Source organism: Bacteroidales bacterium, from assembly GCA_026418905.1.
In the GTDB taxonomy this organism is placed as follows: Bacteria; Bacteroidota; Bacteroidia; order Bacteroidales; family DTU049; genus JAOAAK01.
On record JAOAAK010000032.1, the window covers coordinates 1 to 57671 of the forward strand.

Below are 57671 nucleotides of genomic sequence, written 5' to 3' on the forward strand. Positions count from 1 at the left end.
AGGACTTCGAAAGTGCGGTCTCCATCTTCACTTTCGTAGAGTCCGTAATAAATATTTTCGGCATTGTTGGCATAATACCACCTCTTATGCTCATGTGGAGATGGATAAGTTTGTTGTTTGATGACCAAGGGATTTTCAAAATGCTGTATGCAACGCACATGTCTAATGCGAATTGTCCTACCAGTGATGGGATTGGTGTATATGAGTCCTCCATCTTTTTCAGCATTTTTCAACATCTGTTCTAATGCTTTTTTATTATCGGAGATTCCTAGTTCATTTGCTAATTTACTTGCTTCATCCTCAAATATTTTTTTGATAGCTGGATCGACGATTTGCTTTATATCGAGGTTGCGATCAACAGGTTCGCGTTTGACAATCTGGTACTCAAAATAACCATTCCCATTTTCATCTCGTTTAAAAACTTTGATCTTCCCATAAAAAGTTTCTTTATGCAATTGCCCACGAACGGTATCACCGATCATATACTTGCCCTTATGAGGTCCTTTTCTGATTCGTTTCTTGGTAAAAAGGAAAATTTTATGCCGCACAGGATGCACTACAAGGGTTTCCTTCTCGATCTTATTTCTTATCTGATTCAGTATTGTTTCGTTTGGTATTCGCGCAGAACTGAGAAGTCTTTTTAGTTCATGTTCATATTGCATTAGCATTGTATAATTTTCATCTGTCTCGTTTGCTGCATGAGTAATTAGCTTTCCTATTTCTTTGCATTTGGCGTAAGCTTCTAATATTTTCTTGAGCTGAGGTGGACTAGGAATAAGAGATAAAACAAGAGCATCAATGGCATGATGAGTGTGTTTGGTCCGATCTTTTGGGGATTTCTCCACACGAAGCTTTAGAATTTTGGCAAAATCGGCAACCACGGAACCCTTTTGAACTCTTACATCGTCGAACACCGTTTTAAGATAATGGAATGCGTATTTACTAATAAGTTGGGTTTCAGTAAGTTGTGCGTTCACAAACTGGGAGGAAACTTCTTCCATTTCAAACCGACTTACTTTATTAGTCCAATAGTCCAATTCCATTTTCCAAAGATGTTTCTCAACAATACACTTGTTTTTTTCTTCGATGCTTCGGGCCCGTTTCGATTTGTTTTCCCAATATATGAGATGATGTCTGATTTCTTCAATCTTTTCTTTCCATGGTTTGATACGTTCAAGAATTTCGTCATGGTCCTTGCATTGAGCAGGGATGCGGTTTTTCTTTATATTTCGATTGTAATCTTTAAAGCATACAGTCTTGTTGGCCAGACTGTCATCAAACGAAAGGGAATAAGGTATGGTATGTTCTATGTCAATTTTATCTTCGGAAAAAAGCTGAGTTAAAGAAATAGGTCTTCCTGTGTAAATACATATGGCTTGTTGTTCGAGCCAAAGTCTATATTTCTCCAACACATTATCTTTTGCTTCTTTCAATTTATACCATAAAGATGGTCTAATTTTTTCAAAACTATTTTCTTTCCAAGAGAAATATGTAACTTCAGCATCTTTATTTTTGTCTTTCCGTGCTTGAGATTGTTTTTCATTAGGCTTATTCAAGCCAGTGAATTCCTCCCCTATGAGGGAAAAACACTGTTCGTACCACAGGCGAAATTTATCTATGTCGTCATCATTATGGGGATTAGCTTTCAGGTGTTGATTCTCATTGATTAATTCATAAATAGCATGAGAAAATTCTTTGTTTTCTTCTTCGCGACGTTCCTGCCAAATTTTATATGCTTTTCGACGGTTAGCATCATTGAGTTCGCGAGGCACCTCGACGACAACGCGAGTATTACGATCCAGTTGGTCAGTCTTAATGAGATAATTGACCAGTTGCCTGAGTTCTTGCAATACTCTCAGAGCCATAGGGTTCCGCCAATATCCTGTTTTGGGACTTTGCAAGTAACACTTAGCATCTGGACCGGGTTGAACAGCCGGATAAATCTCACCTTGCGAATGATGATACATCTTATTCAATTGTCTATCGCTGAGGTTGAAATGTATCCTCAGATATTCTTTGATTTTATCCGTCAAGTTCGGACGAGCAAAGAACTGATGAGACGAGGTTTTTGAATAATCGTAAAGCAACTTCCCTACCTTTACGACATAGTCATACTTGTTGTGATCATCTAAATTCTCCCATGTTTTTTCACCAAAATGCCTTTTGCAGTATTCTTCAACTTTTTCTCTTGCAAAAAAATCGACAGTACTGGTCTGAATACGGTGTGGATAATCCGATATTAAAGCATTGGCAATGTTGTAAACGTGAAGATCCTTCTGATAATCTCCGAGCAAATTGCTTATCTCCTTTAAAAGCAAATCTTCATTTTGTTGATTGTATTGTTTTCCTAGAACGTAAGGTATGTTAGCTAAGAGTACAGATCTGTCGTATTCCCATCCTTTGGTGAGAAAATAATTTATTTTTCTTATGGCTTTGAGGCTAAAAGAAGCATAACCATCCTCCAATTCATGGAACCACTTGAGATAATGTTTAATTTGCTCATCGTTGAATTGGAATTTTTCTCTAGCAATTCTTTTGATTTCATCTTCATCATCCAGTTGAAAGATGACATGCCAAAGATCTTCCCAGGTATAATAGTTCTTACTGGACTGATAAGTTACATAGGATGAATTTTGTTTTTTGAGCCGTTTGATTGGCTCATGATATATTTTGTGAGTTTGCCAATCCTCACCAATAATTTTGGTGAGATAATAAATTGAAGGACAACCTGGCACGTCTTTATTTACATCATAATTCAACGTTATTTCTGCCTTGAATTCATTTTCGATGATTTTCTTGACCTTTGCCAAAGACACTAAATTAGGTGTGATGAAAAGCTCATTGAAAATTTTTTCTTTGAGGTTCAAAGGCACGTCCACCCAAGAAGTACTATCAGTTTTATAACGAATGTTGTTGAGAACTTGCCAGGCTCTGAAAATTTCGAATTCTGGACGACTTTTAGGGCACCGAGGTTTGTTTTTTTCCAGTAAACATTTACCGACAAGTCCTTTTTGAGAACGTAGGGGTCGTTGCCAGAAAATCGTACATTTGGAAACATCAGTTGTGCCAAATATGTTCTTAAACTTCTCTTCCCATTCACCTTTAAATTGGAACTCGAAAATCTTCTCAACTTCTTTGACCAACATCTTGCGTGTGACAAAAGGATGCAGATCATTTCGTATCCGTTTATATTTCAGATCTTTAAATTCCTGATGATTTTTTTCAGCATTAAAATACAGATGTAAATTATCTTCTGCTTCAGCCAGCAATTGCCCAACAGTCTTTTCTGTATCTCCTTCAATTCCTAAACGTTTGAAAAGTTCTGATTTTTTTTCTTCCTCCGAACGAATTTTAAGATCCTCATCGGTTGCCTGGGCTGTTTTCTTACTGCTTTTAAAAGCACGGTGCTGTGCTATGTGATATAGAGCTCTACCTAGCATGTAACGATTTGAACTAATGCTAAAATCTAATTCATTTTCGACCAAAAATTTTCTTAGTTGATAAGGGCTTCTGAAATCTGGCTTACCGTCACCATTAAAATCTAACTTTATCCATTTGTCAAAAGCTTCGTCATCGACTGGAAAGGTTCGTTTGAGATTCCCTTTTTTATCGTACGTGCACCAGGAAACAATACTTTCTTGCTTAATGGGACAATAGTTTGCTGCATGAAGCTTTTTGAGAGTTTCCCACAATCGGTATTTTCTAGCTTGGTATAGCCTACGCATAGATCGATATTTAGTTCGTTCAGCTGCTAAAGAATATTCTACGTTTTTATTTTCGTCAACCCCTTTTTCAAAAACGATGACACCAAATTTTTCAAATTGCTCATGATTTTCTTTTTCATCGTTTCTGATTACCCATCCGATGGATGACTGGCCCAAATCTAGAGCAAAGGTTTTCATCTTACTAAAATTTTAACAAAATTAAGAAATAAAGCTTTTTAAAAAAAATTTTTTATAAATAGTTGTTGCTATTAAAAATTTTATTATATTTGCAACAGCGAATCACAATAAGGCTATAAGCCGAAGGATTCTTGCCCTTGCGCCTTGCGTGAGGGCTTTTTTATTTTACTTAAAATGTACCATCGTAAAACCATCCTCGTTTGCATCGGAAGGAAAAGAAATATCTAGGATGTCCTGATATTGTCGGAGATAATCGCGGATGGCTTTTTTCAAAATACCGTAACCTTTTCCATGTATAATTTGAAGAAATGGGACACGGTTAAGAAGAGCCCTATCAATTTTTCGGTCAACTTCCTGGAGAGCTTCTTCAACACGCATGCCTCTTACATCGACCTGTGTATCGATAAATGCAACGACATGAGAAGTAGATGTTACCGACGATCTTCTAACGTTGGGTTCGTCGATCTTTTCAAGTTCTTTGATGGAAACTTCCATGATAAAACCGTTCATTTCGACATGAGCGACGTTCTTTTCAATGGAAATGATTTCACCTCTGTGTTGGGTTTCTTTGATTCTGACACGATCACCTGGATGGAATTCTATTTGAAGGAGTTGTTCTTGCTCAAGAGGTCGTAGTGGTTCGTGAACGAGCTGCATGGGAGGTTTTTCAAACAATCGAGACTTTTCCTGCTCAAAATTTTTTCGAATAGATTTTGTTTTCTCTTTGTTGAGGGCATTTTCTTTAACTTCTCGAATGGTCCTTTCTATTAGCCTTTGAGCATTGGCCAATAAGCGCTGAGCTTCACGTTCGGCTTGATGGATAATCAGCTCTTTTCTTTCTTGCAACTTTCTGTTCAATTCCTGATACTCTTTGATTAAATCGGCGACCATTTGTTCAGCTACTTCTATTTGTTTTTTTCGTTGTTCAAGATCTTTTTGCCATGCAATAAGCTGCTGAAACATGTCGGTGTAAACATCTTGCTGAGGATTCGTTTTACTTCTAGCTAACTGAATTATTTCGGTGGGAAACTCAATTTTTGATGCAATTTCGAGACCATAAGATGAGCCGGGAAGCCCAATAAAAAACTCATAAGTAGGCTCCAGTTTTTCATGATCGAAAAGCATGGTCGCATTGATAGCACCTTGCTGGCTTGATGCCCACATTTTAAGATGTTCGAAATGAGTTGTTACTATGATAAGTGGATCTTTTTTAAGTAAGATTTCCAGGTATGCTTCAGCCAGCTTAGCTCCAATTTCTGGCTCGGTTCCCGTAGCTACCTCATCAATAAGAACGAGAGTGTCCTGATCGGAATGCTCATAAATTTCCTTCATTCTAATCAAACGTGACGTAAACGTACTAAGATCGTTTTCAATGGATTGGCGATCACCTATATCGACAAGTATTTGACTGAACAAAGGAAATTGGCTATCTCCATCACAAGGAACAAGCAATCCGCATTGAAGCATCAGTTGTAGGAGTCCGACCGTTTTGATAACGACCGATTTTCCCCCAGCATTAGGACCACTGATCACAAGAAGTTTGTAATTCTCACCTAAGGTCAACGTAAGAGGAACTATAGTTTTGCCTTTTTGTTTTAAAACCATTTCAAGCAGAGGATGTCGAGCATTTTTGATCGAAAGTATTTTTTCATGCGAAATTTGCGGAAGCACAGCCTTTTGCTCAAAAGCCATGCGTGCAGCGGCAAAAAAGAAATCGATCCATGAGATATCGAGAATAAGAGTCTCTAAAGCACTCCTTTCCTTCCTTACGTACGAAGTTAGTTCGGAAAGTATTTTGATCATTTCTTTTCTTTCTTCACTTTCTAACATCTGAAGTTGATTATTCAATTGATAGATTGCCTGCGGCTCGACAAAAAGTGTCTGGCCAGTAGCGGAAACATCTATGACTATACTTCGGGTGAGAGACTTTTTGTGAGGTGGAACAGGAATCACCATCCTGCCTTTTCGAAGAGTCGGTTGGACGTTCTCCTCGATGATTTGACGGTCCTTCCAATATTTGAGAACTTCAAATAGTTTTTTTTCTATGTTTGAAACGAGATTGGCTTTTTGCTGACGAATGTGTTGAAGTTGAGTACTTGCCTTGTCTAAAATTTCTCCTTTCTCGTTTAAATGCCTGCCAATAATGTCCTGAAGATGAAAAGGTATCTTGTTCGGACTGAGCCATTGCTTAAAATTCTCACATTGATGTTTTTTAATCCACTCTAGGACGTCGCGATAAAAAATGAGGTGTTCGATTAAATTTAAAAAAGTTTCACCTTCCCAATAATGCAGTAAATCTTCAAGCTTTTGCAATTCGCCACTAAGGTCACTTCCATGAAAAGCCGGGAGTTGAAAACCTTTCGTGAGAATTTGATTTATTTCGTCTACGATCTTGAGTCGCCTCAGAAGTATTTTTTCCTCCGCGATAAGTTGCAATTCTTCAATATGGTTAATTCCGTATGGAGTACTTAAGTAAAATTTCAGACGATCTTTGATTTGATCAAAATGCAACAAGTTTTCCGTTTCTTTTACATTAAGCATAATTTCATCTTTTAGATGGCTCCCATATAGCTTTATCTATTCTTTCGAACATCCAACGAAAACAACCGGTTACTAAAGCCAGGTTCATGGTCAAAAAATGAGTTATTAGCCTCAAGACATATACATAAATACCAAATTTGTTGAGTATCCAATCTAAAATTGGAATTATTATGATAAAAATAAAGACAGCAAGAAAGAACCTGTAAAATAACTGATGAGAAAGCAAAAGCGTGAGAATAAACCATGCCACCAAAAAGAAAGGAACTAGCCAACGCAGTACTTTATGGCAAATAAAAAACAGTGAAGCTTTCTTCCAAGGAGTTAAAATCCACCGCCAGAAGATTCGCAAGTTTTGAAAATTGCCTGTTGCAATTCTATCCTTACGCCTAAATTCTTCTTTCAAATGCAGAGGTAGTTTCTGATTTGCTTTAGCTTCAGGATCGATGATTACTCGAAATCCTCTCTCTATAACTCGCAACGTGATATAAAAATCATCCACCATTAGGTAAGGAGGAACTTCAGGAAAAAGTTCTTTGCGAATTGCAAATAAAGCTCCGTAAACTCCCATGACATATCCACCTGCCAGGCCTTCGTAATATTTGAGTTTCATTTCATTGTCCATGTAAAATTGTTCCTGTCGAACGATGCCTGCATTGACCTGAATGGGATTGAGCAATACACCACCTACTATGCCAATGGAAGGATCTGAAAACCACCTTACAAGATGCGAGATAGTATCTGGAAATAGCATCGCTTTAGCATCGGACGATATAATGATCTGACCATGAGCCTGACGAACGAGATCGTTGATCACCGAGATTTTACCTCGTCTTTCTTTAAAAAGAAAAACACGTAAATGAGGATCACGCTTTGCCCACGATGTTAATATTTCCGTAGTTCTATCGGTTGATCCATCCGAACCAATCAAAACTTCCATTTTATCTGCTGGATAATCAGATGCAAAAATCGATCTTAGTTTCTCATCCAACACATTTTCCTCATTATACACAGACATCACGAGAGATACAAAAGGCATGTTGTTCGATTCTTCTCTTTTAGCAATCAAATACTTTTTTCTGTAAACCCATTTCATGAAAGATGGATAGAGTAAATAAGGTATCAAAATGAGGCCAAGAAGCAACCACCACAAAACTTCCATCATTTCGTTAGTATTTGGCTATAGGCTTTTTCCAAATCTTGAACAAGAGCATGAATCGAAAAATTTGACTTGATGAAGGAACGAGCCTGAATTTGAATTTGCTTGTGTAATTCATCGTCAGACAATAAACGTACGATATAATCGGCCATTTGTTGCGGATCCTGGCTAATGAGAATATGTTTTTCATTTTCGACAGGTATGCCTTCTGCAGCAATAGGTGTAGCAACAACGGCCTTTCCATGAGCCATGGCTTCGATAATCTTCACACGAATTCCACTACCAGCAAAGAGAGGAACCACCATCACACCATGCTCTTGCATAAAAACACTCGCATTTTCAATTTCTCCTACACAACGAATACCCCACTTCATTAATTCATCTTTTAGACCTTCTCGAGGATTTCTACCAGCAACCCAAAACTCACACCCGGGTAATTTCTCTTTGATCAAAGGAAAAACCTTATCTGCAAACCACCTCAATCCTTCCAAATTGGGTATCCAATCCAAAGCTCCTAAAAAGAATATATCTTTCTTTATGTCGGTTTTAATAAGAATAGATTCAACATCAATACCATAAGGAACTACTTGCATAGGCTTGTTGTTACCTGCTTTTCTAAAAAAATGCGCATCTTCTTCTGAAATAGGAATAAGCAAATCATATTGATTAATCACCTTTTTTTCATACTCTTCTAGACGATGAGCAAAACGTTTGAAATATATTTTTTTAAACACATTTTTTTCCTGCAAAGCTAGCCTTCTCCAAATAAGATGTTCGATGTTATGAGGGCGGAAAACGATTTTCGACGAACACGCTTTCCGAATGACCCCCACGTATGCAATACCGTACAGTCCTTCTATTTGAATAATATCATATTTTTTACTCCGAAGCAGATCTTCAAGTTTTTTAGCAAAAACCGGATGAGTAAATCTTTCGACAGAATAAGGTAAAGATGAAAAAAAATAATTTCTCATAAGAGGCCATACACGAATAGAAGTATCAACATTCACCAAAAACCATTGAAAAGTACTTAAGATTTCAGCGGGAAATTCCTCCATTCGAACATGATGTTTAGGGGTATTCATACATAAAAAGTCGACGACGTGACCTTGTTTTGAGAGACCTAGAGCAAGATCCAAAGTTGCTCTAGCACCACCATCTTTGGGTGGGTAAGGAACCTTGGTCGTTAACATCAAAATGTTCATTCTATTCAAATTCTTCACACAAAAATACTGAAAAACAACGAGGAATACGGACCAGCAATTTTTTAAGCTTGCAAACTTTTTTATTTTTGCAAAAAAAAATGAAATCAATCAGTTTAGTTTTTTTGATGGTTTTCTTCGTTTTTTGCTTTTCCCAAAACGATATACCCGATGTAATTATTCAAACTTCATACGGAGAAATCAAAATTAAATTATACGACAAAACACCCAAGCATCGAGAAAATTTTCTAAAACTAGCTCGCGAAGGTTATTACAATGGAACATTGTTCCATAGAGTCATTCCTGGTTTTATGATTCAAGGCGGAGATCCCGAAAGCAAAAATGCCCCAGAAGGAAAGAGACTTGGGAATGGTGGTCCGGGCTACACTATTCCATTTGAATATGTTCCGGAGTTTTTTCATAAACGTGGTGCTGTGGCAGCTGCTCGCCTCCCCGACGACATCAATCCAGAGCGAGAAAGTAGTGGATCTCAATTCTATATCGTGCAAGGAAGAACTTTTACCGACGAAGAACTCAATAAAATTGAAAAGAAAATAGGTCGTACTATCCCTCCCAATCAACGTGAAGTCTATAAAACCATCGGAGGTGCTCCACACTTGGACGGTTCCTATACTGTATTTGGCGAAGTCATTGCTGGAATGGATGTAGTCGACAAAATTGCCCAATTACCTCGAGATAAATACGATCGACCCTTAACCAACGTTCCGATGAAAGTCATCGCTATCGAAAAAAAATAAAACCCCATGGACATCGAAACTGGTACATTACTAAAAAAAATTGAATCTTTTGTTCCTTCGAACGAACAAGATCTCGAACAATTTAAGAGCGAATATTTGGGCAAGAAAGGCATTGTCCAGCAGTTACTCGATAGCATCAAAACCCTCCCTCCAGAACAAAAGAAAGAAGTTGGAAAGATAGCCAATCAACTCAAAGAGGCTGTTTTAACGAAATACCAAACATATAAAGAAAAATTTAAATACGAAAAGCAAATCCATAAGCCAGACGATCTAACTAGACCTACAGCCCCATTGATGGGTGGTTATCACCCCATCACTTTAGTGATGTTTAAAATCATTGACGTTTTTCGTCAAATGGGTTTTGCCGTTGCAGAAGGACCAGAAGTCGAAGATGATTGGCATAACTTTTCAGCACTGAATTTTCCACCAGATCACCCTGCGCGTGAAATGCAAGACACGTTTTTCATAAACCAATCCAAAGGGATTTTGCTTCGCACACATACAAGTTCAGTTCAAATTCGAGTCATGGAGGCAACCCGGCCCCCATTGCGATATATATTCCCAGGCAGAGTCTATCGTAACGAAGCCATATCTGCTCGTTCTCACTGCTTTTTTCACCAAATAGAAGGTTTGTATGTAGATCATCAAGTATCTTTTGCTGATTTAAAAGCAACTTTACTTCATTTTGCTCGTAGCATTTTCTCCCCCGAGACTCAGATACGTTTTCGTCCTTCCTTTTTTCCTTTCACTGAACCATCGGCCGAAATGGATATATCTTGTAACCTTTGTCAAGGTTCTGGATGTTCGTTTTGCAAATACACAGGCTGGGTAGAAATTTTAGGTTGTGGGATGGTGGATCCCGAAGTTTTAAAAAATTGCAATATTTCTCCCGACGAGTTCACAGGCTTTGCTTTCGGACTTGGTGTCGAACGAATCACCAACCTGCTTTTCGGTGTCAACGATATTAGACTCTTTTCTCAAAATGACATGAGGTTTCTGCAAAACTTCATTTCCGGAAAACTTGTCTTTTAAATCTTGCGTTCTTTTATAAAGGACCAAAGTAATCTACCAGCCTTCAAGTGATACATAAAGAATGCAGCTTCAAAAGCAAGACTAAGAACTGAAATGCTAATTCCAACAAATATTTCATTTAACCCCCATAGAAGCAATTCTTTTCCAATAAGTCCCATGACGCCAAAAAAAACAACAATAATTCCAATCCACTTGAAAAAAGAATAAGTTCGAGCATATTTTCCAGAGAGCCAAACCATCATCAAAGCAGAAAATGCCTGCGTAGACAAACTGGCCAACGCAGCTCCCAACACATCAAAATGTGGAATTAACCACATGTTCAATAAAACATTGAGAACAAGCGCCGCAAATGTCACTATATTCAGCCAATACAGGCGACCAGCAGCCGTGAGGTATGTACCAAAAATATAAATTAAAGCCACGAAAAAGAAATCGCCCATAAGGATAGGCAACAAAGAACTAGCTAATGACACATCATGATGATACAGCCAATCAATAGCCTGGGATGGCCAAAGAGCGGACAAGATCCATATAAACGCCGCAAACGACACCAATATAAACGTGCTGCTTTTTAAAACTTCACGTACATCTTGGTGGGAGGCAATCATTCTCGAAAGCAAAGGTAGCAAAATGACACCAAACAAAGCAGCAAACATATTGAAAGCATCCAATATTCGGAACACCATAGCATATACACCCGCCGAATACTCACCTCCAGGAAGTAAACGCTCTAACATCACAGCATCGATACGCGTGTAAAGATTCATCCACAAAGCAAGCAAAGCAAATGGCAAACCCTCCTTAATGTAGCTTTTGATTCTTGCGAACGAAATTTTATGAAAGCTAATAGATATGTGACCGTAAGTAAAATAAAAACCTGCTAGAAAAACCAAAAGCAACGAAAAAGTTTGAACATATACAAAAGTGTAAACGGAAACCTCCAAGGGAATCCAGTTGGTCCATAACAATAAACCCATGAACAAAATAACAAGTGCTTTATCGAGAACGGAAAAAATACTATCCACGACAAATCTTTGCATGCCAGAGATGAAAGAACGAAAAAAAGTAATGAAGGATGCTAATATCTGATTTAAAGCTACCCAGAATAAAAGGCCCATTTGTTTCCACGTGTATCCAATTGAAAAAGCTAAAACAAAAACTAGAACTACGTAGAAAAGCGAAAGTAAGAATTTAAGCCAAAAAACATCACGTGCATAATCTTCATTGAATTGAAAATCATAAGCAACTTTTCTATTGTTATAATTCGTCAAGCCAATATCCAACAAAAAATTAAATAACAAGGAAAAGCTTAAAATTGCAAAATAAAATCCATACTCTTCTGAACCAACCATATTTTGTACTACCCGATCAATCCCAAAAATCCAAAATGGCTTGATGAGTAAATTGACAAACAAAAGAAAAAATAAGTTAAGCAAAAACTTTTTCTGCATGGAGTAGAAAATGATAATTTTGCTGCTAAGTTACAAAATGAAAAACGACCATTTTAAAATTGCCATCAATTGCCGACACTGGCTTCCAGGAAAAATGGAAGGGTTCGGACGCTATGTAAGTGAAATTGCTCCACGCCTTGCTGTCACTATGCCTGAGGTGAAATTTTACTGGCTTTTTGATCGTAAACCTTCATCGTCAATTCCAGATTTTTCGAATGTGCAGAAAATTATTTTGCCACCACCTGCACGCACCATTGAACTTATTCGATGTTGGAACGATCTTTCGGTGAGATTATTTTTAAAAAAAAAGTCCATTTCCCTTTTTTTTTCTCCCGATAACCATTTATCCCTGACTACTCAAGTGCCTCAAGTAGTTACGATACATGATATCAATTTTATGGTTTTTCCACACGCTTTACCTCCATTGGCAACTCGCTTCTACCAAAAAAGAACACCATCTTATCTTCGAAAATCAACACACATCTTGACCGTCTCTGAATTTAGCAAAAAAGAAATTTTACGCTTTTTCCCTTTTGTTGCAGAGGAAAAAATAAGTGTAGTGTACAATGGAATTTCCTCAGTTTTTAAGCCTCTTACACCCAAACAACAACAAGAAACAAGAAACAAATATACTTCTGGACAACCATACTTCTTCGTTCTAGGCTCTTTACATCAAAGAAAAAATATTCAAAACACAATAGAGGCTTTTCAAATGTTCAAACAGAAAATAAATTCTCCATGGTACCTTGTCATAACAGGCCGACCACTTTGGAAGAATGTGAACTTGAATATTGCCAACGACATTCGAGCAGACATCATTTTTACAGGTTATGTTAGCGATGAAGAAGTAGCACGTTTAATGGGTGCAGCTCATGCCTTGGTTTTTTGTTCGTTATACGAAGGATTTGGCTTGCCTTTGGCAGAAGCTTTTGCTTGTCATATTCCAGCTATCACTTCAAGCAATTCTGCCCTTGCTGAAATAGGTTCCCGTGGAGCTTTGCTTGTTAATCCCAATTCCCCAAGCGACATTGCCCATGCGATGGTAGAAATAGCAACCAATACGTCACTTTACCAGAAGCTCATTGAAGAAACTATGATGCAAAAACAATTTTTCAATTGGGACAAAACAGTTGAACGTATTAGCCAAATTTTTTTAAAAATTTTAAATCAAACAATATGACATACAATCCCCTTCACAAGTTCGAGCAAGAGGTAATATTACACAAAGCTACAGAAAAGCCCTTTAGTAGCTCGTTATTAAAAATAAAAGAGCCAGGGACATTTTTGTGCAAACAATGCAATCAGCCTCTTTTTTACACTCGCTGGAAATTTGATTCCGGAACCGGATGGCCTTCGTTCGACGATGTTTTGAAGGAAGCTGTTATTTTGCAACAGGAATCCGACGGTAGAACCGAGGTTCAATGTTCACGCTGCCATGCCCATCTCGGCCATCTTTTTGTAGGCGAAGGCTTTACTTCTAAAATGAATCGTTATTGTATCAATGGGATAGCCCTGCGTTTTATACCAAAAGAGATCAACTACGTACCAGAAAGAGCTATTTTTGCAGCTGGTTGTTTTTGGGGAGTAGAATATTTCTTTCGAAAAGCACCAGGTGTGATTTCAGCCATTTCAGGATATACGGGAGGTCAATTGGACTTTCCTACTTACGAAGATGTTAAGACTGGTAAAACAGGTCATTTCGAGTCCGTCGAAGTATTTTTCAATCCCAATGAAACAACTTTTGAAAACTTGATCCAACTATTTTTCGAAATTCATGATTTTTCACAAGAAGACGGACAAGGTCCAGACATTGGCGAACAATACCGATCTGCCATTTTCTATTTATCTAATGCTCAAAAAAGCATTGCCGAAAATTACGTTAACATTCTCAAAGAAAAGGGTTACCATGTTGCCACGCAGCTAATTCCTGCCTCTGTTTTTTGGGAAGCTGAAAATTACCATCAAAACTATTATTATAAAATTGCTTCTACTCCTTATTGCCACTTTAGAAGAAAAATTTTCGGCTGAATAACTTTTTGATACTTAACTAACAAATAAAAATATCGTCTATAATTATGTAAAACATTGTGTGAAGTTACGAAATCATAAATGAATGGAATATGCTACGAAAAAAAATAAAAATATATTTTTTTGATTTAATTATGCATAGATTATCGAATGCTCATAGTACTTACATTCCCAGCCTCACTGAAATAAAAAAATACTCAGTACTGCTTGTGTTATGGATATTGCTATTGTTTTTTATTACTTTCTATCCCACGGTTAGAGTTCTCGTAATAGGTCATCGTTCTTATTTAACAACATACGAACTTTTTTTCTCACTTTTACCTGACATATTCATATTACTATTTGGGATTGCTGCTGTTTTTCTTAGTGAAACTAATCCTTTAAAATTGATTAAACAAAAGAAAATTAAACTCGAAATAGCTGATATCATCCTAATTTTTTATATCCTCATTTACATAGCTTTAGGTTTGATTCATTTAGCTTATCCTATTGCCTTTTTTCATGCTATCCGCATAACCTTTTTGCCCCTCGTTTTTTATGTTATTTTCCGGTTCTTATCGGAAAAGGAAACAAAGTTTTTATTGATGATCCTCATGTGGTGGTTGTTTGGGCTGAGTTTTTTAGCCAGTGGGTTGTATCTTTTTTCTCATGAAATTTTCCTAAAAATCTACGAGTTACTTGACATTCCTACGTGGGAATATATCATTCCCCGCCTATCTTTTCTTATTTGGAGTCCTGTAGTTTTTGGTAGTTGCATGGCTTTGGGCTTGTTTCTTTCTCAACTTTTTATCAAAAAAACTCTGCTTCGATTCTTGATCGCAGTTGTTTTTTCCATCTCCCTGGTACTTACTATGAGCAGAGGTGCCATACTGAGCACATTACTGACCCTCATATTTGTTTTTATTGTTTCCAAAGATTTTAGATTCTCTTCCCTAGCTTACCTTGCTACTTTTCTATTCATATTTTTTTCTCTTTCATTTATCTTAACAAAATCAACAGACCTTGCCTTCTGGACTTTTCAATCTACTGAAAAAGTAATTCAAGGAACTTCAGAAGAATCAAGAGATATTTCATATTCTCAAATTATTCATGATGTTCACCATGCTATATGCAAGCAAAAGGATACTACTTTTTTTCCCCCAGAAAAACTAGTTTTGGGCTCTGGTTTAGGAACAGCTGGTCATGTTGGTATGAAATATAGTCAAAAGTTTGATTTTCCTTTTTACCCAGCTACTTTGGACGGATATTACTTGAAAATTTTTATAGAAACAGGATTAATTGGTCTTTTTATTTTTCTTTTAATCATGGGTTCTTTGTTCATGTGGTATTTAATTCAATTCATCAAAAGAAAACAGCCAATGCTTCTTTTGCCCACATTGCTTCTTTTTTACACACTTATTCAAAACGCAGTAAGCAATGCCATGGATTTCTATTTTTATTCTTATGTATTCTGGGCAATTTTAGCTTCCTTTAAAATACAGTCATATGAATAAACCTCTTGTAAGTATTGTTATTGTTAACTATAACGCAGGCACATATTTACAGGCATGTATAAAAAGCCTAAAAACTTATGGAATACAGCAAATGGAGATCATTTTGGTTGATAATCATTCTTGCGATGGTAGTCTTATAATGGTCGAGAAAAATTACCCTGATCTCATCGTAATCCGTAACGATAAAAACCTTGGGTTTCCAGCAGCTAACAATCAGGGGTTCTCTATTGCCAAAGGGAAGTATATTTTTATGCTTAATCCCGACGCAGAAGTAACTCCCAATGCGATTTCCAATATGCTTGAATTCATGGAGCAGAATCCTCTCGTAGGTCTTCTTGCCCCCAGAACGATAAATCAACAACAGATTCCAGTACAAAACATTTGGCATCAACCAACCTTATGGTCAACGTTGCTCAATCTATGGCATATTGGCTTTCTACTTCCCCGTCATAACTATCAGATTAACAATCAGCAAACTATCTTTGAAATTGAAGCCGCATCTGGAGCAGCCATGTTTTTTCGAAAATCATTGCTCGAACAAGTTCAGGGTCTGGATGAAACACTTTTTTGGATTGAAGATATAGATTTTTGCAAAAGAATTCTTCAGGCAGGATTTCAAATCGTTTATTTTCCATTCGCCACTGTTATTCATCATGTCTCCGTGACAGCTCGAAAAAATTATCGTGTTTCCATTTCAAATCAAATATTTAGCAAAGTCAAGTTTTTCAAGAAACATCATTCTTCCTTAGCAGTAGCTTTTGTATATACTCAATGTTGGCTTCATGTTTTAGCTAAAATAGGTTGGTTTTCTTTTCTAGCACCATTTAGCTCTATTGCCCGAAAGAAACTGGATGCATACATCTACACCCTTTCTCGTTTGCACCGCATTCCTCAAAAATTTGAATCCTTAGAATAATTGTAACTTTGTAAATCTACCCGCTTTGATTATCAAATGATTGTTGAAAATTCGTACTTCGTTATAGCCTCAGTTAGTAATATTCATGAGCGTAATAATCTTTTCTTGGAAGAATCTAACCTTTTATCGAAATCGTGCTTTGATGAAAATTTTATAACATTCATACGGTGTTTTTTCTCTTTCCTCAAAGAAAGCATTTTTTTCAATTTTTTTCTTTTAATTTTATTTGGCTTTATGCTAACATCATTGTTTTCCAAAAACAACTTTTATGAAGCAAGATTCATTTACCCTTTGCATACTCGGTGATGGTCAAAGTATTTTCGTGCAGCACATTTGTAATTTCTTCGTCCAAAAAAATGTAAAAGTCCACCTCATAACATTCCGAAATGCCTATATTCCTCATGTCACCATTCATCATCTGCTTTCAAAAAAAATCAATCCTCAGGGGAACAATTTTCATCTTCTATTACATACGTTCAAGATCAGAAAGTTAATTCGGTCTATTAAACCTGATATTCTCTATGCTCTTTATGCTACAAGCTACGGTTTTATGGCAGCTTTTTCTGGAGTTAGTCCTTTATTTCTTCACGCTATTGGAAGCGATGTTTTAATAAGTCCTCGCAAAAATTTTTTATACAGGTTAATTTTAAAATTCGTTTTTAACCGTAGTACTCGCATTTATGCTGTTTCCGAACAAATAATTGAAAAAATTCAAAAAATGGGAATCTCCTCGTCTCGCATCCAGCATGCTATTTTGGGAGTCCAATCTGATATTTTTCGCCCTTTTTTCAACGAGAAGATTCCTTTTTCTATCATAAGCACTCGGAATTTTGAAAAAATATATAGAATTGAAGCTCTTATTCCTGCTATTGCCCTACTCCGTCAGCACTACCCCCTTCTTCAAGTATTTTTAGCAGGAAAAGGTTCACAAGAAGTAATCATTCGAAACCTCGTTAAAAATTACCAATTGGATGATGTGGTAACTTTCCTTGGTTACCTTTCTCCTGAAAAACTTGCTTCGTACCTTCAAAAAACTATGATATATGTGTCGCTTTCATCATCAGACGGAGCAAGCATATCTTTGTTAGAAGCCATGTCTTGTAGCTGCATACCTGTAGTGACAAATATTCCAGCTAATACTTATTGGATCCAAGATGGGAAGAACGGTTTTTTACTCCATTCCCTCGAACCAACTTCTATTGCTTCTACCATCGAAAAAGTTTTTTCTCTCAGCTTGAAAGAAATGAATGACATGCAACAAATAAATTATCAGCTGGTTGCAGAAAAAGGTGATTTCAAGAAAATCATGGATAAAATTTACCTTTCTTTTCTCTCTCATCTAAAGCAAACACCATGAAAACAAAGCATCTCTGGATAATCAACGAATATGCCGGAACACCTTATCATGGTATGGAATTCCGACACTATTACATGGCTAAACACCTTCTTCCTTTGGGAATTACTACCACTATCATTACGGCTTCTCATTCTCACCTATTTCATCATAAACCGGTAGTAAAAAGTTGTTTCACGTTTCAAAACATCGACCACATTCATTACGTATGGGTTAAGGTTCCTTCTTACCGACATTCTTATTCATTTCGAAGAGTAATCAAATGGTTTGTTTTTACCATTAAATTGTTTTTCCTTCCCGTTCGAAAATTAACAAAACCCGACTATATTATTTTATCACCCATGCAAACTATGCCGATACTGCCAGCCCTTTATCTTCGAAAAAAAATGAAATGCCCGCTAGCTTTTGAAGTAAAAGATATTTGGCCACTTTCCATTGTTGAACTTGGAAATTTCTCACCAAATAATCCTTTTATTATTTGGCTATCATGGCTCGAAAAACTTGCCCTTGAAAAATGCAACCCTATTATTTCGGTCTTACCTGCTTATCAAACTTATCTAGATGAAAAAAAAATTTCAAAAAAATTTGTTTACATTCCCAACGGAGTGGAAATTAATGAAAATACGGATCTATTAGACTTACCTGCGAAAATCAAACACCTCGTTCCTAGCGGAAAATTCATCGTCATGTACACAGGAACTTTAGGAATAGCTAATGCTCTTGAAAGTTTCATAGAAGCAGCCGAAGTATTTCGAGATCATACCGACATTTTTTTTGTAATTGTTGGTGATGGTCCTGAAAAAGAAAGACTCATGAACCTTGCCAAAGGGAATCCTAACATTATTTTTACAGGTTTCATAGAAAAAAAATACATTCCTGCCCTTTTAAATCTAGCTCACGTAGCATACATAGGACTTCGAAAGAAAAGAGTTTTTTATTACGGTGTGTCTCCTAATAAGCTTTTTGATTACATGATAGCACGAAAATCAATTCTCTTTGCCATTGACACCTCGATCAGTCTTGTTGATTTAGCTCAATGTGGCTTCACGGTTAGTGCTGAAAATCCTCATGAAATAGCTGATGCCGTTCGCAAATTCTATTCAATGGATAAGGAAGACTTTCTTCAAATGGGCAACAATGCTTATCGGTTTGTTTGCGAACATCATAACTATAAAGTTTTATCGCTTAAGTTAAAGAAAACACTATTTGAAGACTTTTAGACTCAAAGCGTTTTTTTTATGTCGAAAAAGGCAAAAAATTATACTAAATGTTAAATTTTTAATTTTTTTATAGAATTCTTTGAGCAAAAAAAATTTGGATATGCTTGGAAAAAATTAACTTTGTCGGTAAAATCAGTTTTATGAGAAAAACAAGAGTCATTATTATCGGCGCAGCCGGACGAGATTTTCATAACTTTAATGTTTTCTTTCGCGACAATTCATCTTTTGAAGTAGTAGCTTTTACTGCAGCCCAAATTCCAGACATCGCAGGTAGGAAATATCCTGCAGAATTGGCTGGTTCTCTATACCCAGATGGAATCCCCATTTATGACGAAAATGATCTTCCCTCTTTGATTAAAGATCTCAAAGTTGATCTATGTGTTTTCGCTTACAGCGATGTATCATATCAGCATGTCATGCGATTAGCTGCAATAACTAATGCATCTGGCGCTAGTTTTATGCTTCTTGGACCCAACGATACCATGCTAAAGTCCTCCAAGCCAGTTATTGCAATTGGTGCTACCAGAACCGGTTGTGGTAAAAGTCAGACATCTCGTCGTGTCATTGAAATACTCATGAAAAAAGGTCTTCGTGTGGTTGCTGTTCGCCACCCCATGCCTTATGGAGATCTTGTTGCTCAGAGAGTTCAGCGCTTTGCTACCCTCGAGGATTTTCAGAAAAATAATTGTACTATTGAAGAAATGGAAGAATTCGAACCTCATATCCGACGAGGTAATGTCATTTATGCCGGTGTTGACTACGAAGCCATTCTCCGAGCAGCTGAAAACGATCCTCTTGGATGTGACGTCATCGTATGGGATGGTGGCAACAATGATTTTCCATTCTTTAAACCGGATCTGATGATTGGAGTTGCCGATCCCTTACGACCTGGTGCTGAAGTTAATTACTACCCTGGCGAAATTGTTGCTCGCCTTGCTCATGTCATTGTGATCAATAAAATAGATAGTGCAAGCCTTGAAAATATCAATATTGTTCGCGAAAATATTCTCAAAATCAATCCGAATGCTACAGTCATCGAAGCAGCATCACCCATAAAAATAGAAAACCCTTCACATATCAAAGGGAAAAAAGTCCTCGTCATAGAGGACGGACCAACTTTAACTCATGGTGAGATGAAAATTGGAGCAGGAATTGTAGCTGCCATGAAATATGGAGCTGCTGAAATTATAGATCCCAGACCCTACTTGGTAGGCAGACTTATCGAAACCTTCAAAACTTATCCCAACATTGGAACGCTTCTTCCTGCTATGGGATACGGCCAACAACAAATGAAAGACCTTGAAGCTACCATCAACAGTACTCCTTGCGATACGGTGATTATTGCTACACCTATCGATTTGAACCGCATCATCAAAATTAACAAGCCTACCGTCAGAGTGGAATATGAACTTCAAGAAATTGGCCATCCAACTATGGAAGACGTATTGAATGAATTTATGATTAAAGTGAAAACGAATCAATTTCAAAAAGCGACTGTTTAAGTCGCTTTTTTTATATATAAACATTTCCTATGAAAAGAAAAAGCCTTATTTCCATTAATGATTTCAGTAAAGAAGAAATTTTGGAAATTCTTGAGCTTGCTAAAGAATTTGAAAAAAAACCTAACCAGTCCTTGTTAAAAGATGTAGTAGTTGGTGTATTATTTTTTGAGCCTTCTACTCGCACAAGGCTTAGTTTTGAAGCTGCTATACAGCGCCTTGGTGGTAAAGTAATAGGTTTCTCAGATGCTTCTAATAGTAGTGTCCAAAAAGGTGAGTCACTTAAAGATACCATCTTAACAGTAGCTCAGTATGCTGATCTTATCATTATGCGACATCCTATTGAAGGAAGTGCCCGTTTTGCGAGTGAAATATCACCTGTACCTATCATCAATGCTGGAGATGGAGCAAATCAACATCCCACTCAATGTCTTCTTGATCTTTATACCATTTTACAAACGCAACATACCCTTGATAAGCTAAACATCAGTTTTGTGGGAGATTTAAAATATGGACGAACTGTTCATAGCCTTGTCATTGCTTTGACCATGTTTGATACCACCTTCCACCTCGTTTCACCGGTGGAACTTAAACTCCCAAGTGCGGTAAAAATACACATTAAAGAAAAGCAACTTGCCTACTACCAATATACAGAGATACAACCAGTCATAAGCATTTCAGATATCATCTACATGACCCGAATTCAAGCTGAACGTTTTTCTGATCCGATGGAATATGAAAAGGTTAAAAACAGCTATTGTCTTACTGCCGATATGCTTCAGAACACTAAACCTAATCTGAAAATCCTCCACCCACTTCCTCGTGTTAACGAAATTGATACAAGTGTTGATAGCCTACCTCAAGCTTACTACTTCCAGCAAGCTCGGAATGGAATGTACGTCAGACAAGCATTGATTTGTTACCTTCTCGGTATAAATGTGTAAATTATGGAAAATAAAAAAAAGCTACAGGTTTCTGCCATTGAAAATGGCACTGTTATAGATCACATCCCACAAGGAGTAGTGCAAAAGGTTTTGAAAATCTTAGGACTTGAAGACTGCATCGAACCTATTTATTTAGGAGCTAACTTGGAAAGTAAGAAAATGGGCAAAAAAGGTCTCATTAAAGTATCCAATCGATACTTTGCCGATAACGAAATAAACAAAATTGCTTTGATAGCTCCAACTGCTACCATTATAGAGATCCGAAATTTTGAAATTATCAAAAAACAAAAAGTTGCTATACCGGATGAAATCATTAACATCCTTAAATGTGCTAATCCTAAGTGTATCACCAATTATGAAAAAGTGAAAACCCATTTCTACGTAATTGATAAGGAAGATATTAAGCTACGTTGCCATTACTGTGAGAAAATAATCAAAAAGGAAAATTTAATTTATTTCTAATTAACGAAAAAAATGTTAATTTTGCATTGGGTAAGACCTATGCAACCAGCTCCCACCAATCCCCCCAGGTCCGAAAGGAAGCAAGGGTCCGTGGTCGTAGCGGTGTGATGTAGGTATCTTACCCATTTTATTTTTACAAAAATGATGATTTACAAAATTCACCCTCTCAATCCCCAGGAAAGATTGATTAGAAAAGTTTGCGATCATTTTTTAAACGACGAAATCGGTATCATTCCAACGGATACGGTTTATGCCATAGCTTGCCGTTTGTACGACCTCAAATCTATTGAACGAATTGCATTACTCAAAGGAATTGATCCGGAAAAAGCAAATTTTTCGATCTTGGTAAAGAATCTAAGTCACTTAAGCGAATTTGCACGTCCTATTTCTAATGAAATTTTTCGCATCATAAACAAACTCGTACCTGGTCCATATACTTTTATCCTTAATGCTAATCATCAGGTCCCTAAGATTTTTCACCGTAAGAAAAAATCCATTGGATTACGAGTGCCAGATCACCCCATCATCCAAGCCATCTTGGCAGAATTACCTTGCCCTCTTGTCTCGACATCACTTAAGTTAAATTTTGACGACATCGTTTACGAGGAGGATGCTTACCCAGTTGACCCTGATGAAATAAAGAAAAAATACCAAAAACTGGTCGACTTTATGATCGATGCAGGAGAGGGAAAAAAAATCCCCTCTACAGTGCTCGATTGTAGAGGAGATGAAATCATAGTTATTCGCGAAGGTCTGGGACCCGTAGATTTTTAATTGTTCGCCATAAAATATTCTAGTACTACTTCTGCCTTTGGAGCTCGAGATATCTCTAAAACATAAGTTCCGGGCATAAGTTTAACATCTTGAATGGGTTTTGATTCGCTTTTATCTCCATTAGGTTTTACGGTCATTTTGTAATATATAGTGGGCTTTACTTTAGGATTGGTTGACTTGGAAACCACTTGTGCATAAACTTGAACAGGAGCAGGTTCCGATTGATTGCACGAAGCCCAGCTCGGTACAATAATATCCATTTTTGTCAATTTAATAGTTTTCCCATCGGGCACAACAAATTCTTTGGAACCACCAGTGCAATCCAAACTATTGGCTGCAACTACCTTGAAATTTTGACCCATCATAAGGGTCATGACAAAAAATAAACTTGTTAAAAAAGAAATTACTTTCATGGCAGTAAAATTTTAAATTCGTTAACATCACACAAAACTTATGCCAAAAAAACAACTAGAAAAATTAATACAAGATTGTCCACCAAACCGTATCTTTAGCTACCGAAAGAATACTGTCGACCGAAACGAACATCTGTTGATTTTTTTCTACCACTTTGTGAATAATCACCGGAACATATCTGACAGATAAGCAATGAATTATTGTATCAATGGTTTTTCCAAAAAATTGATAGGACTGATTTCCACAACAATTCGCTTCACTGCGCAGCTTATCAAACATGATAGTTATTTTATCACTATCATCTACAGGCTGTACATTTTTAACTTGGACGTATACGTTCATGATTTGTTCCATATCTTTCGTAAAAGATAAAGAGTTGTTCGAAACTTGAGTAGCATTAAAAATAGAGTACTCTCTATAAAAGCCACTTTTAAAAAACTCTATTTTTAAGTTGTCGTATTTCCCTTCTTCAATTTCGATAGCAAACGTACCATCTGATAAGCTGTAAGTGCTATTTAAAAATGCATAATTAGCTTGATAAACCCCCTGTATAAACCCATTTGCCCATATAGTTACTTTTACTTGTTCAATTGGTTTTCCAGTATGCTTTTCTCTCACCTGACCAGTAATGGAAATTTGCTCGTCATTTTTTTTACATGAAAAAAACAAACTACATAAAAGAACGACTCTAAAACACCTAGAACCAATATTCATTTTCGGAAGCCTTTTTGAGAACAGATGTATCTTGAACAACCCAAAAAAGAGGTTTATAACCTTTTACTATATCGTATGGGAGTTCGAATATCATCTGAGAAGGCGCGTAAGCTAGAATAGTCTTTCGAAAAACAAAAGGGTTAAAAGAAATTTCCCAATTTTCAATAAACTTTATTCGAGCAAAAAAAGATGGATGCAAAAAATTCTGAACTCCTTCGCTAGTCTTTAAAGTTTCCTTCAAAAGGAAATAATGTTCATATTCAGCTTTGGAAAAAGGTTGAAACATCATGTTATAAAAGGGAAGTTGTTTTTTTTCAAAAGCTTTTAATAGACGTTCAAATAAACTATCGCGAGCATTTCGAGGTAAATTGCAAAACCACGGAGACATCTTATCATAAGTATTCATCACATCTTCTACGTCATTTCTTACAAATGCATAAGTAGGTAACATTTCAAACTTTTTATCAAATTCAGCATTCCTCTCTTTCACAGGTATCCACCAAAGCGTCATCCATCTATCTGATGTTGCACGCAACGAATCAAATGGAGCAGGAATAACTATTCCGGGAGAAACAGCTAGAACCTGTTTATAAAAATAAAAAGTTTTGGGGTCATATTCCCATTTTTCTCTAAAACGAAGAAAAACTATCCGTTTTTTTAAAAATTCTGTCAAATTATCTTTCTTAATTGCTGTATCAATGTTGTTCTGTATCAAATATTGAATGAGATTTGTAGATGTAACAGGCATATCATTTTCATCCAAGGCAATGCCAAGATCAAGGGTTTTAATGATTTCATCCAAAAATTGTTGTCTTTGTAAATCATTCCATTGCAAGGTGTTCTCTTCACCAATCCAGACATCATACTCTATTCGACTGGTCAAGAGCTTTCTTTCGCTGGACGTACAACTTGTCAAAAAAATCACAATCCATAATAAAAAAACTCTTTTTTTATGCATATATTTTTTCTATCAAATTTCTGTACTTTTCAAGAATGATTCTTCTCTTGAGTTTGAGCGTTGGTGTAAGTTCACCAGTTGAAACACTCCATGTGGGTGTAAGTTCGTATTTTATTATTTTTTCATGATCGGCCAATTTTTGATTGATCTTTTCAATTTCTTTTCCAATCCGCCCGACAACCACAGGGTGTTTTCGCATTTCCTCCTCATTTGTGAATGTAATACCTTTTATTTTACACCACGACTCGATATGTTGGTAGTTAGGTGAGATCAAAGCTGCGGGAAATTTTTGGTTATCACCAATGACCATTGCATTTTCGATAAAAGGCGATTCTTTAAGTAAATTTTCAATCATCTGGGGTATGATATATTTGCCAGCAGCAGTTTTAAAAATTTCTTTTTTACGATCAGTTATCTTCAATTGTCCTAAAGGGGTAAGATAACCAATATCTCCAGTTTTAAACCAACCATCTTCTGTAAAAACCTCTCGTGTGAGTTCGGGCTCTTTATAATAGCCTTTCATAACGTTCGGACCCTTACACAAAATTTCTCCGTCTTCAGCAATTTTTACCTGTACTCCTCGCAAAGGTGGTCCGACGGTTCCAATAGCTATTCCATTGGTTTCAAAATTGCTAACTGCAATAACAGGACTAGTTTCAGTTAATCCATATCCTTCCATAACGCGAAAACCAGCTGCCCAAAAAAGTCTGCCAAGTCTTTCCTGCAACTTGGCACCACCACTAACTATCAAATCCAGATTTCCTCCAAGAGCATGTTTCCATTTTGAAAATACTAAACGCCTTGCTACAGCTAATCTTAAGCGATACCACCAGTTACGATCAAAATCAAACTGATAACCCAATTGTACAGCCCAGAAAAAAATCAATTTTTTCAAACCCCGAAGCTTTCTTCCCTTGGCTAGAATCTTGTCATGCATACTTTCTAATACGCGAGGGACTGAAGTCATTATATGGGCTTTGCTTTCAACCAATGCATCGGCAATTGCAGCTATATTTTCTAGATAGTAAATGGTGTAGCCGTTATACTGATACATGTAATTCATCATTCTCTCGTAAATATGACAAAGAGGAAGAAAACTCAACACAACCATAGAAGGATCCTGGGGCGGAATTACGTAAACACCCCATACATTGCTCAGAATATTTTTATGCGTCAGCATCACCCCTTTAGGATTACCTGTCGTTCCACTCGTATAAATGATTGTCACAACATCGTCTTCTTGAATTGATGATTTAATAGACTTTAATTGTTCGTGTAAAGGATACTTTCTTCCCTTTTCAATCAAGGAAAACAAATGATCAAAGCCGTGAAGGTCTTTAAATGTAAATATTTTTTTTATGGTTGGTATACGAGTAGCTATTTCGCTGACTCTTTGATATAGTTCTTCACCTCGAACAAAAATAAATTTAGCTTCTGAATGTTGAAAGATGTACTCGTAGTCTTTATTGGTCATGTTAGGGTAGACAGGAACATGGATAGCCCCAGCCATCATAAGTGCCATATCCAAAAAGTTCCATTCAGGAATGTTATAAGTAATACTAATGACCTTATCTCCTGGTTGGAGTCCCTCATGTATCAAACCATATGCTAAGTGATGTGAGTTCCAATAATAATCTTCGGTGCTGTAAAACTCCCAAACACTCTCGGCCTTACCAGCAAGGAGTTTTTCTTTTGAAAAGTTTACTATAAGTCTGTCCAAAATATCAAATAAACGTTTTTCTTTTTCAAACATATTGAAGCATTTTTTAAAAAGTAAATTTACATTTTTTTCTCAGTAACAAGCAAATATTGCAATTTTCTTTTGATTTCAGCATCTTTGATGACCTTAATCCTCTCTCCCGTATATGGGTCTACTTCGGAGTAAAACATAACGGAGGAGAGGGTCAATGGAGTAGGAGTAAAATCCTGTACTTGTTCAGGAAATATGCGGAGTTGCTCCAATTCCTTTTTCAACCTCAAATGACTTTGTTCATCACTGCCCGGATGAGAAGAAATGAGATATGGGTTGATTTGAAAATGTCTATGATTAACTTTTCGAAATTCCTTAACAAGTTTCTTAAACAATTCAAACGATGGTTTTCTCATCAATTTTAGTGTCTTCTCGTCACTAAACTCAGGTGCTACTTTAAGTCGCCCCGACGTATGACGTTCTACTAGCTGTTCGAAATATTTTTTTCCACCCTTTACAAAGCCGTCACGATGTAAGAAAAGATCATAGCGAATACCAGATGAAATGAACACATGCTTAACGCCTGGAATGGATGAGACTGCCCCATACAAATCCAACAATTCATTCATATTATTAGATAAATTTTGACATACTTTAGGATGAATGCAAGAAACCCGCTTACATTTTTTGCAAAGCTCAATATTATTCGGATGCATCTGATACATGTTGGCTGAAGGCCCTCCCAGATCAGTAATAGTACCTTTGAAATAAGGCATTTGAATGAGCTTATTAACCTCTTCAATAACAGAATCTTTGCTTCGACTTTGAATAAATTTTCCCTGATGCATAGCTATGCTACAAAAACTGCATCCACCAAAACATCCACGATGTAAGGTAATGCTATTTTTGATCATCTCAAAAGCAGGAATAGGTGGTTTCTTTTTATATCGAGGATGAGGTTGACGTTGAAATGGTAAGCTATAAATATAATCCATTTCCTTTTCAGTAAGAGGAGTCATTGGTGGATGGGTCACAACGTACTTCTCACCATAAGGCTCCACCAATCCTTTTTTCGACCACGTACTTGTGTGTTGTTCTATCTTTAAAAAGTGCGCCACAAATTTTCTAGGATCATTTACGCAATCTTCATAAGAAGGCAAAACTTCATAATTCGTTGGGTAACTGTTTGCCAATATTGTTGTTCCGGGAATAGCTAACGTCTCAGGCCGTTTTCCTTCCAAAAATGCTTGCGTCACAAACCAAAGTGATTTCTCAGCCATCCCGTAAATGAGTAGATCAGCACCGGTTTCAACCATAATAGATGGTTTTAGCATATCACTCCAGTAATCATAATGAATAAATCTTCTACAAGAAGCTTCGATGCCACCCAAAATCACATATGAATCAGGGTAAAAAGTTTTTATTTTTTTCACATACACGTAACTTGCATAATCAGGTCGTAAACCTTTTCTTCCTCCTGGAGTATAATCATCATTAGAACGTATGCGTTTTCTAGCCGTGTAATGATTCACCATTGAATCAACATTTCCAGCTGTTACTCCAAAAAAAAGTCTAGGTTTACCTAGCTTCTTAAAATCACGCCCATCATCTTGCCAGTTAGGCTGAGGAATAACCCCTACTTTTAGACCCCATGCATCCAATAATCTTGCTATAATAGCTACGCCAAATGATGGATGGTCAACGTATGCATCGCCAGTTATTAAAATTACATCCACCTCATGCCACCCAAGACGTTTCATTTCATCTCTTGTGGTGGGGAGCCACGGGGTAAATTGTTTCTTAATCGTCCACATAAATTAACTTACCACTTCCGACTTGATGAAGATAAAGATACAAAGGTACATTCGTATAATAAATATTTCCCGTATAGTGAATTGAAGCAATTAATGCATATTTGGCTGTTACAAACACATCGTTGTTGCTTCGGTTATCTACCATCAAAGTATCAGCTTCTACTTGCCTGAAAAAAAGCTTTGACGTGCCACAGTGGTAAATGTATAATTTCTTTGTTTTACCTTTTGCAACAAAACATCCTCCACCAGCATTAACATAAAAATTCATTGTCTGTGATTTTCCTCGAAAGTACGTTATACCTCTTCCTATCCAGTAATCTATAGAAATTGAATCTCCCTGAAAATCATTGAGAAAAACATTGTCCATGTAGTTATCCGGTCTAAAATATCGAAAGTGAGAATAATAGACATAAACTACTGGATAATAAGATAAATTTCGAGTCCAATGACAACTGTTTTTTTCCTCGATAAATAAAGATTTCCCTTTTTGCAAACAGCTGACGTCTTCAATCAACGACCGAGCAGCAATAATCTTGACATAATTCGTATCGGGTGTATATATTAAATACAAGGCGATTCTTCCTTTGACAAAAAGTGAATCAAATTTTCTCAAAGGTAGAATGAGGCTATCCAAAGGCTTCGATGATTTAAAACAATCAAAATCCTTTTCCTCTTGGCATGAAAAGAGAAATAATACAATTAGTACATAAGCAAATTTCTTTACAAGCGACATATTACACCCCATTCAATGACATCAGCTTTGAAATAATGTGCCCTTAAAGCTGCATATATACCAAAACGCTCGCTAAAAAAATAACGGTACGACAAACGTTCAAAAAGTTGTTCTTTTTTGAAGAAAAAATTTTTTACATATGAGCCAAGTTCGAGTGTAATTTCTAGCCATCCGACAGGATACGTCCATCCAAGATGATATCCTATCTTGAGTTTATCCCACGATTGAACCATGGTGTCTTTAAACAACATTAGATTATCGTAAATACTCTGATCATAAACAAAATCTAATCCCCCACTCCATCGGGAGAGCTGAGTAAAAGCAAATGTTTTATTTAAAGTCAGTGTAAAAACAGGGCTATGAGGACCTTCATACTTTCTTTGCTTGATCGATCCAGAAATGGAAATATCGATAAGATTAGGTACTCTAACATTTTGACCATATACCAGCGAGTCAGGTTTTTGATTAAATGTATAAACTATTCCAACTCCAAGAATAGGAATATTGAGACCAAGGTTTGGCATCGTGACTGCACCATTAGAATAGTGATTCCAAGATAGATGAACGAAAGGTTCCCATCTATAAAAGGAAAATCTTCCTAACAATCCAATGCAAATCAAGGCATTTAAATGTGTTCCTAAAGCATTGAACATGAAACTTTCTTCGGTATATTTAATGGTATTATATTCGATTCCAACTCTTGTTTCTAGGAAAAAAATTTTTTTCCGCTCTAATGGGAATCTGAGATTATATGCTAAACCAAACGAACTCCCAACCAAATCTTTCTCGCCAGCTTTGATATATTGTAGGCTTAAGCCTTTGAAAATATTATTACCTTGGTTAAGCATGGACGACCTTTTCACTATGTAATTCATTGAAAAACGAAATGAGTGATCTTTTAAGTAATACCACATATCTGCATGATGTGGAACAACAAAACCATATCCCCCATCCACTTCAACATATTTTTGTGGAGTCAATGATAAGCAATAAAATATTAAAACACCTAAATTTACTATGTGTTTCATTGATGCCAAATTACTAAAGATTTTAAAAATATTCATTTTCGTAAATTCACATTAATATCTTCAAAAAAAATTATATATTTGTCAAAACAATCAACATGCGTATTACTGCAATAATAGTTTTCTTCTTAGTTCCATTCGTTTTCCTTGTCTCAGCTATTGATAAAATATCTGTTCATGGTTTTTACAATGGAGAAAACATCATCATCGTAAATCCATATAGCAACCAACGTTTTGCCATTGAAAAAATTGAAATTAACTCAAAAGTATGGCAGGGTGATCTTGCCTCAAGTGCTATAGAAATTGAATTACAAAATATGAATTTTCGTTTAGGAGAATTTCTGACCATTACCATATATTATCACGACGATTTTCCGCAACCTTATGTTTTCAATTCAGATGCTCTTCGTGAATTAAAATATTTTGAATTTAAGGAAATTACAATCGACAAAAAAACTGAAAAATTTTCATGGAAAGTGAATATTACTCATTCTAAAGGAAAATTTTTAATTGAACAATACTGGGGGACTCAATGGTTAAAAATAGGCGAAGTCAAAGTAGAAGATAGCATTTCTTATAATTCATATTCTTTTGTCTTTAATTCCAACAGTGGAAAAAATTTATTCCGCATTACTTACTTAAGCCCTTTAAACTCCATTTCCATTTCTCCTCATATCAAATACACTTCTAAAAAGCAACCCGTTAGCATTATTAAAAACACAGGCAATGAAATTTCTTTTTCAACAACGTCTCGTTTTATGGTCTACAACACCAGAGCACAAATGGTAAAGGATGGTACTGCTGAAAAAGTTGATATGTCTGATCTCCCCTCTGGTAGATATTTCTTACTATACGACGGCAATCTTACAGAATTCAGAAAAAAATAAGTAGTTCATAGCCTATATGAATATTAGAAATATTCTTTGGAGGGTAAAGCATTTTACGTTTTTTTTTTACTTCCTTCTCCAAGTGGAAAAAATTATAAATGGTTAAATGATTTGTATTTTTTTTTAAAAAATAAGTGCAAAAAAACGTCGGTTCCTAAAAATATTTATCGGTTTTGGAAATGTAATAACACTAAAATTTCATTTCAAGACCCAGGCTCATATGGTAAAATAGTTAGAAGCAAGGTTAAAGAAATTTTCAGAAGAACATCTAAATCCTCAAAACAAGCATGTAAATTAGCCCATATAGCACGATTCATTCAAGCAAAAGAAATTCTCGAACTGGGAACAGGTTTTGGAACTACTTCTCTTGTTCTTAAGCTTGTAAATCCTCATAGCAAAGTCATTACTGTAGAAGGTGTGAAAGAAATTGCCAATATGGCTAAAGAAACTTTCAGTATGATCGGAGTTGAAATAGAACTATTACCCATGAATTTTACAGATGCTTTAAGAAAATTTGAGGATGAAAAACGTGTTTTTAATTTCATATTTCTTGATGGTCATCATGAACCTTGCTCGTCGGAAATGTACATTAACCATCTTTTACCACACATGTCGAGCAAATCTATTTTGATCATTGATGATATTTTCTATAATAAAGCCATGAATTCATGGTGGATGTCTTTCTTTCCTGATGCTTTCTCAATCAAAATTACCACATGGGATGCTGGGATACTCATTAAAAACCCAGACTTTAAAAAAAAGGAATATTTTACATGGAAAATTTTATTGTAGCTGCAACCTTTTAACAACATTTACAGTATAAATAAAAAAAGTTGGAAGTTATAAAAAACATATTATTTTTGTAGTAAATTCAGGGAAAATGGGAAAATATATATTATTCGCAGGCATGATGATGTTGATGTTTACTGCTTATGGACAAGATCCTCATTTCTCTCAATACTATGCTAATCCTTTGTATTTAAATCCTGCACTTGCTGGGGCTCCTATCTGTCCTCGGCTTGTGATGAATTTCCGAAATCAATGGCCTTCCATTAGTGGACAATATGTAACTTACAATGCAAGTTTTGATATGCATATTGATGCTATTTCTGGTGGTGTAGGGGTTTTGGTTAATGTAGACAGAGCAGGGGAAGGCGCTTTAAGTACTACTATGGCAAGTGGAATTTATTCATATAGGTTAAATCTTAATGATAAATTTTCCCTAAAAACTGGAATACAGGCAACTTTCTTGCAAAAATCACTGGATTGGACAAAACTCACTTTTCCCGATCAGATTGATCCAAGGCATGGTTTTGTTTATAATACCAACGAAACTTATCCTGAAGAATTGACAAAGACCATTGCAGATTTTTCTGCAGGCATGGTACTTTATAGTGATAGATTTTATTTCGGGTTTGCTTCACATCACCTTACAACTCCCAACGAAGGTTTTATCAGTGTATCCGAGATGCCTATTAAGTGGACATTACATACAGGAGCTATCATCAGCATTGAAGGAACACCAGCCCGCAAAAGAACGATCGAAGAAACATCCATCTCACCCAACTTGCTTTTCATGAAGCAAGGAAAATTTGAGCAATTAAATTATGGATTCTATTTCAACAAATATCCATTTGTTGCTGGTTTGTGGTTCAGACATAATTTTGACAATCCTGACGCCGTTATTTTACTAATAGGCTTTCTTAACCCCAGTTTTCGAGTCGGCTATAGTTATGATCTAACCGTATCTAAATTAACTAATGCAACAGGTGGTGCTCATGAATTTTCATTAACACTACAATTTCCTTGTCCTCCCAAAATTAAACGAATTCGTGCAATACAATGTCCATCATTTTAATGAAATTTTAAAAAACATCATATGACAAGAAAAGTTTTTCAATTAGGGCAATTGCTAGTTTTGATGGCAACAGTTTTTTTGCTATCCGGATGCTATAAGGAACGTTCCCGAACAACTGCTTGGTTTTATAATACTTCCAAATGGGGTGGTTTTGAAGTAGTTCCCTATGAAGAACAAGAAACCGGACCTGGCTTGGTTCTTATTGAAGGTGGAACTTTTGTAATGGGACGTACCGAACAGGATGTAGTTTTTCAATGGAATAACGTTCCAAGAAGGGTAACCGTATCCTCTTTTTACATGGATATGGCTGAAATAGCTAACGTGGATTATCGCGAATATATATACTGGCTATCTAGAGTTTTTGGCACAGATTATCCTCAGGTAGTTAAAGAAGCATTACCCGACACTCTCGTATGGCGTTCAAGGCTGGCTTACAATGAGCCTTATGTCGAATATTACTTCAGACATCCGGCCTATCAATATTACCCTGTTGTAGGCGTAAGTTGGACAAAAGCCACGCGCTATGCAGAATGGAGAACAGACCGTGTCAACGAGTATATTCTAATCCGTGAAGGTATTCTAAAAGTCGACCCAAACCAAACAGGTGAAGAAAACTTTAATACCGATGCATATCTTGCAGGTCAGTATGAAGGAATGGTAAAAAATGATCTTTATGATTTAAATCCCAGTGGAAGTGGAACTCGTAAAGTTCGTATGGAAGATGGTATTTTACTACCCAAATATCGCCTTCCTACTGAAGCTGAGTGGGAATTTGCTGCACTTGGTTTGATTGGCAATACTATTTTCGAACGTGTTATTGAAAGAAGAATTTATCCATGGAACGGGCATATACTGCGAACCGATTACCAAAAAAACATGGGTGATTTTGTAGTTAACTTCAAGCGGGGTAGAGGCGATAATATGGGTGTTGCAGGATATCTTAATGATGCAGCAGACATTACTGCTCCTGTTTATTCATACTGGCCCAATGATTATGGTTTGTACAACATGGGTGGAAATGTGTCTGAATGGGTTATGGATGTTTATCGCCCTCTTTCATTTGAAGATGTTGATGATTTCAGGCCTTTCCGTGGTAATCAGTTTATGACTAAAGTAACCGACGAAGAAGGTGCTATAGCAGAAAAAGATTCTTTGGGCCGTATTCGTTGGCGCCCTGTCACTCCTGAAGAATCTGCTGGGCGCAGAAATTATAGGTATTCTGACAATAGAGATTATTTAGATGGTGATTTTGTTTCCTCCATCTACTTTGACAATGAAGAAATGGCTGCAGAAGAAAATAAAAACCGCCTTATGTACGAATACGGAAGAACTTCTATGATTAACAATAATGCTCGTGTTTACAAAGGTGGTTCATGGAAAGATAGAGCTTATTGGGTCAGTCCTGGAACTCGTCGCTTCCTCGACCAAGACCTTGCAACCGATTATATTGGATTTAGATGTGCAATGACACGAGTAGGTAGTCCCGTTGGTCTTGGAAGAGGAACTGGAGGTAGACGTTAAAAAATTATGTAATAAATTCTTAATTTTAATCCCGCTCATATGCGGGATTTTTTAATTTTAGGACCATGAAGAATTTATATGAAGCTTTTCTCAAAAGTAAAGGTATTCAAACCGACACCAGAAGGCTCAAAAAGGGTGAAATTTTTATTGCTCTCAAAGGACAAAATTTTGACGCTAACACCTTAGTAGATGAAGCTTTACAAAAAGGTGCTGTTAAAGTGATTACATCCAATCCCACATTTTCTCATCATCCTGACTGTTTTTTTGTAAAAGATACTCTTGCTACTCTCCAGGATCTGGCAAATTATCACAGAAAGCAATTTAACCTCCCAATCATAGGAATTACTGGTACCAATGGCAAAACAACAACCAAAGAACTCATAGCTCACGTGCTTAGCCAAAAATACAAGTGTCTCTATACAACCTCAAACTTGAACAATCATATTGGTGTACCTCTCACATTATTACAACTCTCAAACATACATGAAATAGCTGTTATAGAAATGGGAGCAAATCATCCAGGTGATATAGCACAACTTTGTGAAATTGCCGAACCCACCTACGGTATTATTACAAACATCGGTAAAGCTCATCTGGAAGGATTTCTGACTTATGAGAATATTATTAAAACTAAGAATGAACTTTATCAATACATTAAAAATACCGATGGTACAGTTTTCGTCAATCAAGATGATGAGCTCCTCGTTTCTATTTCCACATCAATTAGTAAAAAAATTTATTACTCCATCTCAACTTTTCAAGTTCATATTCATGATAGATTTCCCCTAGTCTTTACATGGTCCTTCGAAAACAAATCGTATTTCTTAAAATCTAATTTCTTCGGAGAATATAATCTTCCCAACTTTCTTGCAGCTATCTGTGTGGGACTATATTTCAATATACCACCAGATACGATTAATAAAGCCTTGTCCGACTACGTTCCTCAAAACATGCGATCTCAAATAATCAAAACTTCTAACAATACTGTTATTTTAGACGCATACAATGCTAATCCTACATCGTTGCACAAGGTTTTAACTGAATTTCTGAATCAAGAAACACCCCTGCAAAGAGGACTCATTTTAGGTGAAATGCTCGAACTTGGAGAATACACAGCTGACGAACATGCTAAAATACTTAATTTTCTTGCACATCACGTGAAACAACATCAAAATATTCAACTTGTTATATTAGTTGGTAATAGCTTTTATCAATTCAAAGACGCATTTCCTTCGTTTATTTTTTTCCCAACTGCGGGAGAAGCTCATACATATTTAGAACAAAATCCTCCTTACCAATATCTTTTATTAATTAAGGGAAGTCGAGGAAATAAACTGGAAAATCTCATTCCTTTATTATGAAAAAATATATGGTCTTAGGTGTGATGTCTGGATCTTCTATGGATGGAATAGATATGGCTTTATGTGAGTTTGAATTAAAAAAAAATCAATGGACGTATAAAATAATCCATACCCAAACCACTCCCTATTCATGTAGCGAAATGGAACTACTTAAAAGCATGCATCACCTTCCTTCTGATAGATTCATAGAAGCAGATAGGCAAATAAGCAAAATTTACGCTGAAAAAATTATCGATTTTTTATCCACATACCGAACCACGCCCCAACTAATTGGTTTCCATGGTCATACTGTCTTTCATAACCCTTTTCGTGGTTACACTTATCAAGCAGGTCACGGTGGTATTATTGCTTCTTTAACTAGAATACCCGTTGTCAGTGATTTCCGTTCTCAAGATGTTGCTTTGGGAGGAGAGGGAGCACCTTTGGTTCCCCTAGGAGACGAAATTTTTTTTTCTGAATACGATGCTGTATTAAATCTTGGAGGAATTGCTAATGTTTCTTTCAAAGAAGGAGGTGTTCGCAAAGGTTTTGATATAGTGCCTGTTAACCAGGTCTTTAATTATTTGGCTAATTATAAAGGTCTCCCTTACGATTTCGATGGCAAATTGGCGCAAAGCGGTATCCTTATTCCTGAACTACTTATAGACATCTTAAAAATTAACAAGTTAAAGAACGAATCTTTGGGAAGGGAATTTGTCGAATCATTCTGGATTCCTTTATTAACAAAATATACAAATATTGCCCCTATAGAAAATATTTTACGAACAGTTGCAGAGGCAATAGCCGAAATTTTGAGCCAGAAGTTAAAAAATTTTAGAAATATTTTAGTTACTGGTGGTGGAGCATATAATTTATTTTTGATTAAACTCATTCAAGAAAAAATACCTAAAACACAGATTTTCATACCAAACGAACAAATCATTCAATTCAAGGAAGCGCTAATTTTTGCTTTTCTCGCCTTACTTAGATTCCTTAATAAGGAGAATACCTTAACTTCTGTAACAGGTGCAAATCGACCGTGCATAGCAGGTGCTCTTTGGATGCCATAAAAAAAGCCGCTTTCTAAGCGGCTTTTTCGCATTAATTGCAGTTTTTTTAATATTCCCACAAATCTTGTTCAAAATCGAAAATTTTGGCTTCAATTTCTTCACTCTTCAAGAGTGCATCTAACCCTGTCCAGGTTGGTGAAATATAGCGATCATAGACATTAGACGCTTTTATCACATAGCTACTGAAGAAACGTTTAAGAAAAAAGTCATCGTAACTCATACGCTGACCGTCATTAAATCGATTATACACTTCATATTTAGCAAGTATAGTACGTGCTTCCGGAAAATAAATCCAAAAATCCACTCTCGTTCCTTTCAAATTACCTTCTGCATCGTATTCTTCTCGTACAGGGCAAATTCCAAGAATTCGAACATCAAGTACGGACCGTTGCTTATCGAAAAACCAATCTTCTTTTATTCTAAACTGAATAACTGAAGCAGGATCATATTTCACTTCTATAACCGTATCAGGAAGAGGTTCATTAGTAATTGGGTGAGTACGACCTTTAATGGTATCCCATCGAACAAGTTTTTTCTTTAACTCAGCAGGAGATAGAGGGATCGTAAATTCGTCATTATCAGCACTATAGGCAGTTATTGTTCCTTCCTCCAAACCTTTAAGTAAAACCGAAATAAGGTTTATTCGATTATTGGTGGGTTTAGTTGGATAATAAAGAGGTTGATTAATTTTTTCACGCATATCAATTACCCTCCACACTCTTTCTGCCCAGAAAACATCAGCCTTTCTTAGCCATGGTAGGTTTACAGGTTTTCTATCTGGTGTATATTCTTTGTCCCATACTCTATCTGGTGGTATTTGGGCAACTAATATTTGCCCCACCAGGATCAATAAAAAAAATTGGGTGTATTTCATAACTTTTTCATTAATTCGTAATTCGTATTATAACTGAACCTAAATTTTTAGTTCCATCAGGACCTTTAGCAGTTATGTTGTCAAACCAAAAACGTTCACCCTTCTTAGCATTCTGTATTTTAGTTTTCATGTCAGATGTCATTTGATATCCTACTCCCTGAATATCAATCAGGTCTCCAGCTGGATTTTTGTAAGTAAAAGTATACGAAATCACATCATAACGTATATCAAAATCAAAATTTTCCATGACAGCAGTTACATAAGGAGAGGCCAATACTTCTGCTTTTGAATAATTTCCACCTGGCTTGCCAGCAATATAAGGTTTTGGAGTGGGTAATTTTTTAACTCTAAATTTTGCAACACCCATTTGCCTCACGGTTCCACTTCCTAATTCGGCAGAAACAGTGATTACAGATTCAGTTCCGCCTGAAACTCGTACGATATACTTGCCACTTCCCTGAGATATCATGCTTCCGTTAGAAATACTTACTCTTACCTTTTCATTCGGTACACCGGGAACTGACACTGAAACCGGATTATCAACTCCAATGTAAAAAACATTCATCTTTTCTGGAGATACTGTAGCAGATGGAGCAGCCACAAAATAAGAGGATCGGAAAGGATATTTCATCACTTGTCCATTCTTGCTGATGATCTCGATAATTCCGCCGTATTTTCTTTCTCCCAAACCCGCAGCTTGCACTTCATATATCCCATAACCATCTTTACCTTCAATTACTTGCTGATCACCAATTACTTGTAAGTTTACAGTATCAACATCAGACCCAATAATTATCTTTGGTTGTTGTCTCGAATCATATGCAGCAACAAAAATTTCTGCACGATATTTTTCACCCTGTAATACATAATTACTTTGGGCTATAACTTTTGCTCCAACCTTATCAAATGAAAATCCTTCAAGATCCACAGAAGCATAAAGCATCCCAACTACATCTGCTTCTGCATTACGCACCTCGAGAATCAATTTGTTGAGCAACACCACATTAGCAGCTAAAATAGTATGGTAAAAATTGGTAATTTGCCAACTGGCCGTTCTATCACCTTCTACAGTTGGAAATTCTTTTTCAACATTTAGTCCTAGGCTTACCCGATCCTTATACTTCCCCAAGAGTTCTTCCATCTTTTTCTTGAAGTTTATAATTGCAGTTTTTAGTTGAAAAACTTTACAATTACCTTCTCCTTTTACTTCATCACAACCTTTGAAAAAATAATGCGTTGGTGTATCATAATTATCCTTACTAGAGATTTCAGCTAAAAAAGGTTTATTACTTTTTAACATCTCTTCTTCCATTTTCTTCACCTCCTCCGGGGTCAGTCCTTCACATTCAGCAACCACTTCATATTTCATAGTCTCTATAAGTGCTACCAGTTTGTCAGCCTCTTGTTTCACTATTTTTGCCTTTTCATAAGCATCCCTCACTTTATCTGGCATTATAGCCATAGCTTGTTCAAAAGTTTTGTAGTTGGACTCTACCTTACCTTTGAAAATTCGATTAGTTTCCATGATGCTATCGTTCACTATGACAAACGCATTAAGTATATCTTTGGATACATTTAAGGCTAATAAAGCAGTTAAAACCAGATACATCATGGCTATCATTTTCTGGCGTGGCGTTTCAGGACAGTTTTTTGCTCCCATTGTTTTCTAACCTTTAATTTATGAACGATTAATATTCATGGCTGCCAGCATGTTACCATACACCGTATTAAGAGCTGCTAAGTTCCTTGTTAGCAAATTAGCTTGTTCTTTGTATGCATTAATTGCTCCCATTGTTTCTTCAATACTTTTTGTAAAAGCATCTACATTTTGAGAGAGAACTTTTGCCTTTTCAACCTGCTGTTGCACTTGCTGATTGTGAGACTCATAAATTGTATTTAAGGCCGAAAGATTTCTTATTACTTTGTCTAATTGTTCAGCAAATGCTGATGGATTTAGCTTAGAAAAATCAACAGCTTCTGTTGCCTTGGATAATACTTCAGCACTCACTTGATATTTCTGAGATAACAGTTGAGCAGATTGAGAAGCAGATTTTATGCTGCTGAGTAATTCATCGTTCGCAGAAATATCATGCTGAAAAGCTTTTGACAGATTGTTAAAAGACTGACCTGCAAGATTTAAATTCTCGACAGTCTTTTCAGCTGATTCATTGAGCTTCTCGCCAAGTTGAGAAGTTTTCTGAAAAGAAGCAGCAGTTTGCTGATAAACATTGGCCAAAGAACTCACACTTTCGCTTGCTTTGTTTAGATTTGCAACATAGTTATCAGTTGCAGAAACAGCACTAGCGATGCTAGATAATTTATTTGCATTATCACTAAGATTTCTCATACCATCAGCCAGTGATTGAACAAGCTCTGGTCCTATTTTTGCATCCTCCAACATTTTATCAAGTTTCTCAGAAATACTTTCCCCAGTTGCCTTTTTGGGCTGAGGCTTCCATCCTTCTTTTTCAGCTTCTTCTGGATGATAAAGTCCCCACAATTCTGGGTATACTAGACTCCAGTCAGGTTCAACATGTAATGGTTCAAAAGCTGATAGAAAAAAGATGATGGCTTCAGTGGTCATCCCAATAGTAAGCATTGTTCCAGCACCTGGCCAGTGCATAATTTTGAACAATGCTCCCAAAATAACAGCTGAAGCACCCCAGCCATAAACATAAGCCATCGTTCTTTTGAAACCTCTACTTTCAAAAATTCTGGTAAATTTACTCATATGGATTCTTCTTTAGAATTATGCCTGCGGTTTATCTGTACACATTGGATGAAAGAGGTCCATCCCCTTTCATACGACCTAAATAGGTTTGAACATTTCTAAACCCTATATAAGATTTGGCCGTATCTTGAAATTCATATGTTCTACTACTTACTTGCATGAAAAAGCCTATATCCTTCCACGAACCTCCTCTTACAACTTTTCTTTTCAAAACTTCGGGATCCGTATCCTTGGCTTCGTATTGATAATCCATATTTAAATCATGTGCAAACTGATAGGCTGACTCATCGAAAGCATTACTTGTCCATTCCGCAACGTTGCCAGCCATATCGTACAATCCATAATCGTTGGGAGCATAATGAGCTACTATCACTGTATGGAATCCACCGTCATCTGGATAATTACCACGCAAAGGCTTGTAGTTACCAAGGAAGCATCCATTAGAATTACGAATGTACGGGCCACCCCACGGATATGGACTTAAATCTAGCCCTCCACGAGCTGCCCACTCCCACTCACTCTCTGTTGGCAAGCGAAAATCATTAACAATCACCTGACCTATGTGAATCAGGTAAGAGTTCATATATTGAGTCCTCCAAATACTGAATGCTCTAGCCTGTTTCCAATTAATACCTACTACTGGATAATGATCATAAGCTGGATGCCAGAAATAATTCTTTGTCATAGGCTCATTAAAAGAGTAGGTAAAGTCATGTACCCAACACAAAGTATCAGGGTACACGTTGATGACATCCTGTCGAATATATACCGAACGATTTTTATATCCTTGAGGACGATTTATGAGTGAAGCTGGGTTTTCTTGATATTTTCTATCACTTTCCATGATTGGGTTTTGCATTTCTTTTTTGGCAGCTGCTTTGTAATCAATCCACCAATATCTAAAATTTAACTTTCTAGGATCTATTTCTTTTCTACGATAGAAGCGCTCATCCTCTGGCATATACAATTCCTCCAGAACCTGTCGTACTGTCTCATCATCTGAGTTCCAGTCAAGACGCTTTCGCCAATTTAGATATGGTTCATCAAATGTTTGACCAAATTGATCCTCAGTAATTAAATAATCCTCGATTTGCTCACCCAGCATTTTCCTTGCAATGGAATCTCTTACCCAATATACAAATTGCCTATATTCGTTGTTAGTAATTTCAGTTTCGTCCATATAAAATGCTTGCACAGAAACAGTTTTTGCTGTCTGTAATTGATTATATGGTACATCCTGATCATTCTGACCCATTACATAGCTACCTAGTGGAATGAAAACCATACCATAAGGATCTGGCTGAAAGAAAGGTTCACGTCCACGCACACCCACCAGATTTCCTTTGTCGCTTGTTGTACAAGAATACAACAAAAGGATTAAGGAAACTAGGGCCAGGAAATTTTCTTTTCTGGATTTCATAAATTTTAACTTAATTTTTTTGTTTTTACGTAACATTTTCAGAATTGTTTCATTAAAAACGTACATTTCTGTAGCTTTCAGGTATTTTTACCACTTTAATTTTAAAACAGTATTGTAAAAATACCTCATGACTACCACTACTTCTGCCATCCTTACCCATTTGACTTGTGGTCAAATCATAACTATATCCAACGCTAAGATTTTCCAAAAATTGACCTCCTAGATTAATTGCAATGGCATCCTGTACTCTATAACTTAAACCGCCCCAGAACTTTTCATTGTAAACAATGCCGGCGTGAATATCATACTGAGCAGAAGAAAAATCAGTTTTAACAAGCAAAGAAGGAGTAATAACAAAAGAAGGATTGGACGGTAATGCATATTCATAGCCACCAACAAAGTAATAATGTCTTTTTAGTTGTGGAGCAACATTGGAGCTAAAGGAGGCTTTGGATTGAAGTAGCTGAGAAGCTGAAAAACCGACATAAAACTTCTGTGGTATTCTGTAGTAAGCCCCCATGGCAATATCTGTAACCATAGAACTTTGAACCCCTTGTGCCGTCAGTAGAGGATCTCCATTATCTAATGGATTAAATTTTGAGAAATCAATCTTTTTATTTAAAAAACCAATCATTAAACCTATACCCAAATATCCACCCTGAAGTGGACGCCGATAAGCATAACCAAGTTTTACTCCAATGTTACTCTCATAGCCTAACTTATCATTGAACAAAAACAAACCTAAACCTCCTCTGATTGGATTTACATTAGAATGTAGTGAAAAAGTATATGTAACAGGATTAACAGCGTTGTCGTTTTCTTTAAAACCAACCCATTGATTTCTGTACATAGAACTAATGCAAATCTTTTCAAGACTACCTATATATCCAGGATTAAAAGAAAGTATGTTTGCCCAAAATTGAGTAAATTGCATTTCCTGCTGAGAATGACCTATCAATACATACAAGACTACGAACAAAACCGTTAAGGTTTTCTTAATATTCATAATTTTAAAATTTGACAATTAACAATAAGACTACTTGCAAAAATAATTTTTTTTTGAAAAACAAAAATAAAAATTTATTTTTTATAAAAGTTTCTGGTATGTTTTCCACCATCTAGCTGGAATTATATTATTGAGAGCTTCTTGATAATCATCGTACGTACAAGGAATCAGGAGATGTCTCTCCAAGTTAGGTTTGCTTTTAGATGAAAAAGGTACTTCCATCCACCATCGGTTGGAAATATTACTTTTGTAGAAAACAAACTCCGTTTTAAGTTCGCTATTAGCAACAATGTATTTTAAAAAACCTTCTTTATCAACATAGGGATTTTCATGTGGACGGTTATAGTAGCCATGAACAAAATACCACAACATTTGAGCAATTAATGAGTATGATACGCGTGTTAGTGTCTCATTATGAGATTGTGTCGAAATTACATCACCAAAAACAGCAAGAGCTGAAAGATTTTCGTTCATACCTGCAATTCTCATGATCTGACATATTTCTTCGCCCGTAAGGCCATTAGGAGATAAAAAAGTAGTAGCAGGAAAGTCAGCAAAACGAACAGAGTTAAGATCCACTGAGACAATATCTGATGAACGAATGACAGGTTCTACTTCATGAATAAGGTTCTGATGAATTTTTCCAACCCTTACCAAATCAAAATGCAATTTTTCAAATAAATCAAGTATTTGCTCCTGCACATAATAAGACTGGAATGCGAGTGCTGAAAAATTAAATAAATAATTCGGTTCCCTATTGATTAAATAAGTTACCCAATTAATTTCATCAACTTGATCTCTCTGATGATCAGCATCTATTAAGGCATCAATGGTAGCAATATTCACAATTTTTTTCATCTTTTCGTAAGCGTTATATATGCCAAGCATCTCGTGATGCTTAAAACCTAAATAAACAGGCAAAGCATGATTTGAAATACAATAAGACACAATTGTTGATAAAACTTCGCATGTATCCTCAAAAGTTTTTCCTTCGACAACATCTCCAATATCGATCAAGTTTACTTCAGTAAAATGAGAAATTAATGGATAAAAAAACAAACGTACGTTTTTTGAAAAAGAAAACTTATCATCGGAAGAACTAAGACCGAAAAATACTATGCTACCCTCCTTGATTTCAGGAAAACTTGATTTATTATCATATTTCAATACTTGTGAACCAATTTGATAAGGTAAATAATTTTTAGTCGTTAACCAATCTGGTATGGGGATTAAAAGATCTTCTAATTCCATTTACTTTTTCTTTTTAATGTTTTTTGATCTTTGCCGTTGGTTGTTTTTTGGATCCTCAGGCCCTTTAGTTTTTAAATATTCTTCCACAATTTTCTCCAAATCATGTTTGGACAATTTTTCAAAATCTTGAACATGTCGAAGAGGGATGTTATGTTGTTTGTATTTAATGTAAGGACCAAATTTACCTTTGACAATAAGAATATCTTTATCAAACTCTTTCAAAACTCGGATTCCTTCATTATGATTTTTTTCTATAATACGCTGAGCATCTAATAGCGTTAACTTAGTCGGGTCGATACCTGGCGGTATTGAAAAATACTTTCCATCGTAATGTATAAAATAACCATATTTGCTAGAACCTACTGTAACTTCACCTTTTTCCAATCTTCCTAGTTTTTTTGGAAACTCAAACAAAGATAGGGCTTCTTCCAATGTTATCTCTTCGACAGATTGATGCGCAAGCAAACTAGCAAATCTGGGTTTTTCCTCATCTGCAGCATCTCCAAGTTGAGCCATGGATCCATAAGGACCTACCTTCACGTAAACTTTTTTTCCTGTTTTAGGATCGATTCCTAATAAACGCTGTCCTTGAAATTTACCTGATAAATGCTCAACTTCGGATAATTTCCGACTAAACTGTTTATAAAACTCATCTACGACAACTTGCCATGTTGTTTTACCTTCAGCAACTTCGTCGAATTGCTGCTCGAGGCTAGCTGTGAAACCATAATCAACAATATCAGCAAAATAATGAGTTAAAAACTTATTGACGACAATTCCTAGATCTGTTGGAACTAGTTTATTTTTTTCACCTCCAAACTTTTCACTGATTATTTTTTTAGTGATTTCACTTCCCTCGAGTACAAAATGAATCACTTTTCTTGTTTGAGGAGGAAATGATTTTTTTTCTACATATTTCCTTTTCTGGATGGTTTCGATGATAGGAGCATAAGTACTTGGTCTGCCAATACCTAATTCTTCTAAGCTTTTTACAAGTTGGGCTTCGCTGTATCGGTAAGGAGGATGTGTGAATTTCTGTTCGGCTGTTATTTTCTCATAATTTAATAAATCGTTCAGAGAAAGAGAAGGCAAGTGAAATGAACCGTCCATTGAATCTTCATCTTCATGGCTTTCCTCGTACAAATGTAAAAAACCATCAAACACAATTATTTCCCCTTTGGCTATGAAGTAAAAATTCTGCAAAACAGGAGAAGATATATGAATAATTGTTCGCTTAAGTTTAGCTTCGGTCATCTGTGATGCCACGGCCCGTTTCCAAATAAGCTCATATAGTTTTTGTTGTTTTGTATTTCCTTCGATAGAAAGCCGGTCTATGTATGTAGGTCGAATTGCTTCGTGAGCTTCTTGTGCACCCTTGGTCTGAGTCTCAAACTGACGTGGTTTACTATAAACTTCACCAAATTTTGAAAACACAATTTTTTTTATTGCTTGAATAGCTAGATTCGATAAGTGAACACTATCCGTTCTCATATAGGTAATCCATCCTTCTTCATACAACTGCTGAGCAATGTACATGGTTTGAGAAACACTAAAACCAAGCTTACGAGATGCTTCCTGTTGTAAAGTAGATGTTGTAAAAGGAGGAGGAGGCACACGTAACCCTGGTTTTTCTTCAATATGAGAAACAAAAAAAGACGCATTTTTAAGATGCTCAAGCACCATCAAGGCTTCTTTTTCGGAATTGAATTTTTCGTTCAATTCTGCATGGAATTTCTTTCCATCAGCAGTAAGAAAAATTCCTGTTATTTTGAAAAATTCTTCTGGTTGAAAATGTCTAATTTGTTCTTCACGTTCAACTAACAGACGAACTGCTACCGACTGAACTCGGCCTGCACTAATAGCAGGTTTAACTTTTTTCCATAACAATGGTGAAAGTTTATAACCTACAAGCCTATCTATGACACGTCTAGCTTGTTGTGCATTGATCAAGTTAAAATTTAAAAAACGTGGATTAGCCACAGCCTCTAAGATGGCTGGTTTTGTGATTTCGTGAAAAACAATTCGCTTTGTCTTTTCAGCAGCTAATTGGAGAGTTTCGTATAAATGCCATGCAATGGCCTCGCCTTCACGGTCCTCATCCGTTGCTAGCCAAACGACATCAGATGTAGAAATACTTTTTTTGAGCTCTTCAATGATCTTTTTCTTTTCAGGTAGAATAACATATGTAGGTTTATAGTTGTTCTGAATATCAATGCTCAATTTATCTTTGGGGAGATCCCTAACATGACCATAACTTGATTTGACTTCAAATTCCTTTCCCAGAAAACGAGCTATAGTTTTAGCTTTCGCAGGAGATTCAACAATAACCAAATTTTTAGCCATTCAGTTAAATTTGTTGGCAAATAAAATAATTTTTGGAAAAATTTTGTCATTTAATTATGGAGGCAAGATCAGATGCAGATAAGAAAGGGTAAAGTGTACGAAGAAATAGCAGTTGACTATTTAAAGCAGAAAGGTTATATTATACGAGAAGTTAATTGGCGATGGAGAAACAAAGAAATTGATATCATAGCAGAAACAAAAGACTGGCTTATTATTGTCGAAGTAAAAGGGAGAACTAATTTGACATATGGTAAGCCTCATGAATTTATTAATGAAGCTAAAAAAAAGTTCCTTACTGAAGCTGCAGAAGCTTATATTAATCTAAATCAAATCTCTTTCAATATACGTTTTGATGCTATTTCCGTATACGAATGCAACAATCAATTTGTAGTCGAACATTTCGAAAATATTTTTATGCTGTAATAATTGAACGTTGTTATTTTATGAAAATATGCTAAATTCGTATGATGAAATTTTTAGGTTTATTACTGGTATGTAGTGTTTCTTTATTAGCTGCTCAGGATTTTCAAGCATTTATTAAAGGAGGCATCATTGCTTCCCAAGTACATGGTGATCAATTATCTGGTTTTAATAAAATGGGACTTACCGGTGGATTGGGTGTGGAGTATCCTTTTCCTAAATTTAATGCGCGATTGGAAATTCTTTTTTCCCAAAAAGGAAGCAGGAAAAATCCCACCAACGAAGACCCAACAAAATATCTTATGCGTCTAAATTACGTAGAAGTTCCCTTACTCATATGTAAATTTTTTAACTCTACCATTGGTGTTGAACTAGGAACATCTAGTGGTATTCTTTTGAAAACAGACAATGTCGAATGGGATATCAATGGACAAATCGTGGCTCGACAACCCTTTCGCCGGTTTGAATGGGCTGGACATGTGGGTTTAATATACATGATCAATGAGCATTCACAAATTCACATGCGTTACAGCAACTCAATATTACCTATCAGACCTTATCCCTCTGGAACCTCATCGTATTATTTTTATGATAGAGGCCAATACAACATTGTTATTTATTTTACTTATGAACACTACTTTAAAAGAAAAAAGTAAAAAAATTATCATAGCTGTAACTGGTGCTTCAGGAAGCATTTATGCTTATGAGGCAATTCGAATGTCGATCAAATCTGAGGCTGTAAAAGAAATTGCTCTAATTTTTTCATCATACGGAGAAAAGGTCTGGAAGTATGAAAATATGACTATTCCTGTAAGTGAGAAATTAACATTTTTTTCCAACGAAGATTTATTCGCGCCTCCCTCTTCGGGTTCAGCACTTTACGATATCATGTTCATTATTCCTTGCTCTATGGGTACGCTTGGTAAAATCGCTAACGGCATAGCAGACAACCTTATTACTAGAGCAGCTGACGTGATGCTTAAAGAAAAACGACAACTTTGGCTTGCAATACGGGAAACCCCTTACAATTCCATTCATCTAAAAAACATGAAAACTGTGGTGGATGCTGGCGGTGGAATATTTCCTCTTTCACCATTTTTTTATCATCATCCTCAAGAAATTGCGGATCTTATTCAACCCCTCGTATCACGATTACTGCATCTTGCTGGTATCGTTGAACCTATCATACAATGGAAAAAATGAAAAGAAAACCGTTTTTGTATGAGTATGATGTTAAAATTTTGCTTGTATTCGAACAGGCCATAGCCGGAAAATCTGATTATTTTTATTTTTTACTTGAAAATGGTTATCCAGAATTAGCTGCTTTGGCCAATTCCATTCGAGGAGACCAAAAAGCTTTCAAATGGCTACTCGAACATCATTATCCCGAACTAGCTGCATTGAGTGATGCTATAGATTCAGAAGAATCAGCCATGGCCTGGCTCTTGAAACACAACTACCTTTTTTACGGGATTTTTGCCGATGCCTGCAGAGGTGTTCAGCCAGCGCGGGAATGGCTCAAAAAAAATGGTGGTGAAATCTTCTTAAGAATAGCGACGACTGTATATGATTTGCTCATCGAACAACAAGATATGTCGTGGGATTACCATAAGTTACGTTTGTAAAAAGAAATATTTTTTTGCATTTTAAAAAAATGTATAACTTTGCAAGCGTTTTTTAATTGACTCAGTAGCTCAGCAGGTAGAGCACATCCCTTTTAAGGATGGGGTCTTGGGTTCGAATCCCAACTGGGTCACATTTTTGAGCAATTTTTTTAATATAAAACAATATCCAGTGGCTGATGAGGTAAGCCAAAAAAATCTGTGATCATAGAACTGACGAGCTTACCTTTGTATAAGTAAACACCATTTCTAAACCCAACTGAAGCTTTAAGATATTCTTCAATTCCTCCTTCATCCGCTATGTCTACCATCAAAGGTGTAAAAAAATTACTTAAAGCATAGGATGCGGTTTGTGGGTACTTGGATGGAATGTTAGGCACACAGTAATGGATAACATCATAATAAACATAATAAGGCTCGTTGTGATTAGTTAAACGAGAAGTCTCAGAACATCCTCCCTGATCTATACTGACGTCAATAATCACAGATCCGGCTTTCATTTCCCTAACCATTTCTTCTGTAATCACGATAGGTACTCGACCTTTATCAGAATGCAATGCACCAAAAACCACATCTGCTGATTTCAATGCCTTAGTGAGCACTTTTGGATGAATGATAGATGTAAAAACCGATCTTCCTAGTGCCATCTGAAGACGACGTAATTTATACATCTGATTATCAAAAACTTTTACCTCAGCTCCAAAACCAAGTGCAGCTTTAGCAATATAGGTACCTACTGTTCCAGCACCAATGATTACCACCTCACAAGGACTAATTCCGGAAACAGCACCAAACAATTTACCTTTACCAATGTCGTTTCTGCTAAGCAGCTCAGAGGCTATTTGGACAGCAGCCATTCCGGTTATTTCACTCATAGCAACCAAGACAGGAAAGAAACCACTGTTATCCTTAATAAATTCCAATGCAATAGCTGTTACCTTATGCTGAATGAGCTTTTTAAAATAATCCACATTTTGCATCGTAACATGAAGAGCAGAGAAAATCATTTGATTTTCACGAAGTTTATCAATTTCCTCATGCAACATGGGAGCAACCTTAAGAATAACATCACACTGATAAACTTCATCTGCTGTCTCTACAATTGTGGCACCAGCCTCTATATATTCATGATCAAAAAAATGGGCATTTTTCCCAGCATTACTTTGAACTATGACATCAATTCCATTTTGTACAAGAATTCCCACACCGTCAGGTGAAAGTGAAACTCGATTCTCTTGAAATGCAATTTCACGAGGAACTCCCAAGGTAAAGGTTTTCTTTTTACGAGGCAGTTCAATTTTTTCTTCCACTGGCAAAAGCTGCCCCGCAGGACCTAAATAATATTTTGATTTTTCACTCATGTGGTAATTCAATTATAATTTTACGCTCAAGGGGATCTAAGGTGTCTTTGATACGAACATTAATTTTTTTTACATCAGCTAATATGCCCTCGAGCTTCTCTGCCCATTCTATAAGAACTATTGAATCATCTTCCAAGATTTCATGCAAACCAATTTCTAATGCTTCTTTCTCATTCGATAATCGGTAGGCATCAACGTGATAGATTTTCTTATCCTTGCTTTCATATTGATGAATAATAGCAAATGTAGGACTTCCTATGTTTGCTTCACCTCCACCCAGTGCTTCAACAAGATGACAAATCAAGGTCGTTTTGCCTGCCCCTAATTGTCCATAAAAAGCCATAACGGGATGCTTCTGAACAAGAACCCCCATAATTCTAGCCACCCATGGAATATCGGTTAAATACACTTTCTCGAATTGAATAATCATATCTGATTTATTTTGGTTTCATAAAAACATAAGGAACCAAGATTTCCTCCATAGAAATCCCTCCGTGCTGAAAGGTGTTCAGAAAATAACGCTCAAATTCACCTTGCCTCGTGGGGTAGACAAAATAATCGGATGACGTACAAAACATGTATGAAGTAGTAACATCAGGCTTAGGCAGATAAAATGCCTCGGGATTCTTAATTTGATAAACCTTACGTTCATCACATTTTAGATTTCTTCCATACTTGAAACGAATATTTACGTTTGTTTCTCTATCAGCTAGAATACGTACTGGTTTTTTCACCCTGATATTGCCATGATCGGTTGTGAAAAAAACATGATATCCCTTTTGTCCTGCTAACTGAAGAAATTTAAAAAGTAAACTATGTTCAAACCAAGATCGAGTAGTTGCACGATAAGCACGCTCATCTATAGCCAATTCTTTAACGAGCTCAACATTGGTTTTGGCATGTGAAAACGTGTCTACAAAATTGTATATTACAACCAAGAGTGGATATTTTAGAAGTTCGTTGGCTTTTTCAAACATCTGTCTTGCCCCGTTAGCATTTAATATTTTTACAAATTCATGCTTAAGGGTCAAACCAAAACGTTTGAGATATTGTTCAAAAAGTTCAGGTTCATATTTGTTTCGAGAAATTTCTTCTTCATCATCAACCCAATAGAGGGGATATTTTTGTTTGATCTGCAAGGGCATAAGCCCGCTAAATAACGCATTACGTGCATATTGAGTAGCAGTTGGTATAATGCTCAAATATTTTTCCTCTAGATCTATGTAGAAGTACTCTTCCATTAAGCCCTTTATCGCAAGCCACTGGTCTAACCTGACATTATCGATCACTAAAAGCAAGTTTTTTTCATTTTGTCCAAGAAGAGGAAAAAATCTCTTTGCTAATATGTTGTGAGACATGATTATTTCAGAATCCATTATGAAAGAAAGGTAATTGTCCATGTAAAACTTAGCAAAACTCCTATTTGCATCGTCTTTTAGGGCCCATAAGGTTTCCTGTAATTCATGAGAAACGTCATCCATAGAAATTTCCCTCATGACCAGATCATAATAAAAATTTTCCCAATCTTCTAGTGATCGAAGGAACTGCAAGCGTTGTTGAAATTCGTTGAATTCAGCTGGGAAAGAACGCACAGTTTTTTCTTTAATAAGCTCTTGTTTGTCAAAATGTTTCTTGAGTACAGCTAACAACTGATGAAGATTGATGGGTTTGATTAAATAGTCAGAAATGCGAGCTGCAATAGCTTGATTCATCAAACTTTCTTCTTCACTTTGTGTAATCATCACCACAGGAACAAAAACATGTATTTTTTTCAAATCCTCCAGGAATTCCATCCCCGTTTTGCCAGGCATGCGCTCATCTAGAAAAATGATATCAAATTTCTCCCGTCTTAGCAAATCAATGGCATCGACACCATTAGTCACAGAAGTAACTTCGTAATTTCTGGCCTCAAGAAATTGTATGTGAGTTAAAAGAGTTTCAATTTCATCATCAACCCAAAGTATACGATATCTTGATTTCGACATAAAGTATATTTTTGCTACAAATCATTGTTTTACAAAATTAATGAAAATAACGTTTCATGAAAAGTAAAATTGTAAATGATCCAGTGTATGGATTTATTACTATTCCAGGAGGTGTAATAGCCGAAATTATAGATTCGCCTTGTGTTCAAAGACTTAATCGTATTCATCAATTGGGTTTTTCGTATTTGGTCTACCCCGGAGCAACTCATACACGCCTGGGGCATACCATAGGTGCCATGCATCTGCTACAACAGGCTATTCATATTCTTGAACACAAAGGTGTTTCCATCACTCCAGAAGAAAAGACAGCAGCACTTATTGCCATAGTCTTGCACGACACAGGACATGGACCTTTTTCGCATGCTCTCGAAAGGCAATTTTTTACTCATCACGAACAGATTTCAAAAGCCTTTTTCAATCAACTTAAAATCAAATACCCATCCGAGGTATCTTTAGCTCTTGAAATATTCAACAATACTTACTCCAAGCCATTTCTCCATCAACTTATTTCCAGTCAGCTAGATGTTGATAGGCTTGACTACCTTACTCGCGATAGCTTTTTCACTGGAGTATCTGAAGGAGTTATTGGAACAGATCGTATCATACACATGCTTTGCCTTGCAGGTCAAGATCTAGCTATAGAAGAAAAAGGAATCTATTCAATTGAAAAATTTATTGTGGCCCGAAGACTTATGTACTGGCAAGTTTACTATCACAAAACCGTTGTTTCAGCTGAAAAAATGATTAACTCTGTGATTAGTAGAGCTAGAGATTTGTTAGTTTCTAACAGGAATGTATTTGCATCACCACATTTACTTTATTTTTTACAATCAAGACCATTTCAAGAAAACATTGACGAAGAATTTTTATTGCACTTTACATATCTTGATGATAGTGATATTTTATCTGCTCTAAAAGTTTGGCAAACCGATGACGACCCCGTTCTTTCATACCTTGCAAAATCTATGATTCATAGGCAACTTTTTAAAACTCAATTTTTCAAAGAAAACATTCCTTTCGAATGGTTAGAAAAAATTAAAAACCTTATTCGCACCTATTTTAAAGTACAGGAAAACGAAACCAACTACTTCATGTCTTACGGCAAAATCGAAAACAATGCATACAATTCCTTTCAAGATAAAATCTGGATTTTGATGAATAGTGGAGAAAAAGCCGACATAGCAGAAGTTTCTGAGCAAATGAATAAATTTATTAAAGAATACACAAGTGTTAAATATTATCTGACCCTCCCAAAAGAAATTTGGAAGTTCTTAACATAAATTTTGATGAAAACACCATATGAATTTGCACTTCATGCTTATTATTTGTTGCATCAAATTCCTGAAGCCTCAGGTAATGAAAAAAAAACAGCTAGCACATTACTTCAATTGATTGAAGAGCTAAAGCCCGATATCCTTTTATCACAAGTAGGCGGCAATGGTATTTTAGCATTGTGGAAAGGAAATAGTTCGCTAAATCCAATCATTTTGCGATGCGAAATGGATGCTGTCTATTCCCTAGAAGAGGAAAAATACTTACACCTTTGTGGTCATGATGGACATATGGCTACTATGCTTGGAGTAGCTTGTTACTTTCGTAGCAATAGCACTACGTTCAAGAGACCGTGGGGTATATTATTTCAACCATCCGAAGAAAATGGAAAAGGAGCTCAACTTATTATACAAAGCGGTATTTTAGAACAATACAAACCTCACTGCATGATTGGTTTTCATAATATTCCCGAATATCCACTTGGGCAAATTATTTCTAAACCTAATTATTTCAGTGCCACGGTCAAAAGCTTTTCAATCCAGTTAAATTGCTTTGCCACACATGCATCCCAATCACCAAAACAAACATTGCTTGATGCTATCTTTTATCTTCATGAGGGTTTAAAAGGATTATGCTACGAAGATAATTTCAATTTCTTTAATTATACGCCAATTTGCATTGAAATGGGATCGTTGCATTATGGTGTAGTTCCTTCGAAAGCGTTTTACCATATTACACTACGAGGATCTTCACCCGAACTGCTTGAAAATAAATTAAATGCATTTTATGGTCTATTACAAAGTGCATCTAATAGTTTTGGTTTTCATATCAACTATGAGGTTGTAGAGTACTTTCCTCCAATATCTAATGATTTATCATTATATCGTTTGCTAAAAGAAACAGCAAAAGAAATGAATTATCAGTTTATCGAGTCTCATAAACCTTTTCCGTGGGGAGAAGATATGGGCTATTTTGCTCAATATTTTCCAACTTGCTTTTTTTGTTTAGGTAGCGGAACGGATAAATCTTTACACACGAAGGAATTTTACTATCCTGAGCTTCTTCTTCACAAAGGAATCATTTTTTTGGTGTCTTTGATAAAGAAAATGGAAAAAGAATTATAAAAACCTCAATTGAGTTGTGGATCAGAGGGTAGAAAAGTCCAAAAAAGATAGTCCTTACCAAGATGATATATCATCCTTTTCCATAAATCATGAGGAGGAATCGAAAGAAGCTGATCAAGATTGGGAGGGATGACAACTGCCCATGTATTTTCTTGTAATTCTCTTTCTAATTGCCCTGGTCCCCAACCACTATAACCCATAAAAAAGCGATATTCATTCTCTTTTAACTTTCCCCCCTCTAGAGCATCAAAAAAATCATTGACATTACCGCCCCAGTAGAGAGAACCTCCTATATTCATTCCTCCACGTATGATGTCAGGTCTCCTATGAATAAAAAAGATACTTTTCGGATCAACCGGCCCGCCAAAATAAATATCAAGTTTTATTCCAAGAGCATCAAATAAATCACTCTGAACACCTTTAAGCATTTTATTTAAAATAACACCAAAACTTCCTTCATCGTTATGTTCGATCAATAAAACAGTTGTGCGATGAAAGTATTTGTCTTGCAAAAGTGGTTCTGCAACCAAAATTCTCCCTGTTAAAGGTTTGATGGAGTTGAACTTGATTTCGAACATTTCAGCGTTTCTTTTATATATTTGACGTTAAAAATTAACAAAAGTTATTCCAATCACAAAAAAATGAAAAATTTTACATTTCTCGCCCTACGTAACAAGTATCCAGATTTTTACTTCACTGATTTTTCTTTTTCTTGGACTAATAAAAAAACTCTACAACTTAAATATAGTTATGCCATTCCACCTGACTGGGAGTTTAACCCGGAAGTCCGAATTACTTTCGGCGACAATCTAAGCATGCAAGATATCCACTTGGAGGTTTTTGTTAAAGCTATTGGGATGATAGAACTTATAAGTTACTGGAAAGCTACCTGTTCACCCAATGTCTACTTGGCTCCATTAAAACTTCTGCCTGAAGAAATAGATTTTTGGTTAACCGTCTTCTATTATGGTCTGGGTGAGTTTTTTTACAAAAACAACATAACCACATCCCAAGAGGATTTCTTGAATTTTAAAGTATCTACTCTCAAAAAAAAACATATTTTCGAGTACCCATTTGAGGATAATAAAATAATTGTTCCTATAGGTGGAGGAAAAGATTCCATTGTAACATTGTCCATTCTTAAAAAACATGGTTATGAAGTCATACCATTTGTTGTAAATCCATCTGAAACAACTAAAAATATTCTTCGTCTAGCAGGTTACTCTGAAAAGGATAGTGTTTTCGTTCACAGAGAAATTGACCATCGTCTCTATATCATGAACGAACGTGGATATCTCAATGGTCACATTCCATTTAGTGCTGTTCTGGCCTTTTATTCTATCATGATTGCAGCAATGGTTAAAGCACGTCATATTGCTCTCTCCAACGAAAGTAGTGCCAATGAAAGTACCATCCCCGGCACTCTCATTAACCACCAGTATTCAAAAACGTTTCATTTTGAGAAGATATTTAGAACATATGTCCATAACCACATGTCTCCTACCTCAAATTACTTTTCTTTTTTAAGACCTTTGAATGAATTACAAATTGCAGCACTATTTTCACAAATGCCGGAGTTTCATGCAGTCTTTAGAAGTTGCAATGCCGGAAGCAAGAAAGGTATTTGGTGTAATGAATGTCCGAAATGTCTCTTCACACATATCATTCTCTCTCCCTTTTTAGAACCTTCATACATACGCAATAATATAGGATTACACACCTTTGACAATGAAAATCTAAGCCAAGAATTACTTCAACTGATAGGTCAAACCGAAGAAAAACCTTTTGAATGCGTAGGCACCATGGACGAAGTCAAAACTGCTTTAGCTTTTATTTTACAATATCGATTTGATGGAAAACAATTACCTGTTCTACTTGATAAAGTCGCTAGATTTATATCTTTTGAAAAATCCCAAGATATTAATCATTTTTTGAAGCAATTCAACCCTGAACATTTTTTAGAGAAACCATTTGAAAACATTCTTCGTCATGAATTGGAACAACTTTCAATTTACTGAAACTTTTAATCACGTTCGTATTCTTATTGCAGGTTTTGGTAAGGAAGGTATAAGTACTTATCATTTTTTAACAAAATATTGCAAACCCAAAAATATTTTTATCACCGACGACAATCCATCCATAACAAAAGGATTTAATATTCCTTATATTCCCTTTTCGGAATTTTCGAACATATCATCGAACATTGATCTGATCATCAAATCTCCTGGTTATCCATTAAGACAACTCCATGTTTTTCCGCCAGAAAAAATAACATCACAGACCGATTTATTCCTTCGATGGTTCCACTCAAAAACCATCGGAATTACTGGAACTAAAGGTAAAAGTACTATAAGCTCCTTGATCTATCACATTATCAACGGAAACGGTAAATCGGTCTTGCTTGCTGGAAACATAGGTATTCCTGTGTTTGATTTGTTTGAAAAAGATGAGCCTGAATGGGTTGTATTAGAACTTTCAGCCAATCAACTTGAAATCATTCATCGTTCACCCCATATTGCTTTGCTCAATAATATTTACGAAGAGCATTTAGATTATTTTGGAAGTTTTGAAAGCTATGCTAAAGCTAAAAGTAACATTTTGCTTTATCAGAGTTCTATGGATTATGCCCTTATTCATTACTCACTCAAAAATTTTTCCGTTGTACCCATGATTCAAAGCAATCTTTTGGCATATGGGTATCCTTGTTGTTTTAGTTCTACACCAGGTATAGCTTTGGATGAGAAAAATTTTATTTTTTATAACAATCTCTTAAGCAAAAAAATTATTCCTTTCCAAAAAGACATCATTCCTTTGGTTGGAAAACACAACCTCGAAAACATAAGTGGTGCATTACTGGCTTGTCACTTAGTTGGAATTTCGTTTGAAACGGCTATTGAATCCATCTATACCTTTAAACCCTTACCACACAGACTTGAAAAAGTTGGAACTTTTCGTGGCATTACCTTCATCAATGACTCCATTTCCACCATTCCTCAAGCAACCATCCATGCACTGACATCACTTCATAACGTCCATACTCTTATCTTGGGCGGATACGATCGTGGTATTGATTATCACATTCTAATTGATTATTTTTTGCAATATCCCAATCAACCTGCAACTATTATTCTCTTAGGTCAGGTAGGAATTAAACTGCAAGAATACTTTAAAAAATTTATGATTCCGCAATCATATTACTTTGCAAACAATATGGAGGAAGCTGTGAAGCTTGCTTACGAACACACGCCCGCAGGAAAAGTTTGTCTATTATCCCCCGCTGCTTCATCGTATGATCAATTCAAGAACTTTGAAGACAGAGGCAACCAATTTAAAGAATGGTGCATAAAACTTATGTAAAATATTTAAAACTAATTTGCTTTTTGTTTTTTAATGTTGTATATTTACCAAAAAAATTTTTAGTCATATGAAAAAATATCTATTTTTATTCATTTTAGTAGTTTTTTGTAAACCTCATCCCTTTTTTGCTATTGATTCATTACGTGTTC

50 protein-coding genes, 1 tRNA gene and 1 other RNA gene (1 of these 52 running past the window's edge) are annotated in these 57671 nt (G+C 36.0%); 29 read left to right on the forward strand and 23 right to left on the reverse strand.

The window, feature by feature from the left end:
* From N2Z72_06580 to N2Z72_06595, 4 genes are all read right to left on the reverse strand, one after another.
* The coding region (locus N2Z72_06580; protein MCX7697340.1) for a hypothetical protein at positions 1-3902 on the reverse strand (3902 nt) is incomplete at its 3' end.
* Positions 3903-4067: 165 nt separating this feature from the next.
* Complete coding sequence (locus N2Z72_06585) at positions 4068-6443, reverse strand: Smr/MutS family protein (GenBank protein ID MCX7697341.1); 2376 nt, start codon at positions 6441-6443, stop codon at positions 4068-4070.
* A gap of 4 nt (positions 6444-6447) precedes the next feature.
* Positions 6448-7605: a glycosyltransferase family 2 protein gene (locus N2Z72_06590; protein MCX7697342.1), complete on the reverse strand. Its 1158-nt coding sequence runs from the start codon at positions 7603-7605 to the stop codon at positions 6448-6450.
* Positions 7602-8804, reverse strand: coding sequence for a glycosyltransferase family 4 protein (locus tag N2Z72_06595; protein ID MCX7697343.1), 1203 nt, complete (start codon positions 8802-8804; stop codon positions 7602-7604). The genes N2Z72_06590 and N2Z72_06595 overlap by 4 nt, the downstream gene beginning before the upstream one ends.
* A gap of 125 nt (positions 8805-8929) precedes the next feature.
* Here N2Z72_06595 and N2Z72_06600 point away from each other — a divergent pair, with 125 nt between their 5' ends.
* Positions 8930-9559, forward strand: a complete 630-nt coding sequence (locus N2Z72_06600; GenBank protein ID MCX7697344.1) for a peptidylprolyl isomerase — start codon at positions 8930-8932, stop codon at positions 9557-9559.
* Between the two features lie 6 nt (positions 9560-9565).
* Complete coding sequence (gene pheS / locus N2Z72_06605) at positions 9566-10591, forward strand: phenylalanine--tRNA ligase subunit alpha (GenBank protein ID MCX7697345.1); 1026 nt, start codon at positions 9566-9568, stop codon at positions 10589-10591.
* Here pheS and N2Z72_06610 read toward each other — a convergent pair.
* Positions 10588-12042, reverse strand: coding sequence for a polysaccharide biosynthesis C-terminal domain-containing protein (locus tag N2Z72_06610; protein MCX7697346.1), 1455 nt, complete (start codon positions 12040-12042; stop codon positions 10588-10590). The genes pheS and N2Z72_06610 overlap by 4 nt on opposite strands.
* A 37-nt stretch (positions 12043-12079) precedes the next feature.
* On the opposite strand from N2Z72_06610, the gene N2Z72_06615 reads away from it, so the two are divergent.
* The 11 genes from N2Z72_06615 to N2Z72_06665 all read left to right on the forward strand — a co-directional run bounded on the left by N2Z72_06615 (position 12080) and on the right by N2Z72_06665 (position 22732).
* Positions 12080-13222, forward strand: a complete 1143-nt coding sequence (locus tag N2Z72_06615; protein MCX7697347.1) for a glycosyltransferase family 4 protein — start codon at positions 12080-12082, stop codon at positions 13220-13222.
* Complete coding sequence (locus tag N2Z72_06620; GenBank protein MCX7697348.1) at positions 13219-14070, forward strand: bifunctional methionine sulfoxide reductase B/A protein; 852 nt, start codon at positions 13219-13221, stop codon at positions 14068-14070. Before N2Z72_06615 ends, N2Z72_06620 begins: the two co-directional genes overlap by 4 nt.
* A gap of 209 nt (positions 14071-14279) precedes the next feature.
* The gene (locus N2Z72_06625) at positions 14280-15563 is read left to right on the forward strand and encodes a hypothetical protein (protein MCX7697349.1); all 1284 of its coding nucleotides are present in this window, start codon (positions 14280-14282) and stop codon (positions 15561-15563) included.
* The gene (locus N2Z72_06630) at positions 15556-16479 is read left to right on the forward strand and encodes a glycosyltransferase family 2 protein (protein MCX7697350.1); all 924 of its coding nucleotides are present in this window, start codon (positions 15556-15558) and stop codon (positions 16477-16479) included. The genes N2Z72_06625 and N2Z72_06630 overlap by 8 nt, the downstream gene beginning before the upstream one ends.
* A 268-nt stretch (positions 16480-16747) precedes the next feature.
* A complete protein-coding gene (locus tag N2Z72_06635; protein MCX7697351.1) occupies positions 16748-17836 on the forward strand; it encodes a glycosyltransferase family 4 protein in 1089 nt (362 codons plus the stop codon).
* Positions 17833-19053: a glycosyltransferase family 4 protein gene (locus tag N2Z72_06640; GenBank protein MCX7697352.1), complete on the forward strand. Its 1221-nt coding sequence runs from the start codon at positions 17833-17835 to the stop codon at positions 19051-19053. Before N2Z72_06635 ends, N2Z72_06640 begins: the two co-directional genes overlap by 4 nt.
* Positions 19054-19193: 140 nt before the next feature.
* Entirely contained in the window at positions 19194-20555 is a 1362-nt protein-coding gene (locus N2Z72_06645; GenBank protein MCX7697353.1) for a cyclic 2,3-diphosphoglycerate synthase, read from the forward strand.
* Positions 20556-20584: 29 nt separating this feature from the next.
* Positions 20585-21496, forward strand: coding sequence for an aspartate carbamoyltransferase (gene pyrB / locus N2Z72_06650; protein ID MCX7697354.1), 912 nt, complete (start codon positions 20585-20587; stop codon positions 21494-21496).
* Positions 21497-21499: 3 nt separating this feature from the next.
* Entirely contained in the window at positions 21500-21958 is a 459-nt protein-coding gene (pyrI, locus tag N2Z72_06655; protein MCX7697355.1) for an aspartate carbamoyltransferase regulatory subunit, read from the forward strand.
* A gap of 28 nt (positions 21959-21986) precedes the next feature.
* Positions 21987-22085: signal recognition particle sRNA small type (ffs, locus tag N2Z72_06660), an RNA gene on the forward strand.
* A gap of 14 nt (positions 22086-22099) precedes the next feature.
* On the forward strand, positions 22100-22732 hold the full coding sequence (locus tag N2Z72_06665; GenBank protein MCX7697356.1) for an L-threonylcarbamoyladenylate synthase: 633 nt from the start codon (positions 22100-22102) through the stop codon (positions 22730-22732).
* Here N2Z72_06665 and N2Z72_06670 read toward each other — a convergent pair.
* From N2Z72_06670 to N2Z72_06700, 7 genes are all read right to left on the reverse strand, one after another.
* Positions 22729-23145: a hypothetical protein gene (locus tag N2Z72_06670; protein MCX7697357.1), complete on the reverse strand. Its 417-nt coding sequence runs from the start codon at positions 23143-23145 to the stop codon at positions 22729-22731. The genes N2Z72_06665 and N2Z72_06670 overlap by 4 nt on opposite strands.
* Positions 23146-23209: 64 nt before the next feature.
* The gene (locus N2Z72_06675) at positions 23210-23860 is read right to left on the reverse strand and encodes a hypothetical protein (protein MCX7697358.1); all 651 of its coding nucleotides are present in this window, start codon (positions 23858-23860) and stop codon (positions 23210-23212) included.
* On the reverse strand, positions 23844-24818 hold the full coding sequence (locus tag N2Z72_06680; GenBank protein MCX7697359.1) for a hypothetical protein: 975 nt from the start codon (positions 24816-24818) through the stop codon (positions 23844-23846). Before N2Z72_06680 ends, N2Z72_06675 begins: the two co-directional genes overlap by 17 nt.
* A complete protein-coding gene (locus N2Z72_06685) occupies positions 24811-26571 on the reverse strand; it encodes a long-chain fatty acid--CoA ligase (protein MCX7697360.1) in 1761 nt (586 codons plus the stop codon). Before N2Z72_06685 ends, N2Z72_06680 begins: the two co-directional genes overlap by 8 nt.
* Positions 26572-26597: 26 nt before the next feature.
* Positions 26598-28322, reverse strand: coding sequence for a YgiQ family radical SAM protein (locus N2Z72_06690; GenBank protein ID MCX7697361.1), 1725 nt, complete (start codon positions 28320-28322; stop codon positions 26598-26600).
* Entirely contained in the window at positions 28309-28956 is a 648-nt protein-coding gene (locus N2Z72_06695) for a DUF2807 domain-containing protein (protein ID MCX7697362.1), read from the reverse strand. Before N2Z72_06695 ends, N2Z72_06690 begins: the two co-directional genes overlap by 14 nt.
* 86 nt (positions 28957-29042) lie before the next feature.
* Positions 29043-30083, reverse strand: a complete 1041-nt coding sequence (locus tag N2Z72_06700) for an acyloxyacyl hydrolase (GenBank protein MCX7697363.1) — start codon at positions 30081-30083, stop codon at positions 29043-29045.
* A 95-nt stretch (positions 30084-30178) separates the two neighbouring features.
* Here N2Z72_06700 and N2Z72_06705 point away from each other — a divergent pair, with 95 nt between their 5' ends.
* From N2Z72_06705 to N2Z72_06730, 6 genes are all read left to right on the forward strand, one after another.
* Entirely contained in the window at positions 30179-30967 is a 789-nt protein-coding gene (locus N2Z72_06705) for a hypothetical protein (GenBank protein MCX7697364.1), read from the forward strand.
* A 36-nt stretch (positions 30968-31003) separates the two neighbouring features.
* Complete coding sequence (locus tag N2Z72_06710) at positions 31004-31759, forward strand: class I SAM-dependent methyltransferase (GenBank protein MCX7697365.1); 756 nt, start codon at positions 31004-31006, stop codon at positions 31757-31759.
* A gap of 88 nt (positions 31760-31847) precedes the next feature.
* Positions 31848-32825: a type IX secretion system membrane protein PorP/SprF gene (locus tag N2Z72_06715; protein ID MCX7697366.1), complete on the forward strand. Its 978-nt coding sequence runs from the start codon at positions 31848-31850 to the stop codon at positions 32823-32825.
* 21 nt (positions 32826-32846) lie between these two features.
* Complete coding sequence (locus tag N2Z72_06720) at positions 32847-34346, forward strand: SUMF1/EgtB/PvdO family nonheme iron enzyme (protein MCX7697367.1); 1500 nt, start codon at positions 32847-32849, stop codon at positions 34344-34346.
* 65 nt (positions 34347-34411) lie between these two features.
* Positions 34412-35707, forward strand: a complete 1296-nt coding sequence (locus tag N2Z72_06725; GenBank protein ID MCX7697368.1) for a UDP-N-acetylmuramoyl-tripeptide--D-alanyl-D-alanine ligase — start codon at positions 34412-34414, stop codon at positions 35705-35707.
* A complete protein-coding gene (locus N2Z72_06730) occupies positions 35704-36756 on the forward strand; it encodes an anhydro-N-acetylmuramic acid kinase (GenBank protein ID MCX7697369.1) in 1053 nt (350 codons plus the stop codon). The genes N2Z72_06725 and N2Z72_06730 overlap by 4 nt, the downstream gene beginning before the upstream one ends.
* A gap of 46 nt (positions 36757-36802) precedes the next feature.
* Here the strand turns inward: N2Z72_06730 and gldN are convergent, their stop codons facing one another.
* The 7 genes from gldN to topA form a co-directional block, all read right to left on the reverse strand.
* A complete protein-coding gene (gene gldN, locus N2Z72_06735) occupies positions 36803-37630 on the reverse strand; it encodes a gliding motility protein GldN (protein ID MCX7697370.1) in 828 nt (275 codons plus the stop codon).
* A 10-nt stretch (positions 37631-37640) separates the two neighbouring features.
* A complete protein-coding gene (locus N2Z72_06740; GenBank protein ID MCX7697371.1) occupies positions 37641-39290 on the reverse strand; it encodes a hypothetical protein in 1650 nt (549 codons plus the stop codon).
* An 18-nt stretch (positions 39291-39308) separates the two neighbouring features.
* The gene (gldL, locus tag N2Z72_06745) at positions 39309-40361 is read right to left on the reverse strand and encodes a gliding motility protein GldL (protein ID MCX7697372.1); all 1053 of its coding nucleotides are present in this window, start codon (positions 40359-40361) and stop codon (positions 39309-39311) included.
* A gap of 31 nt (positions 40362-40392) precedes the next feature.
* The gene (locus N2Z72_06750; protein MCX7697373.1) at positions 40393-41781 is read right to left on the reverse strand and encodes a formylglycine-generating enzyme family protein; all 1389 of its coding nucleotides are present in this window, start codon (positions 41779-41781) and stop codon (positions 40393-40395) included.
* Between the two features lie 52 nt (positions 41782-41833).
* The gene (locus tag N2Z72_06755) at positions 41834-42787 is read right to left on the reverse strand and encodes a type IX secretion system membrane protein PorP/SprF (GenBank protein ID MCX7697374.1); all 954 of its coding nucleotides are present in this window, start codon (positions 42785-42787) and stop codon (positions 41834-41836) included.
* An 81-nt stretch (positions 42788-42868) separates the two neighbouring features.
* On the reverse strand, positions 42869-44038 hold the full coding sequence (locus N2Z72_06760; GenBank protein ID MCX7697375.1) for an arginase family protein: 1170 nt from the start codon (positions 44036-44038) through the stop codon (positions 42869-42871).
* A complete protein-coding gene (topA, locus tag N2Z72_06765) occupies positions 44039-46381 on the reverse strand; it encodes a type I DNA topoisomerase (protein MCX7697376.1) in 2343 nt (780 codons plus the stop codon).
* Between the two features lie 72 nt (positions 46382-46453).
* On the opposite strand from topA, the gene N2Z72_06770 reads away from it, so the two are divergent.
* The 5 genes from N2Z72_06770 to N2Z72_06790 all read left to right on the forward strand — a co-directional run bounded on the left by N2Z72_06770 (position 46454) and on the right by N2Z72_06790 (position 48557).
* Entirely contained in the window at positions 46454-46804 is a 351-nt protein-coding gene (locus tag N2Z72_06770) for a YraN family protein (protein ID MCX7697377.1), read from the forward strand.
* Positions 46805-46845: 41 nt separating this feature from the next.
* Positions 46846-47457, forward strand: coding sequence for a PorT family protein (locus N2Z72_06775; protein ID MCX7697378.1), 612 nt, complete (start codon positions 46846-46848; stop codon positions 47455-47457).
* Complete coding sequence (locus tag N2Z72_06780) at positions 47429-48004, forward strand: UbiX family flavin prenyltransferase (protein ID MCX7697379.1); 576 nt, start codon at positions 47429-47431, stop codon at positions 48002-48004. Before N2Z72_06775 ends, N2Z72_06780 begins: the two co-directional genes overlap by 29 nt.
* Positions 48001-48426: a hypothetical protein gene (locus tag N2Z72_06785; protein MCX7697380.1), complete on the forward strand. Its 426-nt coding sequence runs from the start codon at positions 48001-48003 to the stop codon at positions 48424-48426. The genes N2Z72_06780 and N2Z72_06785 overlap by 4 nt, the downstream gene beginning before the upstream one ends.
* Before the next feature lie 58 nt (positions 48427-48484).
* Positions 48485-48557, forward strand: a tRNA-Lys gene (locus N2Z72_06790).
* Between the two features lie 18 nt (positions 48558-48575).
* On the opposite strand, the gene N2Z72_06795 is transcribed toward N2Z72_06790, so the two are convergent.
* From N2Z72_06795 to N2Z72_06805, 3 genes are read right to left on the reverse strand one after another with little or no spacing between them, the layout of a single operon-like run.
* The gene (locus N2Z72_06795) at positions 48576-49784 is read right to left on the reverse strand and encodes an alanine dehydrogenase (protein ID MCX7697381.1); all 1209 of its coding nucleotides are present in this window, start codon (positions 49782-49784) and stop codon (positions 48576-48578) included.
* Positions 49777-50214 carry a tRNA (adenosine(37)-N6)-threonylcarbamoyltransferase complex ATPase subunit type 1 TsaE gene (gene tsaE, locus N2Z72_06800; GenBank protein ID MCX7697382.1) on the reverse strand — a complete coding sequence of 146 codons (438 nt, stop codon included), beginning with the start codon at positions 50212-50214 and terminating at the stop codon, positions 49777-49779. The genes N2Z72_06795 and tsaE overlap by 8 nt, the downstream gene beginning before the upstream one ends.
* A 7-nt stretch (positions 50215-50221) precedes the next feature.
* Positions 50222-51769, reverse strand: coding sequence for a bifunctional response regulator/alkaline phosphatase family protein (locus tag N2Z72_06805; GenBank protein MCX7697383.1), 1548 nt, complete (start codon positions 51767-51769; stop codon positions 50222-50224).
* A gap of 56 nt (positions 51770-51825) precedes the next feature.
* Here N2Z72_06805 and N2Z72_06810 point away from each other — a divergent pair, with 56 nt between their 5' ends.
* Complete coding sequence (locus N2Z72_06810) at positions 51826-53049, forward strand: HD domain-containing protein (GenBank protein MCX7697384.1); 1224 nt, start codon at positions 51826-51828, stop codon at positions 53047-53049.
* Between the two features lie 6 nt (positions 53050-53055).
* Positions 53056-54165 (forward strand): M20/M25/M40 family metallo-hydrolase, encoded by a 1110-nt coding sequence (locus N2Z72_06815; protein MCX7697385.1) that lies wholly within the window; start codon positions 53056-53058, stop codon positions 54163-54165.
* A 5-nt stretch (positions 54166-54170) separates the two neighbouring features.
* Here the strand turns inward: N2Z72_06815 and N2Z72_06820 are convergent, their stop codons facing one another.
* The gene (locus N2Z72_06820; GenBank protein MCX7697386.1) at positions 54171-54743 is read right to left on the reverse strand and encodes a YqgE/AlgH family protein; all 573 of its coding nucleotides are present in this window, start codon (positions 54741-54743) and stop codon (positions 54171-54173) included.
* 63 nt (positions 54744-54806) lie between these two features.
* On the opposite strand from N2Z72_06820, the gene N2Z72_06825 reads away from it, so the two are divergent.
* The 3 genes from N2Z72_06825 to N2Z72_06835 all read left to right on the forward strand — a co-directional run.
* Positions 54807-56183, forward strand: coding sequence for a hypothetical protein (locus N2Z72_06825; protein ID MCX7697387.1), 1377 nt, complete (start codon positions 54807-54809; stop codon positions 56181-56183).
* Positions 56155-57522 carry a UDP-N-acetylmuramoyl-L-alanine--D-glutamate ligase gene (gene murD / locus N2Z72_06830; protein ID MCX7697388.1) on the forward strand — a complete coding sequence of 456 codons (1368 nt, stop codon included), beginning with the start codon at positions 56155-56157 and terminating at the stop codon, positions 57520-57522. The genes N2Z72_06825 and murD overlap by 29 nt, the downstream gene beginning before the upstream one ends.
* A 67-nt stretch (positions 57523-57589) precedes the next feature.
* Positions 57590-57671, forward strand: the beginning of a protein-coding gene (locus N2Z72_06835; protein ID MCX7697389.1) for a hypothetical protein. Its footprint extends 767 nt past the window's final position; only the first 82 of its 849 coding nucleotides appear in the window; its start codon is at positions 57590-57592; its stop codon lies off the right edge, out of view.

What these genes read in the sequence shown, in the direction of transcription:
- tsaE (MCX7697382.1), bottom strand. Translation starts at nt 50,214, where the DNA reads ATGATTATTCAATTCGAGAAAGTGTATTTAACCGATATTCCATGGGTG.
- N2Z72_06725 (MCX7697368.1), top strand. Translation starts at nt 34,412, where the DNA reads ATGAAGAATTTATATGAAGCTTTTCTCAAAAGTAAAGGTATTCAAACC.
- N2Z72_06770 (MCX7697377.1), top strand. Translation starts at nt 46,454, where the DNA reads ATGCAGATAAGAAAGGGTAAAGTGTACGAAGAAATAGCAGTTGACTAT.
- N2Z72_06760 (MCX7697375.1), bottom strand. Translation starts at nt 44,038, where the DNA reads ATGGAATTAGAAGATCTTTTAATCCCCATACCAGATTGGTTAACGACT.
- N2Z72_06670 (MCX7697357.1), bottom strand. Translation starts at nt 23,145, where the DNA reads ATGAAAGTAATTTCTTTTTTAACAAGTTTATTTTTTGTCATGACCCTT.
- N2Z72_06610 (MCX7697346.1), bottom strand. Translation starts at nt 12,042, where the DNA reads ATGCAGAAAAAGTTTTTGCTTAACTTATTTTTTCTTTTGTTTGTCAAT.
- N2Z72_06715 (MCX7697366.1), top strand. Translation starts at nt 31,848, where the DNA reads ATGGGAAAATATATATTATTCGCAGGCATGATGATGTTGATGTTTACT.
- gldL (MCX7697372.1), bottom strand. Translation starts at nt 40,361, where the DNA reads ATGAGTAAATTTACCAGAATTTTTGAAAGTAGAGGTTTCAAAAGAACG.
- N2Z72_06780 (MCX7697379.1), top strand. Translation starts at nt 47,429, where the DNA reads ATGAACACTACTTTAAAAGAAAAAAGTAAAAAAATTATCATAGCTGTA.
- N2Z72_06675 (MCX7697358.1), bottom strand. Translation starts at nt 23,860, where the DNA reads ATGAATATTGGTTCTAGGTGTTTTAGAGTCGTTCTTTTATGTAGTTTG.
- N2Z72_06810 (MCX7697384.1), top strand. Translation starts at nt 51,826, where the DNA reads ATGAAAAGTAAAATTGTAAATGATCCAGTGTATGGATTTATTACTATT.
- N2Z72_06615 (MCX7697347.1), top strand. Translation starts at nt 12,080, where the DNA reads ATGAAAAACGACCATTTTAAAATTGCCATCAATTGCCGACACTGGCTT.
- N2Z72_06640 (MCX7697352.1), top strand. Translation starts at nt 17,833, where the DNA reads ATGAAAACAAAGCATCTCTGGATAATCAACGAATATGCCGGAACACCT.
- N2Z72_06595 (MCX7697343.1), bottom strand. Translation starts at nt 8,804, where the DNA reads ATGAACATTTTGATGTTAACGACCAAGGTTCCTTACCCACCCAAAGAT.
- N2Z72_06795 (MCX7697381.1), bottom strand. Translation starts at nt 49,784, where the DNA reads ATGAGTGAAAAATCAAAATATTATTTAGGTCCTGCGGGGCAGCTTTTG.
- N2Z72_06665 (MCX7697356.1), top strand. Translation starts at nt 22,100, where the DNA reads ATGATGATTTACAAAATTCACCCTCTCAATCCCCAGGAAAGATTGATT.
- N2Z72_06785 (MCX7697380.1), top strand. Translation starts at nt 48,001, where the DNA reads ATGAAAAGAAAACCGTTTTTGTATGAGTATGATGTTAAAATTTTGCTT.
- murD (MCX7697388.1), top strand. Translation starts at nt 56,155, where the DNA reads ATGAATTGGAACAACTTTCAATTTACTGAAACTTTTAATCACGTTCGT.
- N2Z72_06585 (MCX7697341.1), bottom strand. Translation starts at nt 6,443, where the DNA reads ATGCTTAATGTAAAAGAAACGGAAAACTTGTTGCATTTTGATCAAATC.
- N2Z72_06750 (MCX7697373.1), bottom strand. Translation starts at nt 41,781, where the DNA reads ATGAAATCCAGAAAAGAAAATTTCCTGGCCCTAGTTTCCTTAATCCTT.
- N2Z72_06740 (MCX7697371.1), bottom strand. Translation starts at nt 39,290, where the DNA reads ATGGGAGCAAAAAACTGTCCTGAAACGCCACGCCAGAAAATGATAGCC.
- N2Z72_06690 (MCX7697361.1), bottom strand. Translation starts at nt 28,322, where the DNA reads ATGTGGACGATTAAGAAACAATTTACCCCGTGGCTCCCCACCACAAGA.
- gldN (MCX7697370.1), bottom strand. Translation starts at nt 37,630, where the DNA reads ATGAAATACACCCAATTTTTTTTATTGATCCTGGTGGGGCAAATATTA.
- N2Z72_06620 (MCX7697348.1), top strand. Translation starts at nt 13,219, where the DNA reads ATGACATACAATCCCCTTCACAAGTTCGAGCAAGAGGTAATATTACAC.
- N2Z72_06685 (MCX7697360.1), bottom strand. Translation starts at nt 26,571, where the DNA reads ATGTTTGAAAAAGAAAAACGTTTATTTGATATTTTGGACAGACTTATA.
- N2Z72_06815 (MCX7697385.1), top strand. Translation starts at nt 53,056, where the DNA reads ATGAAAACACCATATGAATTTGCACTTCATGCTTATTATTTGTTGCAT.
- N2Z72_06705 (MCX7697364.1), top strand. Translation starts at nt 30,179, where the DNA reads ATGCGTATTACTGCAATAATAGTTTTCTTCTTAGTTCCATTCGTTTTC.
- pheS (MCX7697345.1), top strand. Translation starts at nt 9,566, where the DNA reads ATGGACATCGAAACTGGTACATTACTAAAAAAAATTGAATCTTTTGTT.
- N2Z72_06805 (MCX7697383.1), bottom strand. Translation starts at nt 51,769, where the DNA reads ATGTCGAAATCAAGATATCGTATACTTTGGGTTGATGATGAAATTGAA.
- N2Z72_06755 (MCX7697374.1), bottom strand. Translation starts at nt 42,787, where the DNA reads ATGAATATTAAGAAAACCTTAACGGTTTTGTTCGTAGTCTTGTATGTA.
- N2Z72_06700 (MCX7697363.1), bottom strand. Translation starts at nt 30,083, where the DNA reads ATGAAACACATAGTAAATTTAGGTGTTTTAATATTTTATTGCTTATCA.
- N2Z72_06600 (MCX7697344.1), top strand. Translation starts at nt 8,930, where the DNA reads ATGGTTTTCTTCGTTTTTTGCTTTTCCCAAAACGATATACCCGATGTA.
- pyrB (MCX7697354.1), top strand. Translation starts at nt 20,585, where the DNA reads ATGAAAAGAAAAAGCCTTATTTCCATTAATGATTTCAGTAAAGAAGAA.
- N2Z72_06820 (MCX7697386.1), bottom strand. Translation starts at nt 54,743, where the DNA reads ATGTTCGAAATCAAGTTCAACTCCATCAAACCTTTAACAGGGAGAATT.
- N2Z72_06730 (MCX7697369.1), top strand. Translation starts at nt 35,704, where the DNA reads ATGAAAAAATATATGGTCTTAGGTGTGATGTCTGGATCTTCTATGGAT.
- N2Z72_06590 (MCX7697342.1), bottom strand. Translation starts at nt 7,605, where the DNA reads ATGATGGAAGTTTTGTGGTGGTTGCTTCTTGGCCTCATTTTGATACCT.
- N2Z72_06720 (MCX7697367.1), top strand. Translation starts at nt 32,847, where the DNA reads ATGACAAGAAAAGTTTTTCAATTAGGGCAATTGCTAGTTTTGATGGCA.
- N2Z72_06775 (MCX7697378.1), top strand. Translation starts at nt 46,846, where the DNA reads ATGATGAAATTTTTAGGTTTATTACTGGTATGTAGTGTTTCTTTATTA.
- N2Z72_06680 (MCX7697359.1), bottom strand. Translation starts at nt 24,818, where the DNA reads ATGCATAAAAAAAGAGTTTTTTTATTATGGATTGTGATTTTTTTGACA.
- N2Z72_06635 (MCX7697351.1), top strand. Translation starts at nt 16,748, where the DNA reads ATGAAGCAAGATTCATTTACCCTTTGCATACTCGGTGATGGTCAAAGT.
- N2Z72_06825 (MCX7697387.1), top strand. Translation starts at nt 54,807, where the DNA reads ATGAAAAATTTTACATTTCTCGCCCTACGTAACAAGTATCCAGATTTT.
- topA (MCX7697376.1), bottom strand. Translation starts at nt 46,381, where the DNA reads ATGGCTAAAAATTTGGTTATTGTTGAATCTCCTGCGAAAGCTAAAACT.
- pyrI (MCX7697355.1), top strand. Translation starts at nt 21,500, where the DNA reads ATGGAAAATAAAAAAAAGCTACAGGTTTCTGCCATTGAAAATGGCACT.
- N2Z72_06630 (MCX7697350.1), top strand. Translation starts at nt 15,556, where the DNA reads ATGAATAAACCTCTTGTAAGTATTGTTATTGTTAACTATAACGCAGGC.
- N2Z72_06645 (MCX7697353.1), top strand. Translation starts at nt 19,194, where the DNA reads ATGAGAAAAACAAGAGTCATTATTATCGGCGCAGCCGGACGAGATTTT.